The sequence below is a fragment of the bacterium genome (assembly GCA_021372615.1).
GTDB lineage: Bacteria > Armatimonadota > Zipacnadia > Zipacnadales > UBA11051 > JAJFUB01.
Genome location: JAJFUB010000113.1, coordinates 1 through 56,326 on the forward strand (window position 1 = coordinate 1; position 56,326 = coordinate 56,326).

The following is a 56,326-nucleotide window of genomic DNA, read 5'->3' on the forward strand; positions in this document are numbered from 1 at the left end:
CCCCCCCCGCGACCTGCCTCGCCCCACGGCGCGCGGGCGAGGCCGCCCGCGCTACTGGAGGCATGCGACACCGCCTCAGCGCCTGCCCTCCCCCGTCGTCAGCGCCATGAACACGTCCTCCAGCGAGGGCTCGACCTCCTCGACCTGCGTGCAATCCACGCCGGCCTCGCGCAACGCGTCTTGCACGTCATCCACGACGACGCCGCGCCGCAGCACCACGTGCAGCCGGTCGCCGAAGACCTCCACCGACTGCACCGGCGCCAGCCGTTGCAGCAGCAACCGCGCCTCACGCTGCGCGGGGCAGCGCACCGCCAACACGCGTCCGGGCATGGCCTGGCGCAGCCCGGCCGGCGTGTCGTGGGTCAGCAGGCGCCCCTCGAACATGAAGGCCAGTTGGTGGCACCGCACGGCCTCGTCCATGTACGGAGTGGAGATGACGATGGTCACGCCCTGGCGCGGCAGGTCGTAGAGGATCTTCCAGAAGTCCCGGCGCGACACGGGGTCCACGCCGGTAGTGGGCTCATCGAGGAACAGCACCTGGGGCCGGTGGATCAGCGCGCACACCAGCGCGAGCTTCTGCCGCATTCCGCCCGAGAGCCGCCCCGCGAGACGGCGGCGAAAGGGCGTCAGGTAGGTGATCTCCAGCAGCTCGTCGCGGCGCTCTTCCCACCGGCCGCGCGGGACCTGGTACAGGTCGGCAATGTAGCGGATGTTCTCGTCAATGGTGAGATCGCGATGGAGGCTGAACTGCTGGGGGAGGTAGCCGATGACCTGCTTGACGGCCTCGGGATCGCGCACGACATCATGGCCCGCGACACGCGCGGCGCCGGCCGTGGGCTGCAGGATGCCGCACAACATGCGGAAGGCCGTGGTCTTGCCCGCGCCGTCCGGACCAACCAGGCCGAGTATCTGTCCCGCCGGCGCCTGCAAGGTGAGGCCCTCGCAGGCGACGACCGCACCGAACTCCTTGCGCAGCCCTTGCACGTCGAGGGCTACGTCGGTCATGGCCGTCGGCCCGGCGGGGTTCCCGTCGGCGCGGCCGACACCCCGCCCTGGGTCTCGATGACCGCATCCGCCGGCATGCCCGGTTTGAGCAGGCCCTCGTCATTGGCGACGGCGATCTCGACCGCGAAGACCGTGCGCGTTCGCTCCTCCTGAGTTTGCACGAACTTCGGGGTGAACTCCGCTTGCTGGGAGATGCGGCGCACCCGACCGGTGAAGGTGCGGTCCGGCTGCCCATCCACGGTGACGCGAGCGCTCTGCCCCAGCACGATCTGCGACAGCCTCGGCTCGGGCACGTACACCGTGACCCATGTGTCGGAGAAGTCTACTTCCGTCGCGATGGCCGAGCCGGTCCGCACGACCTCACCCACGCGCAGGTGGGTGTCGTCTATCATGCCGGTGACCCGGGCCGTGATGCGGAACTTGTCCAGGCCGGCCTCGGCGGCGCGCACTGCGGCCTCGGCCTGCAGCACCTGCTCGCGCGCGGCCTGCGCTTCGGCCTGCCGTACGGCGACCTGCCGACGGTTCGCCTCGGCCAGCGAGAGCGCGGCCCGGGCCTCACGTACCTGCCGGCCGGCGATGGTCTTCTGGTGCGGACGCGCCCCCTCCTGGGCCAGACGGAGCTGCGCCTGGGCCGCGGCCCGCGCTGCCTGGGCCTGCGCCACGGCCTGCTCAGCGCGCTGGATCTCCTCGGTGCGCGGACCCTTGCGGGCCAGCGTCAGCGCCTTCTCGGCGCTCCGCTGCTGGGCGAGGGCCTGCTGCACCTGTGCCCTGGCGGCGGTGATCTGGTCGGTGCGCGAGCCGGCCTTCACGAGATCGAGGCGCTCGCGGGCGGCCTTCAGGTCGGCCTGGGCGGCCTCGGCTGCAGCCTGGGCGGCATCGAGCTGTTGCGGCGCGATGGCCCCCTGCACCACGAGGGTCTTGGCCCGTGCGTAGTCCTTCTGCGTCTTGTCGGCCGCCGTCTCGGCCTTGCGGACCGCGGCCTGGGCCTCCTGCACTTCCTGCGGCCGGGCCCCGGCTTCCAGGTCGGCCAGGCGAGCACGCGCGGCCGCCAGCGCCGCGTCGGCCGCCTCCGCCGCCGCCGCGGCCTGCTCGATTTCCTCCGGCCGCAACCCCGCACGCAACTGCCTGAGTTGCGTCTCGGCCTGCCCCTGCGCCGCGGTAGCCTGGGCGAGCGCCGCCTGGGCCGCCCTGATCTCCTGCGGCCGGCTGCCGGCCAGCACGTCGGCCTGGCGGGCCTGGGCGGTGGCCATGCCTGTGGCGGCACGCTGTACGTCCGCCTCGGCAGTGCCCTGCTGGAGCGTCACGGCCTCCTGGGCGCGTTCCCACTGGGCCGTGGCGGCGGCCAGCGCCGCGCGGGCCTGGTCGAGGTTGGCGGCGGTGACTTCGCTCGCGACAACCGCGATGAGTTGCCCGGCCTTGATGGGCATGCCCTTCTCGATCGGCCGCTCCACGATCACGCCCGCGACCTCAGAGGCGATCTCGATGGTGCGCGCCTCGACAATGCCGCTGGCGCGTACGAGGTTCGCCGGCTCCGCGTGGCGGCGGGACAGCACCAGGGCCGTCACACCCAGCGCGACGAGCAGCAGCACGATCGGGATGATCTTGCGGATCGGGGGGCGACGAGGCGTGGTCGGGGTCGTGTCCATGACTGTCTCGCCTGGGATGTTGGTGCCGTCAGATCACATCCATGTCGTCGTCGAGTTCAAGCAGATCGTCCGCGTAGTCCTCGTCCTCCGCGGGGGCCTCCTCGCCAACCGGCATGATGACCGGCAGCACGATCGGCCGGCGACCTGTCAGCTCAAACAGGAACTTGGCGACGGAGGCCTTGATGCGATCGTACAGCTCCTCCGGGTCGTCGCCGGCGTCCTCATGGAAGCTATCGAGTGTGCGAAGCATGACCTCACGCGTCGCCTCGATCAGGTCCTGGGCCTGGTCCATGTAGACGAACCCGCGCGAGTAGACCTCCGGTGGCGCCAGCAGTCGCATGGTGTCGCGCTCGACGACGAGGACCGGCAGGAAGATCCCCTCAGCCGAGAGGATCTGACGGTCGTTGAGCACGATGTCGCCCACATCGCCCACGCCCAGGCCATCCACATTCACAGGTTCGGCCGGGACGTTCGCGGCGCGATAGCCCTTGCCGTTGCGGAACTCCACCGAGGCCCCGGCGTAGAGCACGAAGATGCGCTCGCGCGGCAGGCCCATATCACGGGCGAGATCGACGTACAAAACGAGATGGCGTTGGTCCCCATGGACCGGAATGGCGAACCGGGGCCGCGTGAGGGACAGCATGAGCTTGATCTCCTCACGGTACCCGTGGCCGGATACGTGCACGCCCTGGTCGCTGCCGTACACGACGCGCGCGCCCTCGGCGAACAGGTCGTTGATGACGCGCCAGATCAGGGACTCATTGCCGGGGATGGCGCTGGCGCTCATCACGACGGTGTCGCCCGAGACAATGCGCACGTGGCGGTGCGAACCGCGCGCCATGCGCGCCAGGGCCGATAGCGGCTCGCCCTGGCTGCCGGTGGTGATGACGGTCACTTCGCGCGGGGGCAGTTCGTCAATGTCCCGCACATCCACCATGGCCTCGGGCGGCACGTGCAGGTAACCCAGTCGGGCCGCGACCCCGGTCAGGCGCTCCATGCTACGCCCGGTCACGGCGACCTTGCGGCCGCAGCCCATGGACTGGTCAATGACTTGCTGGATGCGCCCGAGGTTCGAGGCGAAGGTGGTGATGATGACACGGCCCTGCGCATCGCGCAGCAGGTTGTGCAAGGTCTCGCCGACAACGCGCTCAGACGGGGAGTAGCCGGGGCGCTCGACATTGGTGCAGTCCGAGAGCAGGCACAGCAGGCCGTCCTCACCCATCCGCGCCAGCCGCTGGAAGTCCGGCCCGGGGCTGCCGATGGGTGTCTGGTCGAACTTGAAGTCGCCGGTGTGGAAGAGATCGCCCGCAGGGGTCCGGACGAACAGCCCCATGCCGTCGGGGATGCTGTGGCTGACGCGCACCAGCTCGATGTCGAAGTCCCCCATGCGCTCCGGTATGCCCGGCTCCATCTCGATCAGTTCGCTGCCCTCGACCGGATGGAACTCCTGCAGCTTGGCCTCCAGCAGACCGAGCGTCAGGCGCGTGCCGTAGACGCGGATGGGGATCTTCTCCATCAGATACGGCACAGCGCCCAGATGGTCTTCGTGACCGTGGGTCAGCACGACGCCGGCGAACTGGTCGGCGTTCTGCAGCACGTAGGTCATGTCCGGGATGATGACGTCCACGCCGGGGTGCTGCTCGTCGGGGAACATCAGGCCGCAATCCACGGCAATCATGCAGCCCTGACGGGCCACGAGGGTCATGTTCTTGCCGATGTCGCCGGTGCCCCCCAGGGAGATGACCCGCACCGCATCCTCAAAGCCCGCCAAGACGTCCAACGTTGCTCACTCCGTCACTGACAGAAAGTTCTTCAGCCGCTGCATGTCCTGCACCAGCACCGCCTCGAGGCTCGGCTGGTGCAGCGCCGCGGCCGGATGGTAGAGCGGAACATAGGTGATTCCCTCGACTTCTTGCGGCACGCCGTGGACCTTGCCCATGGACGCGCCCGGCGACAGCAACGTGTGCGTGGCCGGCTTGCCCAGCAGGCAGATGACACGTGGCGTCAGGAGGGCGATCTGTGCGTCCAGGTAGGGTCGGCACGCGACGGCCTCCCCCGGCAGAGGGTCGCGGTTGCGCGGCGGACGACACTTCACGATGTTGGTGATGTAGATGTCCTCGCGGCGCAGTCCGGCCTGCGCCAGCAGCCGGTTGAGGAACTGCCCGGCGGCGCCCACGAAGGGTCGGCCACTGCGGTCCTCCTGCTCGCCGGGGCCCTCTCCGATGAACATGATGCGTGCGTTCACCGGCCCCTCACCCGGCACCGCCTGCGTGCGAGTGGACGCCAGAGCGCAGCGCCGGCACGTGGCGATCTCCTGACCGAGTTCGGCGAGCATGGCGGCTCTGTCAGCCATGGCGACTCCGGAGCGACGGTGTCTAGACCAGCCCGAGGCCCTCGCACGCCTGCCGTATGGTGGCGGTATCGCTGTCGGAGGCCGGCACCAGCGGCAGCCGGAGACCCCCGACCGGGAAGCCGATGATCTCCAGCCCGCGCTTCACGCAGGGGGGGTTGCCGGAGGCCAGGAAGCAGGCCTTGACGATGGGGATGAGCGACTGGTGCGTCCGCGCGGCCGCCGCCACGTCCCCGGCCTGGAACTGGCGGATCATCTCCGCGATCTGCTTGCCGGCCAGGTGAGAGGCAACGCTGATCACACCGACGCAGCCGACCGCGAGCATCGGCAGAGTCAGCATGTCCTCGCCCGAGTACACCGTGAAGCCCTCCGGGGCACCGGCGCAGATCACACTGATCTGCTCCAGGTCGCCACTGGCTTCCTTGATCGCTACGATGTTGCTGACCTCACTGGCCAGGCGCAGCACGGTGGCGGCCTCGATGTTCTTGCCGGTGCGAGCCGGGACGTTATAGAGGATGACCGGCAGGTCCGTCACCGCGGCGACGGCCTTGAAGTGCTCGTAGAAGCCGGCCTGCGAGGGCTTGTTGTAGTAGGGCCCGGTGAGCATGACGCCATCAAGGCCCAGGTCGGCCACGGCTTGCGTGAGCTCGATGCTGTCGGCGGTGTCGTTGTTGCCGGTGCCGGCGATGACAGTGGCGGTCTGGCCGACTGCCTCCTCCACGACGCGGAACAGATCGAGCTTCTCTTGCGTGGTTGTCGTTGGCGCCTCACCGGTGGTGCCGGCCACGACGATGCCGTCCGAGCCGTTCTCCACCAGCATGACAGCCAGTTGCGCAGCACGATCCAGATCAACGCGCAGCTCCGCGTCGAAGGGTGTCACCATTGCCGTCAGTACGTTGCCGAAGCCAGCCATCTCAGCTATGTTCCTCCTTGGGCAGGTGCGCCCGCTCAGCAGCGAGAGCATGAGCATACACGATTCTTCCTCACGGGGGAAGAACCCTTCTTCCCGGCGAGTGTCATCGGGAGGCGTGGGCCAAGGGGGGGACGAGAAGGCTGCCGGGGAAGACGACGCCGCCGAAGCCTTCTCGGCGGCGCATGGGAACGTCTACTGCTCTACGGAATGGCCCTCACGCATTGCCCGCTTCTACTCGGCGCCCCGGTCGGGGGTCGGCCTGCGCAGAGCCCAGGGCCCGGGCTCTGCGCAGGCCCGGCAGGACTACTTCCTCTTCGGTGCGGCCTTCTTCGGTGCGGCCTTCTTCGGTGCAGCCTTCTTCGGCGCGGCCTTCTTCGGTGCGGCCTTCTTCGGTGCGGCCTTCTTCGGTGCGGCCTTCTTCGGCGCGGCCTTCTTCGGTGCAGCCTTCTTCGGTGCCGCCTTCTTCGGCGCGGCCTTCTTCGGTGCAGCCTTCTTTGGCGCGGCCTTCTTAGCCGCCGCTGCGCAGCACTTGGCCATCGAAGTACGCTCCTTTATGAGAGGTAGGCCGATTGCGGCAAGCGTGTGTGACTGTATATAACCCTTGTACTGTCATCTTGTCAACAGGTTCTGTACCGGTTAGTCCACATTAGCGAGGAAAAGTTAGCCAATGCTATGCTGCGATTCACGCACCTCATCGCTGCACGAGATCGGCCAACGCAGTGAAGTCGCCGGCAAGATGCTCATAGAGACGACGGTACAACTGGTAGTATCCCTCGTATGTAGCCACTGCCTCCGCTCGTGGCGTCAGCGCGTGGACGACCCTGATGGTCTGCCGGCATGCGCTCACGACGTCTGCGTATACGCCCGCGCCGACGCCGGCCAACAACGCGGCGCCGAAGGCCGCACCCTCGTCCACATTGATGACGCTCATCTCGCGCTGCGACACATCGGCCTGTATCTGTCGCCACAGTTCGCTGCGAGCTCCTCCACCGGAGGCGCGCACTTGCGGCATGTCCACCCCCAGCGCCGCGATGAGGTCAAAGGAGTCGCGCAGGCCATAGGCCACGCCCTCGAGGACGGCACGCGCGAGGTGGCGCTTGGTGTGGCGCAGGCTCAGTCCGAAGAGCACTCCGCGCGCGTTCGGGTCGGGGTAGGGTGTGCGCTCGCCGGTGAGGTACGGCAGGAAGATGAGGCCCTCGCTGCCGACGGGAGCGGTGGCGGCCTCGGCGGTCATCAGCTCATACGGATCACGGTCGAGCTGCCCGGCCACGGCGCTCTCGGCGGCGAAGAGCGTATCCCGCAGCCAGCGCAGGGACCCGCCCGCCGCGAGCATCACGCCCATGACGTGCCACTTGCCGGGCACGGCGTGGCAGAAGGTGTGTGTCCGCAGCTTCGCATCCATCGCCGGCTCGTCCAAGTAGGCGAACACGACGCCGGAAGTGCCGGTCGTGCAAGAGACGGCGCCGGGCTCGACGATGCCGTTGCCGACGCCGCCCGCGGCCTGATCGCCCCCACCGCCGACGACCGGCGTCCCGGCCCGCAGGCCGGTCAGAGCCGCGACGTCAGCCGTAATGGCGCCCGTCACGTCGGGCGACTCGTACACGCGCGGGAACCACTCGCGGGGCAAGTTCAGCTTGCTCAGAATCGCCTCGGACCAGCGGCGCTGCGGCACGTTGAACAGCGCTGTGCCCGAGGCGTCCGAGACCTCAGTCGCGTACTCGCCGGTCAGGCGGTAGCGCACGTAGTCCTTGGGCAGCAGCACCTGCGCGATCCGCTCGTACTGGCGCGGCTCATGGTCGCGCAGCCAGATGATCTTGGGCGCCTGGAAGCCCGTCAGCACGGGGTTGCACGTCTCGGAGACGATGGTCCTGCGCCCGACCTTGTCCGTGATCCAGGCACACTGCTCCGCCGTCCGCTGGTCGTTCCACAGCAGGGCCCGGCGGATGACCTGTCCGCTCACATCCAGGAACACCGAGCCATGCATCTGGCCCGACAGTCCCACGCCGACGATGCGGTCCGCGCTGACACCGCTCTCGGTCAGCACGCGCCGGATCGACTCCGCAGTCGCCTGCCACCAGTCCTCGGGCTCCTGTTCGGACCAGCCGGGCTGTGGCGAGTACAGCGGGTACTCGACAGTCACCCGCGCCTTGAGCTTGCCCCGATGGTCCACCACGATGGTCTTGGCCCCGGTGGTGCCGACATCAATGCCCAGCAGGTATGGCATGGGTTCACCCCACCTAGAGATCCAGCTCAGCCATGAGCAGCTTCCGCCCCGCCTCATAGCCGGCATTGCCAGCCGTGCAGTTCGCGACGCCGCAGCCATCCCACCAGACGGACAGCTCGGGACTCTCGCGGCGGCATACGGCCATGGTACTCGGCACGCGCGAGAACAGCAGGCGCAGCATCTCCCGCGCCGGGAGGGCGTCCTCGTACTGGAGGTCGAGGAGCCGCAGCAGGTCGAGGTCGCGCTTCTCGTTCGACAGTCCGCCCGAGCCCGCGACATTGACGCAGGCGTTCATGCCGGGGACACGGTGCGGGCAGGGCGCGCATATCATCCAGTCGGCGCCGGGGGCCATGACCACCGCCACGTCATCTGGCTTGCGGCGGATGATCTCGATGAACTCGACGATATTGTCGGCAGCCAGGGGCTCGGCTCGCCCCTCGTTCTTGCCGTAGTTGCACACGGCGCACATCATGACGTGCGGGCGGATGCGCAGGGCCTCCCCGCCCTCCATGGCCGCAACCGACGCGGCCTTGTCGCGCGCCATCTCATCGGCCGTCCGCGCCGGCACGAGGCTCTCCAGTGGCAGCGCGACGCCACGCTCGTACTGCTCGCTCAACGCCAGCGGGCACCCCTGCCACGCCGCTGACGCCGCGCCCTCGCAACCACACAGGCCGGCCGTCGTGCTGATGGCCTTACGCACGCGATGCAGGAGCGTGCGGGCCGGGAGCGTGGCGCCGGGCGGGAGGTCGAGGCGGTACAGTATGTCCAGGTCTCGCTTGCGCTCAGACTCGACACTGGACCGCGGGCTTTCCAGCCCGCTACCCCCGTTCGCGGGCTGGGAAGCCCGCGCTCCGACGTCCACATCCTGGTATGCGTACACATCCCGCGCCAGGCAACGTAGGGTCACAGGCAAGTCAGGCCGCTGACGGATGGCGTCAGCGGCCTGAGCAACGGTGTCGCGCTGGGGAGGCGGAATGTCGCCGGCGCAACGGCAGAAGAGACAGAGCAGATGGAACGGCCTGAGCGTGAGGCCGCTGTCCATGTTAGGTCACCTGTTCAACCGTGATGGGCGCGCCGCTCTTGACTTGCTTGAAGACCGTGGGCTCGCCATCCACCTTCCCGAAGATGCTGACCGGGCTGGCGGGACGGATCTCGGTGCCGCTGCTCATCGGCGTGGGGCCGAAGAAGATGCAGAAGGCCGGCCCCGGCGGCCAGTAGGCCAGGTCGCCCATCCCCACCGTCGGCTGTAGGTCCTCGCCGGGGGTGTCCACAGGGATGTCGAAGTAGATCTCGTCACCCCAGGTGCGGGCCACGCTCTTGATGGGGCAGGCTTCCCAGATGGCGTCAGCCATCCCGGAGTCGTTCAGCGTAGCGGTAGCGGTCACGTTGCCAACCGCGATCTTGATCTGGCGTGCCATGGTTGGTCTCCTTCTGAGGGGGCGGATGAACGGCTCCTCACCCCTGCCCCTCTCCCTCGCGCGGTACGTCTGCGCGCCGGAGAGGGGAACGCCAACGTCAACCGCTATGACCCGTCGGCGAAGAGCCGCAGGTAGCCGAGGCCTAGCTCGAAGCCCTCTTCGCGGCCGAGGGCCCCGTCCTCGTGCTCGATAGACAGGACACCGTTGAAGCCGTTGCGGCGCAGGCGGGCGCAGTAGACGCCCCAGTCAATGTCGCCGAAGCCCGGAATGACGTACCGCCACCAGCCCATCTCCTGGTTGCCCAGCCACGCCAGCTTCGGCTGGTTGACTTCGACGTCCTTGGCGTGGGTGTGGAAGATGCGAGTGGCGAACTTCTCGACGGCGTACAGGTAGTCGATGCCCTGCCACGCCAGGTGGCTCGGGTCGAAGTTCAGCCCGAAGTTCTCAGCGGGGACTTCGTTGAAGATCTGCTCCCACTGGTTGAGGGCGCGGATGTTGGTGGCAAACCAGTTCTCCATGGCCAGCTTGACGCCCTTGTCGGCGGCCTTCTTGGCGAACTCGCGGTAGAAGGGCGCAGCGTCCTCGACGATGCACTGCTCGCGGGTCTTGCCCGCCGGCGGCAGCCCGGCCATACAGCACAGCACGTCGCAATCCAGCTTCTCCACGGCGTCCAGAGCTTTGCTCAGGATGGCGCGGTTGGCCTCGCGCACGGCCGCATCACCGTTGGTAATGTCCACGTAGGCGGCCAGGCTGGAGATCTCCAGACCCGCCTCGCTCACCGAGTCCTGCAGGGCGTTGTAGTCCAGGTTGTCCAGGTCGCAGTGCTTGCTGGGCACCCGGATCTCCAGGCAATCGAAGCCTGCCTCGGCGGCGAAGTCCAGCACGGTGCCCATGTCGTCATTGCCAAACGGTGCAGTCAGCATCCCGACTTTCATGTTGCTATCCTCCTCGAATGGCCGGGGGCTTCCCGGCCTCGAAACATCGCACGGCTTGCTGAGCGGCGAAGGCGAGCAGCGACCGCGCCGTCTGCGTCTCCATGGCCTGTTCCAGCGACATCGGCTCGTTGCACAGCGAGAACACGGCGGCGAACATCTCGTTCAGGGACGGCACCGGCGCCACCGACCCGGCCAGGGCCAGGCACGGCACGCCAAGCTCGGCAGCGACATCGGCCACGCCCTTCGGCGTCTTGCCGAAGGCCGTCTGTCCGTCGAGGCGGCCTTCGCCCGTGAAGCACAGGTCCGACCCGCGCATGCGGTCGCGCAGGCCCACCGTCTCGATCACGATGCGCACGCCCGGTTCCAGCGTGGCGCCGCAGAAGGCCACCAGCCCCGCGCCCAGCCCTCCGGCCGCGCCAGCGCCCGGCAGATCGGCCACGTCGGCGTGCAGAACGCGCCGCACGACGTCCGCGAAGCGTCGCAGGCCCTCATCGAGCTGCGCCACGATCTCGGGCGTCGCGCCCTTCTGCGGTCCGTACACATGCGCCGCCCCGGTCGGGCCGCACAGCGGGTTCTCCACATCGCACGCCACACGGAATCGTGCCTGGGCGATGCGGGCGTCGAAGGCGCTCATGTCCATGGCGGTCAGGTCGAGCAGGCCGGCGCCGGTCGGGCTGACCTCGCGGCCGTCGGCATCCAGCAGCTTGACGCCCAGCGCCGTCGCCATGCCCAGGCCGCCGTCATTGGTCGCGCTGCCGCCGATGCCGATGATGAACTGCCGCGCCCCCGCGTCGAGGGCCGCGCGGATCAGCTCCCCCGTGCCCACCGTGCTCGTGTGCAGCGGGTTGCGCTGCTGCAGCGGCACGAGCGGCAAGCCCGAGGCCGCCGCCATCTCGATGACCGCAGTCGCACCGTCGCCCAGCATGCCGTAGGCGGCCTGGACCGGTTCGCCCAGTGGCCCGGACACGGTCTCCGTGCGCAGCTCACCGCCGGTCGCGTCCACGAGCGACTGGACCGTGCCCTCCCCGCCATCGGCCATCGGCACCTTCACACACTCGATCTGCGGATCGCAGGCGGCGACGCCATCGGCGATGGCGTCGCACACCTGCAGTGCTGTCAAGGAGCCCTTGAACGAGTCGGGGGCGATGGTGATCTTCATGGTAGGGATTGGGGATTGGGCATTAGGGACGGCAACGGAGACGTCGCGCGCCCACCTGCCCTCTCCCCCACACTCCCGCTCGCTACAGCTCGGCCCACGCGCGTAGGAAGGTGCGCTTGGTGTGGGCCAGGATCAGTGCGGTGCTCTCGGACCCGACCGGCTTGACCTCGAAGGTGAACACCATCTTGTCCGTCGGCACTTCGTTCTCGAAGACGCCGGCGTAGATCAGGGTGTTCAGGTACTCCTTCAGTTCCTCGACGCCATTGGAGCCGCCGGGGAAGTCGAAGCGCGGGTGCATGTCCCCGTAGGCTTCCAGGCCCTCGGTGGCGACGGCGTTGCCGGCGTGCAGGTGGATGATATACGGCGCCAGGATGCTGACGAGGTCGTGCACGTCCTCATGGAGGATCGGCACATGGGACAGGTCTGCGGTGATACCGAAGTTGCTGACTTCGGCGCGCACGCGCTCGGCCAACTCGGCGGTGATGGCACTCGAGCCGATGAGGCATTTCTTGTCCACGCTGTGGTCGAACTGCTCGACGGACAGCCACACCGGCTCGCCGCCGTCGGCCTTCTCCTGGGCGTAGCGGCACAGCTCGACGCAGGAGGCGACCATGGCGTCCAGCATCCGCTTGTTGTCGTCTTCGTTGTCCGAGCCGGGCCCGGACAGACAGGCGCAGATACGGGCGCCCATCTCGTAGGAGGCGTCAATCGAGCGCTTGACCTCGTCCACGGCCGCCTGTCGGCCGGCGGAGTCGAGGTCGTTGAGGCTCAGCTTGCCCCCCAGTAGCAGTGGCTGGGCGCCGACGCCGATCTTCGTCCCCGACTGCTCGGCGATGGCACGGATCTGGGCGTGCGCGCCGGGGAAGTCGCTACGCCGCACCTCCATCACGTCAAAGAACTCATCACTCGCCAACTCGGTGACAGTGCTGATGAGCTGCTCCGCATCGCTATTGGCCGTGGGCCAGGCCATGAAATGCACCAGGCCCAGACTCATGGATTGCCGCCAGGTTTCCGTCATGTGAACTACACTCCTTATAAGAGGGTGGTATTGGGCTTTGGGAAGCAGCGCTGGGCGAACGCGCTGTCAGCCGTCCCTTCCCCGCCGGGCGGAGGATACCCTCCCTCAACGGCGAAACTAATCCCCGCTGTTCCAAATCACGAGTCTGCAGAGCCCCCACCCCCCATGCCTACACCAGACATCATCTCCATCGGCAGCGCCACCCAGGACGTGTTCGTGTCCAGCGACCAGACGCATCTCGTCCGCATCCAGCACTACGAGAACGAAGAGGCCTACCTGGCCTACGACTACGGCGCGAAGGTGGCCGTGGACCACTTGTTCATCTCCACCGGTGGCGGCGCCGTCAACACGGCCATCGCCTTCGCGAAGCTGGGCCTCAGCGCCGCCGCCGTGTCCGAGCTGGGCCAGGACGACGCCGGGAACATGATCGAGCGGACGCTCCGCGAGCACGGCGTGGACACCAGCATGCTGGTGCGCAACCCCGAGCGTGCCACGGGCTACTCCGTGATCCTCACCGGGCCGACCGGGGACCGCACGGTGCTCGTCCACCGGGGAGCCGGTTCGTGCCTGTCACATGACGACATCAACTGGGAACGTGTGCGCGAGGCCAGGTGGATCTACCTGAGTTCCCTCAGCGGCGACGCGGCCGCGCTGTGGCATGATGTGGCCCGTTGCGCGGTCGAGGCCGGCGCCAGGCTGGCCATCAACCCCGGCAGCCGCCAGATTGACGAGGGCCTCGACGGCCTCGGCGACGTACTCGCCGCCGCCGAGGTGGTCTTCGTCAACAAGGGTGAAGCCTACCGCTTCACGGGCACGGAAGAGCAGCGGGATGATGCTGACGAGCGGGCTGCCGCCGAGGCTCTCCACCGCGCCGGCTGCCGCACGGTGGTCATGACCATGGGCGGCGACGGCGCCCGGGGCTTCGACGGCGACGCCCACCACTTCGCGCCGGCGTCCAAGGTCAAGGTCGTCTCCAACCTCGGCGCCGGCGATGCCTTCGCTGCTGCCTGCCTGGCGGCCCTGGACCATGGCCTGTCGCTGGGCGAGGCCCTCAAGGCCGGGACGATCAACGCCGGCTCCGTCGTGACCTCCATGGGCGCGACGACCGCGCTGCTCGATTGGACCACGATCCAGAGCAACCTGGCCCAGTCAGGATAGCGAGGCGGCCATGCAGCCCGTAGACCTGCTCCTCACCGGGGGCCACGTCCTCAACGTCTTCAGCGGCGCCGTCGAGGCGCTCGATGTCGCGATCGCCGGCGGGCGCGTCGTCGGCTTCGGCGACTATGCCGCCCGCGAACGCCTGGATGTGTCCGGACGCACCCTCCTCCCTGGCTTCTGCGAGGGCCATATCCACCTGGAGAGCACGATGCTGGCCTCGGCCGCGTTCGCGCGCGCGGTGGCCGAGCGCGGCACGACCACGGTCGTCGCCGATCCCCACGAGATCGCCAACGTCGCCGGGCTGGACGGCGTGCGCTACCTCTCCCAGGCCGCCCCGGCCGACTGGCTCGACCTGCGCCTCATGGCCCCCAGTTGCGTTCCCGCGACCCCCTTCGAGACGGCCGGCGCGGAGATCGGCCCGGACGGGATCGCCGAGATGCTGACCTGGCCGCAGGTGCTGGGCCTCGGGGAGATGATGAACTTCCCGGGCGTCATCGGCGGCGACCCGCAGGTCATCGCGAAGCTACAGGCCGCCTGGGGCCGGCCCCTTGACGGCCACGCGCCGGGTGTGACCGGACAGGACCTGATGGCGTACCTGGCCGCCGGCCCGGAGTCGGACCACGAGGCCGTGACACTGGCCGAGGGCGAGGAGAAGCTGCGGCTGGGCATGTGGCTGATGATCCGCGAGGGCTCGGCTTCGCGCAACCTGGAGGCACTGGCGCCCCTGCTGCGCTCGGGGCTGCGCCATCGCTGCCTGCTGGTGAGTGACGACCTGGAGCCGGGCGACCTGCTGGAGCGCGGGCATCTGGACCACCTGCTCCGCCGGGCCGTGGCCCTCGGCACGGACCCCCTGGATGCCGTTCGGGCCGTCACCATCAATGTTGCACAACGCTTCGGCCTGGCTCGCGTCGGAGCCATCGCCCCTGGCTATGCCGCCGACATCGTCGCTGTGGACGGGCTGGAACGCTTCGAGGTCACCACCGTCCTGCGGCGCGGCACGGTGCTGAAGCATGGTGGGCGCTGGCTGGCGGGTGATGCCGCCCCCCTGTCGGCCAGTGCGGCGGTGCGCGACAGTGTGCGTCTCACCCTCCCCACCGCCGAGCAACTGGCGGTCCGTGCGCCCGGTGACGGAACGGCCTTGGTGCGGGTGATCGTGGCGCAGGAGGGTCTGATCGTGACGGAATCGGCGGAGGCGCAGTTGCCCGTGCGCGACGGCTGCGTACAGGCCGACCCCTCCCAGGATGTCCTGAAGCTCGCGGTCATCGAACGCCATGGTCGCAACGGCAACATCGGGCTGGGGTTCGTCCGGGGCTTCGGGCTGCACGAGGGGGCGCTGGCGACGACGGTGGCGCACGATTCGCACAATCTGCTCCTCGCCGGGGCGGACGATCAGTCCCTGGCGACGGCCGCCGCGGCGATCAAGCGCCTGGGAGGGGGGCAGGTCGTGGCCCGGGGGGAGCGCGTGCTGGCGGAGCTGCCCCTGCCGCTGGCCGGGCTGATGAGCGATCTTCCGGCAGCCGACGTGGTGCGGCGGTCGCAAGCGTTGCAGCAGGCGGCCGCGCAACTGGGCTGCCGACTGTCGCGTCCGTTCATGACGCTGTCGTTCCTGGCGCTGCCTGTCATCCCGCACCTCAAGCTGACCGACGGCGGGCTCTTCGACGTGGACCATTTCCGCTTCACGAGCCTCACACCGTAGGGCTGTCCCGGGCTTCTGCCGGCCGTGCAGCGGGCCCGCCACTGGCCCTGCAGCGGCATTGCGCCCCTACCCAGCGGTCGCGGCTTGTGCTATACTCTGGTGTTCGTCGCAACCCCATTGTTGCTTCGGAACCCCCGGCGCACCGATAACCGGACCCTTGCAGGAGGCATCTGCCCGCCGTGCGATCATCTAGTCTGGCTCCTCTCTGCTGTCTTGCCGCCATCTGCCTGACACCACTGCTCGCCCGGGCGGCCGATCCGTCGGCCCCCACCGGTCAGCAGACGATCACGCTCAAGATCGCGAACCTGCCGACTCGCGACCGGGCCGTGACCCCGGATGCCAAGGCCACGCTGGCCATCGCTGATGCCTTCCTGGCCAAGCACCCCAATGTCCGCCTCGTGCCCTTCGAGGGCCTTGTCATCGAGGGCATGTCCTCCATGGACTCCGGCCCGCTGATGGCCATGGCCGGCGGCATCGCCCCCGAAGTGCTGTATGTGAACTTCCGCCTGTCGGAGACCTACATCTCCCAGGGCTTCCTCTATCCGCTCGACAAGTATGTGGACCAGTGGCTCAAGGAGGAGCCGGAGGTTAAGGCCTCGGAGATGATCCCCCAGCAAGTCTGGGATGTCATGCAGCGCAAGGGCCCCAACACCAACCAGCCGGAGCTGGGGCGCGACGGCAAGGAGCACATCTGGGCCGCGCCCTATGGCGTGGTCGTCATGGCCCTGATGTACCGCAAGGACCTCTACAAGAAGGCCGGTCTGGACCCCAACCACGCCCCACAGGACTGGGATGAGCTGTACGACTTCGCCCTGCGCACCACCTGGCCCGAGCAGGGCATCTGGGGCCTGGGCATGTACACCAAGCAGGATGCGGCCTGGAACTTCATGAGCCTGCTGTGGTCTGCCGGGTCGGATGCGGTCGTGCAGGACCAGAATGGAGACTGGCGGGCCGCCTACGACGACGAGGGCGCCGTCAAGGCCACCAAGTTCTACTGGCAGATCCGGCGCGGGCTGTGGACGACCTGCGACCTGTGCGAGCGGCGGGGGAACCGCACGCCGGTGGTCTTCTGGGGCAAGGACAGCGCCAAGTGCCCGGTATGCGGCAAGACCATCACCACCGAGGAAGCCAAGGCCAACAAGAAGCTCTATGAGGGCGTCGTGGACGGCGACCCGGCCGCCAGCCGCGGCTGGGCACGCGGCAAGATCTCCATGATGTTCCAGTACCTGCGCGACTCCTTCATCTCCGACGTGAACCCCAACCAGGTCGGCATCTCCCCCGTTCCCAAGGGCCCCGACGGCCACCGCGGCAGCGAGATCAATGCCACGATGATGGGCATCAACGCTACCATCAAGGACCCGAAGATCCGCGACCTGGCCTGGGAGTATATCCGCTTCTTCGCCTCCATGGAGGCGCGCAAGATCCGCACCAGGACTTTCGTCGAGGCGGGCTTCGCCAAGTATATCCAGCCCAAGTGGCTGACCATGTTCGGCTACAGCGAGTACCTGCGCGATGTGCCCAAGGGCTGGGCCGAGACCCTCGATGTGGCCATCCATGACAGCCGCCCCGAGCCGTTCGGCAAGAACTGCCAGCTCATCTACCGCGAGATGCAGTACCCCCTCGATGAGGCCATCGCCGAGGACAACCCGGACATCCCGACGATCCTCAAGAAGAACGTCGAGGCCACGAACATCAAGCTGATGGGGCGCATCCCGCCGGCGATCAAGCACAAGCGGGACATCATCACGACCATCGCTGTCATCCTCATGGCGGCTGCCTTCATCCTGCTGATGCGGGCCAGCCTGGGGCACTACTCGCGGCAGATCTCCGAGACCAAGTCCGGCGCGCACACCCAGACCGTGGGCGGCCACAAGCGCAAGAAGTTCATCTACGCCTGGATCGTCATGGCCCCCGCCCTGGCCTCGATCGCGTTGTGGCAATACTACCCGCTGGTGGTCGGTTCGGCGATGGCCTTCCAGGACTACAAGATCCTGCTCGGGTCGCACCTGGTGGGGATCAGCAACTTCAGCCAGGCGTTCTTTGACGTGGACTTCTGGCTGACGATGCTGCGGACCGTGCAGTATGCAGGCCTGGCGCTCATCCTGGGCTTCGGCGCCCCGATTGTGCTGGCGCTGCTGCTGCACGAAGTGCCCAAGGGCAAGATGTTCTACCGCGTCATCTTCTACCTGCCGGCCGTCACCGTCGGCGTCGTCATCTACATGCTGTGGAAGCAGTTCTACGACCCGAGCCCGCAGGGGATGCTCAACCAGGTGCTGGGCTTCATGCACATCGCGCCGCAGAAGTTCCTGCAGGACGCCTCCCACCCGCTCAACTGGGTGGGGCTGCCCGCCATCGCCATGATCTCGGTCATCCTGCCGCAGATCTGGGCGGGCGTCGGTCCCGGCTGCATCATCTACCTGGCCGCCCTGCAGTCCATCCCCGAGGACATCTACGAGGCGGCGGACCTGGACGGCTGCGGCTTCTGGGGCAAGTTCTGGCGCATCACGATCCCCTATCTGAAGGCCCTCATCATCATCAACTTCGTGGGCGCCTTCATCGGGGCGTTCCGGGCCTTTGAGCCCATCTTCATCATGACCGCCGGCGGCCCGGCCAAGCAGACCACTGTGCTGGGCCTGGAAATCTGGTTCAACGCCTACGTGTACCTCAAGTACGGCTTCGCGGTCTCGATGGCGTGGGTGCTGGGGTCGCTCCTGATCGGCTTCACGGTCATGCAGTTGCGCATCCTGTCGCGGTTGCAGTTCCGCACCGCCCAGGCGAAGTAGTTGGGAGTTGGGAGCTCGCGGTCGGTGACCGCTCGTACAGTGTGCGTGGGTGCGGTTGTCGTCTCGTCCTGATGTGCGCCGTGTAGGAGCGGTCACCGACCGCGACCATGCCGTGCCGTTTCTCTGATCTCGACCAACACAGTCGGAGCCAGTTCATGCCACATATCGCTCGCGTGGGCCGCCGTGCCCTCCATACCCGTCTGCTGATCCTGTCCATCTACGTGGCCCTGTCGCTGGGTGGCGTCACTATGGTGGTGCCCTTCTGGCTGATGCTCAGCACCTCGGTGACGAGCAACGTCGACTCGCACGACTACACCCTGGTGCCCAAGTACCTCGTGGATGATGAGGCCCTCTACCAGAAGTACACTGAGAGCGCCTACAACGAGGACTCCAAGCTCTACAACTACGCCAATGCGGGCCAGGACATCGGTGACTTCCGCGATGTCAAGAAGCCGGCGCAGGTCAACGAGCAACTTGTGAAGGACTACGACGGGTGGAAGGCGAGCCTGCCCCAGGACTTCACCATCACCCTCCACGGCTACTCGGTCACCAAGCCCAAGATCAGCCTCATGGGCGCCCACCTGTACCAGAAGTTCCTGGCCGGGCGATACCATAACAGCATCCAGGAACTGAACCGGGCATACCGTGACGAGCGTGAGTATTTCGATCTGCAGGTCCCCAACGAGCAGTGGTACCTCCGCGTCTACCAGCCGATCCGCGACAACCGCTTCAGCGAGTTCATGGAGTTCAAGCGCGGCCTGCCCAGTTGGTACATCGCCCCGGCCCCGGTCGAGGGCACTTACGTCGAGTTCATCACCAACAAGTATGACGCCAAGGCCGAGACCTTCGCCAAGCGCTATGGCGACCCCACCATCAAGTCTCTGACGGACCTGACGCTCCCGGCCCGGATGCCCAAGAACGCCGCCTTTGCCGAAGACTGGGTGGACTACCTGCGCAAGGACGTGCCGTTCCACTTCGTCAAGATTGACCCGGCTGCCGCGGGGGCCTGGCACGCCTACCTGCGCAAGGCCTACTACAACAAACCGGACCTGTACAACAAGGTCCACAAGGATGACGAGGGCGTCAAGCCCATCGCCGACCTGGCCCAGGTGCCGCTGCCGGACAAGTGCCCCACCACTCTGGCCGGGGTTGCGGACTGGCGTGGCTTCATTGAGAAGGACACGGCCGAGGGCGGGGTAGACCCCAAGTATGTCTCCATGGACACGCCCCAGATCCGCTACCGTGAGTGGCTGCGCAGCAAGTTCGGTGACATCGCCAAGATGAACGCGGCCTACGGCACCAGCTACACCAGTTTCGACCGCGTCCAGATCCCCTCGCGCGAGGCGGACTGGAACTACATGATGGTCAACAAGAAGCTGGTGCGGCACGACTTCCTGGTGCGCAACTACCGCGACGTCGGGGCCTACATCGCCGTCCACGGCCGCGCCCTGTGGGTCACGCTGATCCTGGTGTGCTCCACCGTCGTGCTGACCCTCACGGTCAACCCGCTGGCCGCCTACGCCCTGTCGCGGTTCAACCTGCCCTCGACCTACAAGATCCTGCTCTTCTGCCTGGCGACGATGGCCTTCCCGGGTGAAGTGACGGCCATCCCCAACTTCCTGCTGATGAAGAAGCTCCACCTGCTCAACAGCCTCTGGGCGCTGATCCTCCCGGGCATGGCGGGTGGCTTTGCCATCTTCCTACTCAAGGGGTTCTTCGACAGCCTCCCGCAGGAGCTGTATGAGGCGGCGGAGATTGACGGGGCCAACGAGTTCCAGATGTTCACCAAGATCTGCCTGCCGATGTCCACGCCGGTGCTGGCGGTCATCGGTCTGGGCGCCTTCACAGGCGCCTATGGCTCGTTCATGTGGGCCTTCGTGGTCTGTCCGGACAAGAACTGGTGGACGCTGATGGTGTGGCTGCAACAGATGCAGTCGTGGGCGCCCCAGTCCATGATCTTTGCCGCACTGGTGCTGGCGGCCATCCCCACCTTGCTGGTGTTCATTCTTGCGCAAAACGTGATAATGAGAGGCGTGATCATCCCCACCGAGAAGTGATAAGAGCGCTCAATGTTGGCTTGGTGACAGCCGATAGGTTCTGCCGAGGGCAGAACTGCCACAACACCTGGTCAGGCCGTTGGCCGCGTACGCGGCCCGTGGTGCGACCGCTGGAGACCCTGCCCCTCCTCCCGAAAGGAGATGTGCTCCATGTTGAGGCGTTCAGGCTTCACGCTCATTGAGTTGCTGGTGGTGATCGCGATCATTGCGATCCTGGCGGCGATCCTCTTCCCGGTCTTCGCCAAAGCCCGGGAGAAGGCCCGCCAGGCGAGCTGCCTGTCCAATGTCAAGCAGTTCAACGTGGCGATTCTCAGCTACGCACAGGACTATGACGAGACGCTGCCGATGAGCACGACGCTCACCGGCAGTGGGGCCATGACGCTAGCGGACATGGTGCAGCCGTACTGCAAGAACCAGCAGATCATCTTCTGCCCCAGCGACAGGACCGGGGCCGTGGAGATTGCCAACGTCTTCGACTTCTTCGGCGTGCCGCAGATAGTGGGCGGGATCGCCCGCATGAGCTACACCTGCAACTACCTGTGTCTGGTGTCGCTCGTGGACAACCCGACGCTGACCGTGGTGTCGCTGGGCGAGGTGCAGTACCCGGCCGAGTGCCCGATGGTCTACGACGGCATCTGGAACACGAGCATGTTGCCCGGCCCGGCCTACCCGCAGAACCGCCACAATCAGGGCGTCAACCTCGGGTACGTGGACGGGCACGCCAAGTGGGTCGGCAACAAGCCCGACTACACGTTCTTCTTCCGCGACCCGAGGACCTGAGGGCTCGCGGGCAGGTGTGACAGAGTGAAGTAGAGGGGCGGACTGGCGCCCCACAGACTACGGGCTGCCCACACCGGGCAGCCCGTGAGGCATTGCTGCCTGGGACAGTGATCTTGGTGCGTCCGGCTCATCTACAGATTGACCTCTCCGCGATCCGACATAACCTGGGTGAGGTACGCCGGATCGTCGGCCCCGACGTCGCCATCATCGCCGTGGTGAAAGCCGATGCCTACGGCCATGGCGCCCTCCGGGTCAGCCGCGTGGCGCTGGAGAGCGGGGCGGCGATGCTTGCGGTGGCCCTCCTGGAGGAGGGCGTCCAGCTCCGCGCCGCCGGCCTCCTGGCGCCGATCCTCGTCATGGGCGCGATGCTCCCCGAGCAGGCGGAAGACCTCGTCGCGTGGAACCTGACTCCCAGTGTCATGGGCGTGGAACTGGCCACGGCGCTGTCGGAGGCGGCCGTGGCGGCCGGCGTGGAGCGTGCCTGCCATCTGAAGGTGGACACAGGCATGTGCCGGCTGGGCGTGCGGTGCGACACCCTGGCAGAGGTGCTGCCGCAGCTCGCAGCCCTGCCCGGCCTGCGCTGGGAAGGCATCTTCTCGCACCTGGCCGACCCGACCGACAATGCCGAGGCCACCGACAAGCAGATCGCCCGCTTCGCCGCGGCCGTGAGCCAGGCCCAAGGCGTCCTGGGGCCTCTGCCCTATCGCCACCTGTCCGGCAGCGGCGGCATCTGCCTGCATCCGGGCGGCATCTTCACAGCCGTCCGCCCCGGTGAGATGATGTACGGGCTCGTCGCCGGCGTGCCCGAGACGCTGCAGCGCGGCCTGCGCGAGGCCATGTCGCTCCACACGCGCGTGGCCTTCCTCAAGGCGGTGCGGGCAGGCGAGCGGGCCAGCTACGGCGGCACCTGGGAGGCGCCACGTGACACGACGCTGGCAGTGGTGCCCATCGGCTACGCCGATGGCTACCCGCGCTCGCTCAGCGGTGTTGCGGAGGTGCTGATCGGCGGGCGGCGTCGGCCTCTGGTCGGGCGGGTGTGCATGGACTGCGCCCTGGCCGACGTCGGGCCTGAACCCGACTGCGCGGTCGGCGACGAAGTCGTCGTGTTCGGGCGCCAGGGCGAGGCGGAGGTTCGCATCTCCGAGATCAGCGCCCTGGGTCGGACGATCAATCAGGAGATCGTGGCGCGCATGGGCGCGCGCCTTCCCCGCGTCTACCTGGATGCGTAGGGCGTGGGAGCGGTCACCGACCGCGACGGTCGCGGTCGGTGACCGCTCCCACACCCTACGTCGACCAACGAGGCTAACATGGATTCCGTCATCGTGAGGGCCCCGGCGACCACCGCCAACCTGGGCCCCGGCTTCGATAGCCTGGGCCTGGCGCTCGACCTGCATAACGAGATCGAGCTGGCGCTGGCCGACGAGACCACCGTGGAGATCGAGGGCGAGGGCGCTGACAGCCTGCCCCGCGATGCCTCGCACCTGGTCCTGCACAGCGCCGGGGTCCTGGCGCAGGAGACTGGCGTACCCGTCCCGGGCTGGCGACTGCGACAGCGCAATGCCATTCCCCTGGCCCGCGGGCTGGGCAGCAGTTCTGCGGCCATCGTGGCCGGCCTCGTGGCCGCCAACGGGCTCCTGGAGCTGGGGTTGTCGCGCGAGGACTTGCTGGAGACGGCGGCGAAGATCGAGGGGCACCCGGACAACGTCGCCCCGGCGCTGTATGGCGGGTTGACGGTCTGCTGCCTGAGCGAGCGCCTGTGCTGCCTGCCCCTGCCCCCTCCGGCGCTGAAGGTCGTCGTGGCCATCCCGGACTTCGAGGTCAGCACCGAGGCCGCGCGTAAGGTCATGCCCAAGCAGATCCCGCACGGCGATGCCGTGCACAATGTGGCGCACGTGGCGATGACGTTGGCCGCCTTCCTCGACGGCCGCTATGAGTTCCTGGCCTGCGGGATGCAGGACCGTCTGCACGAGCCGTACCGCGCGCACCTGGTGCCGGGCTTCGAGCGCGTGCGCGAGGCGGCGCTGTGCTCCGGTGCCTACGCGGTGTGCCTCAGCGGCTCCGGCCCGACCATGGCAGCCTTCGCCGATCACTATGAGAGCGACATTGCCGCCGTGATGTGCCAGACGTTCCTGGAAGCCGGCGTACAGGCGAAGGCACTGATCCTCAAGCCCACCGACGCCGGCGCGCACGTCGTCAGTGGTTAGGCACCACCACGCCAACATGAGGTCGGGTGTGGGAGCGGTCACCGACCGCGACCATGCCGGTAATGTGAGGCCGGTGGGAGCGGTCACCCACCGCGATCGGTCGCGGTCGGTGACCGCTCCTACACCCGCTGCCAGACTCTAGTACCTGGGATGTGATTCGATGTCCGAGATCAGTTGTCAGGCCATTGCCGAGAAGATCGAGAGCTACCGCGACGAGGCGCTGCGGTGGCTCATGGAGACGATCCCGTTCCGCAGCGTCCAGGGCTTCGAGCAGGAGCAGCAGGCCTACTGGAAGGACCTGTTGGGCAGCCTGGGGCTTCCGGCCGAGTACCGCGAAATCCCCGACAGCATCATGGACGACCCCGACTACTGCCACAATGAGGAAGAGCGCAGCTACGAGGGTCGGTACAACCTGCTAAGCGTGCAGAAGGGCAGCGGCAACGGGCGCAGCCTCATTATCCAGAGTCACTCCGATGTCGTCCCCGCCGATGACTGGGACGGCTTCACCCCCAAGTGGGATGGAGAGTACGTCTGGGGCCGTGGGGCCACGGACTGCAAGGGCTGCCAGATCTCCGGCCTCCTGGCCCTGCGCGCACTCAAGGAGCTGGGCTACCAGCCCGCCGGCGACATCGAGCTGCAGCTCGTCATCGAGGAGGAGCCCGGCGGCAACGGCGCGCTGGCGCTGATCCGCCAGGGCTGCAAGGCCGACGCCTGTGTCGTCATCGAGGCCTCCGACCTCAACGTCTTTCCGGCCAACCGGGGAGCGGTGTGGTTCACCGCCAAGACTACCGGCATCTCGACCCACATGGGCCGCCGCCACGAGGGCGTCAACGCCATCGAGAAGATGATGGAAGCCATCCGGTGGATGCTCGTGTACGAGAACGAGCTGATCGCCGAGAGCCGCGGCAACCCGCTGTTCGACCGCTATGAGAACCCGGTGCAGATCTGCATCGGCATGATCCACAGCGGCCAGTGGCCCTCCAAGGTGCCCGATGAGTGCGTCCTGGAAGGTGGCGTGGGCTTCCTGCCGAACAAGAGCATTGCCCAGGTGCGCGCCGAACTCCAAGCCGCGGTCATGCGCAGCGACGATGAGTGGCTCAAGACGCACTTCGAGCTGTCGTACCCGAAGCTGAAGAAGGACGCGTACGAGATTGACCCGAAGCACCCGTTCGTGACGACGCTGCACGGCGCCATCACCGAATGTGGCCGGTCGAGTGACGTCTACGGCTGGAACGTCTCGTGCGATGCCGCCCTGTACGCCAAGATGGCGGGCATTCCGACGGTCGTCTTCGGCCCCTCGGACATTCGCGAGGCCCACGGCCGCGACGAGAAGGTCAAGTTCCAGGACGTGCTGGACGCAGCCAAGGGCCTGGCCCTGGCCATCCCGAGGTGGTGCGGCTAGACCGAACACGCGTTGGCCGGAGGTGCGCGCATGAGGTGCCCCGTACTCGCAGTGTTGGGATGCGTACTGCTACTCCTGGTGCTCAGCGCCGGCGCTTGCCTGGCCCAGGAGCAAGGCGAGGAGGCTGAGGGGGGCGTCTCGCCCTGGCACGACGGCGTGCACTACCTCGGCCTCGTCGGGGGTGGCCTGGCCGTCCTGGCGTTCCTGGGCGGGCTGGTCGTCTTCCTGGGCTTCGAGGCGCGCGGCAAGCGCTGGAACGACCCGGTGCGGCACAAGCTGCGCGCGCTGCACATCGTCCTGGGCGCCTCGGGCGCGCTGCTGTCGCTGGCGCACCATGTCGGCCGGCTCGTGCAGAACCACGAGTTGGCCTTCGAGACGAGCCCGCCCTTCCTGTGCGGCTACGGCTTCGCCTTGCTGCTCCTCTCCGGCGCCCTGCGCATGTGGACGCCGAAGGCCTGGCGCAAGGCCTGGCGCGTGTTCCCGTGGCTGCACCGGATCGGCTTTGTGGTCGCGTTGATCTACCTGTTCCGCCACGCGCGTTACCAGTGGCTGCAGTTCGAGGGCCGCCCGCACTAGCGCGTCGGCTGCTCACCAACAACCGAGATACTCAGGACCTCAGGGAGGCTGTTTGGCATGGCAAAGTGTCGCATTGGCATCATTGGCATCGGAACGTTCGGCATCAACCACCTCCGCTGCTTCCGGCAGCTCGAGTACATCGGCGCGGCCGAGCTGGTCGCCGCCGCCGACCTCAACGAGCAACTGCTGGAGGAGCGCCGCCAAGAGTTCACCTTCAAGCCGTACAAAGACTACAAGGAGATGATCGAGAAGGAGAACCTGGACGGCGTCACCATCGTCACCCCGGACCCCTTCCATCATGACATCGTCATGCACTGCGCCGAGCAGGGCGTGCACATGCTGTGTGAGAAGCCGCTGGATGTGACGGTCGAGGGCTGCGTCAAGATGACCGAGGCCGCCGAGAAGGCCGGCGTGCTGCTGCAGGTGGACTTCCACAAGCGCTACGACGAGTACCACATCGCCATGAAGCAGAAGATTGACGCCGGCGATCTGGGCAAGATCCAGTACGGCTACAGCCACATGGAGGACCGCATCGAGGTCCCCAAGGACTGGTTCCCCGGCTGGGCGGGCAAGTCGTCACCGGGCTGGTTCCTGGGCATCCACTTCTTCGACCTGGCGCGCTTCCTGATGGGCGCCAACGGCGTCGCCGTCTGGGCCACGGGCTGCAAGGGCCGCCTGTCGGGCCTCGGCGTGGACACCTACGACTCGATCTCCTCCAAGGTCCTGTTCGACAATGGCGCCACAGTGGCGTTCGACAACTCGTGGATCCTGCCGTATGAGTTCGAGGCCGTCGTGAACCAGGGCATCCGCCTGGTCGGCGAGCTCGGGATGCTCGAATGCGACAGCCAGGACCGCGGCACGATCACCTGCTGCACCAATGACAAGCCGGGCATGCAGACCCACAACAAGAGCTTCCTGCGGCAGCGCTTCGACAAGCAGGGGCGGGAGATCTGGGACGGTTACGGCATGGAGTCCATCGCGGACTTCGCCTACAACCTCAACGTGCTGCTGGACGGCGGGAAGATCAGCGGCCTGGGCGCCTACCCGAGCGGCCAGGACGGCATCGAGGCCACGAAGATCGCCGCCGGCGTCCACAAGAGCCTGGAGACGGGCGGGATTGTGGAGCTGTAGGCGCTTCGCGCTTGCATCCGGTGGTCCTCGCGCGTACAATTGGCACGTGCAACCAACTGACGGGGGCGTGACATGAGCCTTGCAGTGGCGCTGGAAGGGGCTGACGGGATTGTCCTCGCGGCGGACAGCCGGGGAACCATCGGCGACCCCCGAGGCCTAACAGCTATCAATGACTTGCAGGTGAAGCTGTTCCGGCTGACGCGGTTCGCCGGAGTATGCACGTATGGCTCAGGCGAACTGGGCGCTGAAGTCTGCCACCAGTTACAGCGAGTGGTGAGTGCCGTTGACGAGGGGAACCAGTCCGTGGATGGCCTCGAAGCCGCTGTTAGGCAGACGGCTCGGAAGCTATACGACGACTGGTTCGAGAAGTACCCGCCCCCCAACCGCCCCACCCTTGGTTTGCTGCTGGGGGGGGTAACGAGTGCGGGCACGGCTAGGGCGGTGCTGTTCCCGAGCGAACTGGACTTCGCGCCGCATCCTGCAGTTACCGGGTTCATGGCAGGGGGGGTCCCCCAGTATGCGACTTATCTGGTGCATCGCTTCTACGACAAGAGCAAGCCTGTCACGGCACTGGCGAGTCTCGCCGAGTACATCATCAACGAGACGGCATCGCAGGATCCCAAGGTCGGCGGAGCTGTCAAGATTGCCCTGATCACTGCCGATAGGGGCTATGAGGAACTCTCCCCTCAGGCAGTAGAGAACATAAGGTGCCGTAACGAGTCCGCAAGTTCGGCATTGCGCGAGTCATTCTACAGGACGGGAGGTGACAACAGTGGCCTATAACGGACATAGCACCCCATCGCCCCGTGAGGGTATCGCTGCTACAATCAGCCAGCAGTTTACGCCTGACATCAGACGGGCCTTCGTGCCGTATATCCCACCGCCCGTGATCGCGCTCAGCCCGGGGCATTGCGCGCCGCCAAGCGCCAGCGAGGATGAACTCATCGACGGCATCATGGAGCGGCACATCGGTGCTTTCCGCCGCTTGGCCCGGCGGTGATCTCCCGCCATGGAGATCATGCCACCCGAGTTCGTCCACAAGATACACGATGCGGTGATTGAGCGGACCGGCGGAGCGCACGGGTGCATCAATCCTGTGTACGTTGAAACGGCAGTACAGCGCCCCCTGACGGCATTTGGGGGCGTTGAGCTTTTCCCTACTGTGTTCGCGAAGGCCGCAGCGATCGCTCACTCGATCGCTACAACCCATCCATTCGCAGACGGGAACAAGCGGACAGCGCTATTCTGTGCAGCAGCGGTGCTGGCGCAGGCGGGAATGGTACTGATAGCAGACGATGAAGTACTCGAGCAGACAATGGTGGGGTTGGCCACGAGCCAGATGAGTCTGGCGGAGTTCGCTGCCTTTCTTGAGCAGCATGCGGTGTAGCCCTCGCGCAGTCGAGGCACACGTCAGCGCCGCACCAGTACCCGACCGGCATACGCAGGTCTCTCCCCCACTCACGACGAACCAAGGGGCGCACCCATCCGGTGCGCCCCTGTTGCTTTCCCGGAGGCTGGCATGCCCTGCAGTGATGGCGTCTTCTCGGTTGACTGGTCGCGCTATCGCCTGGTGGACCTCTCGTACACGGTTGCGCCCCCCGGCACCGACGAGCGCCCCTTCATCACCGAGCGCGGCCTGCTGGCTGACGACAGCTTCATGCACCATGTGCGCACGCACACCCACGTGGGCACCCATGTGGAGGCCCCGGCGCACTTCTTCGAGGGCGGACGCACCGTCGTGGACTTCCCGCTCGAGAGCTTCCTGGGCCGCGCCGTGCTGCTGAGCGTGCCCGTGGCCGCCGACTGCGCCCCGCTGACCGCCGCCGACTGTGAGCGTCTTCTCGGCGGTCTCATGCAGCCGGGCGACATCGTCCTGTGCCGCAACGCGGACATGCCGAGCCGTACGGCGCCGCAGACTGCGTGGCCTTCGCTGGCAGCCGAGTCCGCGCAGTGGCTGGCGGACCGGCAGGCCAAACTGGTCGGCTTCGACAACTACTTCCGGTTAGGGCGGGACATCCCCGAGGTCCGGCAGGTCCACGACATCCTGCTCTCGCGCGACATCTGCCTCATCGAGTTCCTCGACAACCTCGACGCTCTGACGCAACCTGTCTTCACCTTCATGTGCCTGCCCTTCAGGGCCGCCACCGACAGCGCCTGGGGCCGGGCCGTAGCCATCGAGCGGCGCTGAACATGGCGGAGTCACGACCAGCGAACCACCGGCTTGGCGAGGTCGCCGATCTCTTCTCGCAGCCCGACATCCTCGAGGAGATGCAGGCGCGCATGGGTCTGGGCTTGCGCGCATGGGAAGAGGCGGTCATCGCCGCCCACTTCCCCCCCACCGGCCGCCTGCTGGACGTGGGCTGCGGACCCGGCCGCGAAGCCATTGCCCTGGCCCAGCGCGGCTATGAGGTCGTCGCGGTGGACGTGTCCGCGGCGGAGCTTGAGCGGGCGCGCAGCAATGCCGCAGCCGCAGGCGTAACGCTGGAACTGGTGTTGGTGGATGGCCTGAAGATGCCGGCCGGCCCTTACGACGTGGCTGTGCTCTGGGTGCAGGTGCTGGGCAACATGCACTCCTACGAGGACCAACTGGCTCTCCTGGAGAGCTGCTATGGCGTACTGAAGCCCGGAGGCATCATCTCCGCTTCGGGGCACAACCGCGAGTTCTGCCAGGCGGAGTGGCACAGCCAGATGGAGGGCGATTGGTTCTACCCGTGGGGACTGGGCGGGTTCAGATACGCCACCTTCACCCCTGAGACTCTAGAGCGCCCGGTGCGCGCGGCAGGCTTCGAGGTCATCCACACGGAGGTACCAGCAAGTCTCGCCGCAATCATGCACACCATCGGCAGGAGGTCTGACGAAGCTCACGCGTGACAACAAGACCATCGCCGCCCAGGTCGGCTACGGGATGCTCGGCACCGATGCCGTCGCCGGCACCATGTGGGACCCGCAACGCAACAGCTTGAGCGGCGGGGTCCGTCACGCACGACGCGACACCCGCTGCCGCGATGCGTCGCTACATATGCGGACTTCAGTAGACCCCCTGGCTCAGTCGTGCTCGATCCCGAGCGTATCGAGCGACTCGCGCATGAACCGCCGCTTGGCGGCGGTCGCCTCGGGGTCGCCCGGCGTATCCCAGATCTCATCCAGTCGGGCCATCGCCTCAGCCGCGAGCCGCCCTCGCTCACGGTACTCGAGCAGCGCCCAGCCCGCTGCCATGGTCGTGCGCGCCATGGCAGCGGGGTGAGCTTTCAGTGCGCCTGAGGGGCAGCATGCGTCTATGGTTTCATTGCCATAGGAGGCCAGGATGGCGTAGGCCTTCGCGGCCTGGGGCACGTTGTCCTCGATCAGCTCCCGCGTCCGCAGAAACAGCGGTACATTGGCGGTGTATGCCACGGGGGGCACGTCCGTTCGCACCCGGAAGAGCGTCGGGTGGTCCCGCATCTGCTGGGTGATGTTCATCTCGTTCATCTCGACGGTGATGAACCCGGGCGCGCCGTCGATGGGAGTGCCCGGCTGATGGAAGCCCCAGTGCGCGTCTTCTCCCTGGCCCTTGAGCATCAGGTCGGGGCCGTGGGCGAGCAGGAGCTCGGTGTATCGCTGGCAGGCTGCGCTGGCCTCCCCCAGGTCGGGCTGGAACAAGTGCACCCTGTCCGCGACATACCACTCAGCCAGGTGCGCGAAGAGGTGATGGGTGAGCAGGAACCGGAACGAGGCCTGATGGTGGGCCGGCAGGAGGTAGTCGTCGAACTGGAAGAAGTGGGTGCGACCGATCGCCTGCTGCAGTTCCCGGGACACCCGCGCCAGCCCGACATAGGCCTCGTAGAACGGGAAGGCCGACGGCGCCGCCATCAGTTGCAGGCTAGTCTCGCCGCGCTCAGCTACGAGGCGGCATTGTTCCGTCGCGATGGCCAAAGCCGAAGCCAGCCCCATCTCCTCGGCCGTCTCATAGATCGCGACCTGAAGTGTCCCGGCCGGAACGATGGCGGTCGGCTGTGGGGCGTGTACGGCGTATGCGGGATCAGTGGTAGGCATCCGGACCTCTCTCCTGGACCAGCCGCCAGCGACGGCGACAGCGTTAGGCCGGAGTTCGCCTGCCACCCGACCGGAACCTGCCTGACGGGCTGCGGCGGAATCGGCCCTGCAACCACTTCACAGTTCGGGGGCGAAGGGCTATAATGTGGCCCAAGCAGGCCAAGGAGGAGAAACGCACCATGCGGTTGTGCCTCTTGCTGAGCCCTATCGTCTTGACAATCGCGGCTGTCGCCTGCGCGGCGCCTGCGGGGCCACTTGTGGCCGGGACGGCTCCGGCCGGCGGGGGAGCGCTCTCGGCTGACGTCGTCGCCGGAGTGCACTGCCCGGATGACGTGTCGGTGTTGGCCACGATGCCGCCGGCCATTCCACCGACGATGCCGAACTACACGGCGCCGTATGACGAATGGCCGGACCCGGCGCTGGTGCCGGGCCGCCGCCCCGCCATGACGGCCGACATCTGCACCATCACATCACGTCGTCGCGGGACGCCCCACGCGACACCCATATGACCGACCACCGGTAGACCCATACTGTAGGTATGGGCTCGCGCCGCAAATGCCGCAGCCGCGGATTCGGGATCCGCGGGTTGTGTGTTACGTGGGCCTGCCTTGACCGGCGCGGCCCTCGTAATGTGAATCAGGAAGGGTCATGCTGCCCTTCTGCGAGATGGAAGTGAGCCAGATGCCCAAGATCGTTACCGAGTTGCCCGGCCCGAAGTCACAGGCCTACCTCGCCAAGTCGCGCCAGTACGAGCCCCAGTCCATGAGCGATCAGGTCCCCCTGGTGTGGGACCATGCCGAGGGCGTCCACATCTGGGACGTGGATGGCAATGAGTTCCTCGACTGGACCAGCGGCGTGCTGGTTACCAACGTCGGCCACTCGCACCCCAAGTACGTGGCCGAGGTGCAAGATCAGGCCGCCAAGCTCATCAACTGCTATGACTTCCTGTCCCAGCCGCGCGCGGACCTGGCTGAGAAGCTCGTCGCGATCACCCCGCCCCACCTGGATCGCTGCTTCCTCGTCACGACCGGGACTGACGCCACCGAGGCGGCCATGCGCATGGCCCGCCGCGCCTCCGACGGCTGGGAGATCATCGCCTTCCACAACGCCTTCCACGGCCGCACCTATGGCGCCGCCTCCGCCGGCGGTTCTGCGGGAGTGAAGAACGGCTTCGGGCCCATGCTGCCCGGCTTCATCCACGCCCCGTTCCCCTACTGCTACCGCTGCCAGTTCGGCCGCTGCCTGGAAGAGTGCGACACCTTCTGCCTCAAGTACCTGGACTACCTCATCAGCAAGGAGTCCTGCGGCGAGTTGTGCGCGGTCATTACCGAGCCCTATCAGGGCGGCGGCGGCTCGATCATCCCGCCCAAGGGCTACTTCGAGGGCCTCGACAAGTGGGCCAAGGACCGCGGTCTCATCTTCATCTTCGATGAGGTGCAGTCGTCCTTCGGGCGCACCGGCAAGATGTTCGCCTTCGAGCACTACGACATCAAGCCCGACCTCGTGACGCTCGGCAAGGGCCTCGGCAGTGGCGTGCCGTGCTCGGCGGTCATGGGCACCAGCGCCATCATGGACATCCTGCCCCCCGGCAGCATGGGCAGCACCAATGGCGGCAACCCGCTCTCCTCGCGCGCGGCGCTCACCGCCATCGGCATCATCGAGGAGGAGAAGCTGGTGGCCAACGCCGCGAGGATGGGCGAACTGTTTGGCGCCCGCTTCCAAGCCATCCAGAAGAAGCACGAGCAACTGGGCGACATCCGCGGCATGGGCCTCGTCTGGGGTCTGGAGCTGGTGACGGACGCGAAGTCCAGGACCCCGGATGCCGAGTTAACCCGCCGCGTCATTGACAACGCCTTCCAGCGCGGCCTGTGTGTGATCGCGCCCATCGGCGTCCACAAGAACGTCGTCCGCGTGGCCCCGCCGCTGGTCATCTCCGAGGCCGACGCGAATGAGTCACTGGACCTCTTCGAGGCGGCCTTCGAGGCGGCGCTGCAGTAGCCCTGCTCGGCAGCACGGTTGCGAACGCGGGGCGCGGCACTCAGCCGTGCCCCGCTTGACTCCCGAGCCGGCACGGAATACGATTTGCATGGAGGGAAGGAGCGGATGGTGTCTCCCATGGCGACCGCAACAACAATGAGTGCACGGGTGGAGGGCGGGCGACTGGTACTGCCGCCGGAGGCCCTGGACGAACTCGGCGTACACGACGGCGAGATGGTGCAGGTTGTCATCAGCGCCGAGGGTCTCACGATCCGCAGACCCCGGCGCCGCGACCTGAGCAAGTTCGTGGGTATTGCGCGGACGGAGGGTCTTCCCCGCACGACCGACGAGTACATGCGCGAGATCAGGCCCCGATGACCTACGCCCTCGACACTTCGGTGCTCCTGGACGTGTTCATGAACGATCCGACCTGGGTGGGGCCGTCGCAGCGCCTGCTAGAGAGCTTTGGGCCCGACGATGTGGCTATCGTCTGCCCTGAGGTCTACGCCGAGTTGGTGCCGTATTTCCCTCTGCCGGGCTCCCTGGACGTCCACCTGCGGCAACTATCCATAAACGTCATCCCTACCGATGAGCAGGTCGCCCGTGTGGCCGGTCCCCTGTGGGCCCGCTATCGTCGCGCCGGAGGCCCTCGCACCCGCATCGTCACCGACTTCATCGTGGCGGCCCATGCCCTCGTCCACGCGGACGCGCTCGTGACCCGTGACGACGGCTTCTCTCGCCAGCACTTCGCGGAGCTGCAGGTCATCGCCCCTGCGCCGCCGGACGACGCTCCGGCACACTGATCACCCCTCAGGTGCATTCCCATGGCTGCCTCACCCGCTGCCCTTGCCGACTTGCTCAACGCCGCCTATGCCGAATCCCGCGCGCTGCCACGCCTGGTGGCCTGGCCGGTGGAACGGCCGCTCCTGACCACCGATGACGTCCTGAAGGCGCGCGAGCACACGCCCGACGAGTTCGTCGTCGAGCGCGATGGTCGCGTTGTCAGTGGTGTGGCCGCCAGAGCCGGCCAGGACGGCACCGGCTACGTGGCCTGGTTCGTCACCCACCCTGACCACCGCCGCCAGGGCCTCGCCAGCGACTGCCTGCAGCGCGCCCTTGGCTTCCTCCGGGCGCAGGGCTGCAGCAAGGTCCAGACCGCCGCCTTCGTGGACTCCCGCGTCACCTCCGCCTGCGCCTTCCTGGAGCACCACGGCTTCACCGTCCGCGACCCTGAGCACCAGAACATCGTCATGCAGATTGACATGACGCAGTACGAGCCGGCGCCCATCGCGATGCCCGAGGGCTACCACATCGAGCCACTCCAGCCCGAGTGGGTGCCACAGTGGCTGCAGGTCAAGGACCGCGTCTTCGGCGGGACGAGCGCGCCCGACTGGTTCGAGAAGACGTTCAGCCACCGCTGGGACTTCGAGTGGGAGGGTTGGATGACGCTATGGCGCGGCGACGAGATGATCGGCATCTCGGGTGCGGACCTGTTCCGCGACCCCGCCCACCGTGAACACTACAGCGGGGCGCAGATCGAGTACGTGGGGATGGTGGAGGGCCACCGGGGCCTGCGTCTGGGCGAGATCATCGTGCGCGCCTGCCTGGACTACATCAAGGCGCGCGACCTCCCCTGCCAGCTCATCACCCAGCGGTTCCGTGTCCCGGCGGTTACGCTGTACGAGAAGCTCGGCTTCCGTTTCCAGCGCGAGAACCGCACGTACGAGAAGACGCTGTAGGCCATGAAGCCCCGCGAACTTGGCGTCCAGAGGCTCTTCGCCCGCATCGCGCCCCACTACGATCTGCTGAATACCATCATCAGCTTCGGGCTGCACAGCGGCTGGCGGCGGCACACGCTGCGCCTCCTGGCGCCGCGGCCGGGGGACCTGTGCCTCGATGTCGCGTCCGGCACGGGCGACTTCGCGGTGCGACTGGCGCGGCTGGGCGCGCGACCGGTGGCTCTGGACATGACGCTGGAGATGCTCGCCGTCGCACGGCAACGGGCGCCCGGGCTATGGATCGTCGCCGGCGATGCCTTCGCGCTGCCCTTCCCCGACGCCACCTTCGACTGCCTCACTGCCGGCTTCGGCTTCCGCCACGCGCGCGAGGACCTGCCGCTGATCCTGGCCGAGCTGCGGCGGGCGCTCAAGCCCGGCGGCCGTTGCGCCTGTCTCGAGCTGTCCCATCCCCCGCAGCGCCTGTGGCGCTGGCTGACCGGCCTGTACATCCGGATGCTCCTGCCGATCATCGGCAGCTGCGTGGACCGCGACGCCTACCAGTACCTCAGCGCCTCGCTGCAGGGTTACCCCAATGCCGAGCAGTTGGCCGATCTCTTCGCCCAGGCCGGCTTCGACCATTGCACCTACGAGCTGCTGGCCGGCGGCGTGGCGGCCATTCACGTGGCCTCGGTCGCCGACCTGCCGGGAACGTGAGCCGCCCCCGCGGCGTTCTTGTCAGTATCCACAGCGCTACTCATGTGGTACTGATCTCTGCATGGATACAGCCCTTCGAACCGCATACCCCGGTGATACGCCGGGCATGGCGCACGTCTACCTGGCTGCCTTCCCCGACAGCATACGCCACTTCTTTGCGGATCGTCCGCCGCAGCCGCAGGCGGTCGCCGACCTGCTGCTCGTCCCCCTGCTGGCCGAGCCCGGGTGCGGCTGGGTGGCCGAGGCGCATGGCTCGGTCGTGGGCTACTGCCTGGCGCCCGCCCATGTCAGCAGGCTGCCGGGCGTCCTGTGGCGCGGCCACCTGTCGCGCATGTTGGGCCGTTGGCTGGCGGGGGCGTACGGGGTCGGCCTGCCGGCGGCCGCTCGGCTCGCGCGCAACTCGCTGACCCTCTCGCGCCGCGACCCCCACCATGTCGAGGCTCACATTCTGTCTCTGGCCGTCCACCCGGACTGGCAGGGACGCGGCCTGGGACGGGAGCTGCTGCAGCGCAGCCTCGAGAGCCTGGAGCGACGGGGCGCGCGGCGGGTGCGCCTGGAAGTCCGGCCGGACAATGCCGCGGCCATCCGCCTGTACGAGAAGCTCGGCTTCGTCGCGGTGGGCCACACCCACGACTCGCAGGGCGAGTGGTCCATCATGATCCGCGAGGGGGAGACATGACCGGGCGCTGGCGGTCCGTGTCGGGCGTTCCGCTCCGGCGGCTGCTGCTGCTGGCGGCAGGCGTGTGCCTGATCGTCTACCTGGCGCTCGTGGTGAAGGCCGTTCTCTGGCCGGTGCGCGGCGAGCTGCGCGACTTCCCCCTCCCCCGGCAGGGCGAGCCGCTGCTGGTCATTGCGCCCCACGAGGACGACGAGACCCTTGGGTGCGGAATCACGATACGCGATGCGGTCGCCCGCGGCGTGCCGGTATGGGTCTGTCTCCTGACCTGCGGCGAAGGCGAGGAGTTGGGCACCGCGTGGGTCGCCAAGCGCCCCCGGCCCTCGGCGGCCCAGTTCGTGCGCCTGGGGCAGATCCGCCAGCGGGAGAGCCTGCGCGCCCTGGCCAGCGTCGGCGTGCCCCAGGACCATGTCATCTTCCTGGGCTACCCCAACATGGGCCTGCGCTGGATGTGGTCGGCGCGCTACTGGAGTCCGCACAGCCTGTGGACAAGCCCGTTCACGAAGACCGACCATTCCCCCTTCGACAACAGCCTAACCCCGCAGGCCCCCTTCTGCGGGGCGTCGGCGCTGCGCGACGTCGAGGCGGTGATCGCCCGCGTTCGGCCGCGCTACCTCCTGGCAACCCACCCCGCGGACACGCACCCCGACCACTGGGCGACGTACTGCTTCACGCGGCTGGCGCTCGAGGAGCTGCGGGCACGCAGCGTCGAGACGTGGCCGCGTGAGTGCCGTCTGTTCACCTACCTCGTGCACCGGCGGGGCTGGCCGGCGCCCTGGGGCTACTATCCGGAGCTGCGCCTGGCGCCTCCGCGGGCGCTGGCGGACCTGCCGATCAACGAGTGGCACAGTCGAGACCTGACACGCGACGAGACGCGCGCCAAGAACCGCATGATCCTGACCTACCGCAGTCAGGCGGCGGCCTATGACCTGCTGCTGCGCGCCTTCGCCCGCCGCAATGAGCTGTTCGCAACCATCAACGACGACCCGCAGGGATTCCTGCCGACCTGGCTGCAAGCTGATACGAGCCTGGAGCCGAGCGGAGAGACGGAGTACCTGCGCCGGCATCACGATGCCGACCTCGTCGGCGTCGAGGTGTCGCCCGCAGGGACGGCGCCCTCTGTAGCAGTGCACACGGCGGCCCCGCTGGCTCACGCACAACTGGAGGTGTCCCTCACCAGGGCGACGCCCGGACAGGTGCGGTGCGCCATGGTGCAGTTCTCGCCCGGGTCCGCCCCGCGCGCCTGGACCGCCACCGATGGCGACGGGCCGCGTGTCGCCGACACTGAGGTCCACATCGAGACCTCCGGCACGACCACCACCGTGTTTGTCCCCGCGGCCTGGGTCGGCCCCGGCCGCCTCATGGTTGACGTGATGACCGTGTCCCGTAACCGCCCCCTGGACCGCGCCATCACGCGGACCGCCGGCGAGACCTCCTCCGCGGCGGAGCAGCCGCCCGCGCGGGTTCCCGGACGAAACAGTAGAGAGTGACGCCATGCCTGATCCCGATCCCGCCGTAGCCGCTGCCGCCGGCGCGCCCCCCGCGACCGCGACGGACGCGCCGCCCCAGCGGCCTCCGCGCATGATGGCTCTGGATGTCTTCCGCGGCCTGACCATCCTGGGCATGCTGCTGGTCAACAACATCGCCCTGGACACCGCCACACCGGCCCAGTTGGTCCACGCCGGGTGGAACGCCGGCCTGACGTTCGCCGACCTGGTGTTCCCCTGGTTCCTGCTGGCGGTGGGGGTGGCCATCCCGTACTCGGCGGCCTCGGCCCGCCGCCGCCACATGCCTATCTGGCAGTACGACCTGAAGGTGCTCAGCCGCGCCGCCACGCTGGTGCTGCTGGGCTGCCTGATCGACTCGAGCATCGTCCGCGCCCCGTACTTCGACCTGGGTGTGCTGCAACTGATCGGGCTGGCCTACCTCGTGGCGGCGCTGCTGTATGAGCTGCCGGCCCTCCGTCGCGGCCTGCTGGCGGCGATGCTGCTGTCGGCGTACTGGGCGATCATCCGCTTCCTGCCGATCCCCGGCGCGGGCACCGGCCTCCTGACGCCCCAGACCAACATCATCAACCACCTCAACCAGACGTACCTGGCGCCCTTCCATCTCAACGGCTTGCTGTCGGTCATCCCCACGGGCGCCCTGGTGCTCATCGGCACGGCCCTCGGTGACGTCTTGCGCGGCGACCGCCTGCCCTCCCGCAAGGTCGCCCTCGTGCTCGGGGCCGGGGCGGTACTGGCGCTGGTGGGGATCATCTGGAGCCACGACCTGCCCTTCAACAAGCCGTTGTGGACGACGTCATATGTCCTGTACAGCTCGGGGCTGGGCGCTCTCCTGCTCGGGTTCCTGTACCTGATCCTGGACGTCAATGGCTGGCGCGCGTGGGCCTTGCCCCTGGTCGTCCTGGGCATGAACGCGATCTTCGTCTACGTCGTGCCGATCCTGGTGAAGGTCTACATCCTGCAGGTATGGACCTGGAAGCTGGCCGATGGCAGCCACCTGCCGCTCGGGGTCGCGTTCATGCACTACTGGTTCGAGGCGGCAGGTCGCATTGGCGGCGGCTGGGGGTATACTCTCTCATACATCGCCTTCTGGTGGCTGGTAGCGGCGTGGCTATACCGCAAGAAGATATTCCTGCGCGTGTGAGGTGCCATGATGCGAACGAGCGTGATGTGGGCTGTGTGTGTCGTGGTGGCATGTGTGTGGGGCGGGTGCAAGGAACCGGCTGTGTCAGCGCCGACGGAAGGCGCGCCCGCCGCCGGAGGCGCGGCCACCGCCGACGAGTACTGGGTCAACGCCCTGCACGAGGTGTATGTCAGCCCGGCGGAGCTGCAGGCTCAACATGAGACAGAGCGACGCCGCAACGTCCATCTGAACAAGATCATGCACGGCGACCGCGCCAGGCCGCAGATCGCCCTGACCTTCGACGACGGGCCACATCCTGACTGCACGCCGGGGATCCTCAAGGCGCTGGCCGACGCCCGCGCCCATGCCACCTTCTTCGTGGTCGGCGAGAAGGCAGAGCAGAACCCGGGCCTGGTCAAGGCCGAGGTGGACGCCGGTCATAGCGTGGGCAACCACACCTACCACCACGTCAATCTGACCAAGATCCCCCAGCGCCTGGTGGCAGTCGAAGTCCAGGCCTGTGGCGATGTGCTACAGCGCGCCACGGGCGTGAAGCCCCACCTGTTCCGCCCACCTGGTGGTGACTACGATCTGGAGGTGGCGACGACCGCCAACGCGCTGGGCTACACGCTGGTGTTGTGGACCGACGATCCGGCGGACTACGCCAATCCGCCGGCGCCGGTACTCATGGCGCGCACCCTCGACTGGGCTCACAACGGTGGGATCATCCTGATACACGACGGGGTCGCTGAGACGGTGAAGATGCTGCCGCAGTTGCTCAGCGACCTGCGTGCCCGGGGGTTCGAGTTCGTCACCATTGACCAGATGCTGCAGGAGCCCGGGCACGAGTGACGCCGAGCGGCGTTGCCTACTCCCGGGTCACCGTGATCGTGCAGTTGCCGTAGGTGTCCGACAGGTCAAGCTGCCCCCGCGTGTCGGCGGTCAGGACCGCTCGCGTCTGCCTGCCGCCCCCCCTCACCATGACCACATGCCGCGAGTTCGCCGGCACGGAGTAGGCCCCACTGGCCAGTATCATGCGTACGGACACGGCCTCGCCCCCCTGCAGCTCCAGTCCCCGGCGCATGGGCCGGACGATGCAGCCTGTGCCGGCGATCTCGAAGCTCACCTGCTGGGGGCCATACCCGCTCACGTCCACCGTCGCCTCACCGGTGTAGGGCTGGACGGTCAGCCCGGTGCGGTCCATCTGCCGCGTCTGCCCCGCCGGCACATCCGTCACCAGTGTGGCCGCTCCCGGCGCCAGGCCCTCTGCTCCGGGAGTGGCTGAGAAGTGTGACACACACCCGGCGTAGGCGTGGCTTCGTGCCGCCAGCGCTCGCAGCTCCGCCAGCACCGTCTGCCGCCCGGGGTTGAACACCGCCACTGCCTCCTCGCCGCCCCCGAAGTACGGCCCCGACTGCAGCAGCCCCGACTGCAGCAGCTCATAGGCGGCGCGCCGCCCCATCAGTTGCCCGTGCAGCACCTGGCTCAGCCCATCGGTGAGCGGCCAGTATTGCCACAGCGGGTGCGTAGCGAACAGGGCCAGGCCGCTCCCATACTGCTGGCCGACCAGGCCGGCGAACAGCGCTCGCTTCTCCGTGTCGAAGCGCACCGAGACCGTGGCCAACGGCACGGCGCCATCGGTCAGCAGCGCCTCGGTCGTCCATCCGCTGACGGGGTACTTGCGGGCCTCGGTAGCGGACGCCGTGGCCCCATGGCGCGGACTGAAGAGCCCCTGCGCCTTCAGCCCCCGCGGCCAGGGCGACAGCACCCGTGTCGCGTCCGCGGCCGTCAGGTCGCCGAGCCGCTCCCTCGGCTCCACTAACGCCAGGATGCCAAAGGCCCGGTGCAGCACCTCAGGAAGCAGCGTCCAGGCGCCGGTCTGGTACGCCCCCAGCCCCAGGTCCGCGACCAGTACCCCGCCCCGTCGCACGTAGTCCTCAAGCTGCCCGGCCTGCGGCGCAGGCAGATTCAGGCATGCCGGCGCCAGCAGGCAGCCATAGTTGTCCAGCTCGCGCTCCCTCAGGTCGCCGACCGACAGGTAGTCCACCACCCCGTACCGCGTGCCCAGGCGCAGGTCATACGCCAGGTTGCTCGGCTCGCCCACCAGGTAGTCCACCAGGTAGCCATAGACGGGCTGGCGGGTGACATCGAAGCCGGAGGCGTACGGGGAGTAGATGACGGCGGAGGTAGCCCGGGGGACCAGGTTGCACGGCACCCCCGCGGCGTCGTGGATCGCGTTCGTCAGACGCCGCCCGCGTTCGACGGAGCGCCGCTCCAGGTCGTACAGCGGCGCCAGCATCTCCCAGTCCTCGACCCCAAAGCCCACCGCCCCGTGCAAGGCGGCCACGTGCACCCAGTCGCGGAAACTGCCTGCCGTGTACGCCGTGCTGGTGTTCATCGGCACGCGGAAGGCCGGCAGGACGCTGAACTTGCCCCCGCGCCGGGCGATGTCCAGAGCCTGAGGGTTGTGGGCCTCCTGGTCATTCTCCAGCACGTCCGGCGGCATGGACACGCAGACGACATCATAGCCATTGGGGATCGAGAGCAGGCTGCGGTAGAGCGTCACGCGCCCGGTGAGGACCGGCCGGGTGGAGTCCTCCTGGCGGATGGCCTCCAACCACAGTTCCATCACACGCCGGTACGCGTCCGCCTCGTAGTCGGCCAGGTCAATCTTCGCCGGCCCCAGCGCATACGGCGCCCGGCTCTCCAGCTTCCGGGCGTCATCCATCGCCACGCTGGGCCACGTGGGGATGCGGGAGCCCCAGTGCGCGTTGAGCACATCCAGGTTTGGGCTGAGGTCCTGCAGATAGGCGCGGAAGTCGGCATCGCTGAAGTCCAGCCGCCGCTCGAGCATGGAGCCCGTGGCCCAGGCGGTCAGGCCCGGCTCGTCCCGGAGGCCGCGCACTACCGCCTGGATCAGCTCGCGGACCGTGCCGACGTACTTCTCGTCGTAGGGGCTGACGCGGTAGGAGGGGGTGAGGCAGGTCGGCAGCTCGACGATGACCTTCAGGCCTTGCTGCTGCGCCTGCTGGATGCGACTGCGTACGGGCTTGAGGTCGAGGCTTTCGGCGACGTCGAGTTGGAGGTAGAGGGTGTCGAGGCCGAGGTTCTTGATGACGGGTAGGTCGCCGGGGTTGTCCAGGCCGTAGCAGAAGCGGAAAGGGCCGGGGCGGCCGGCACACCACCCGGCGGTGCCACAGAGCAGAGAGACGCAGAGGAACAGCGCAGTGGGGCGCATCCGGTTACAGAGACACTTCAGCGCGCAGGAGGTTCCGGCCCGTTGTCGCGGCCTTGCCTGGGCATCTGCGGCAGCCATTGTTCCCTGCGCTCCAGGGCCTGCCTCGCGGCTTCCTGCTCGGCCTTGCGCTTGCTGGGGCCCTCGCCGGCGCCGATCTTCTGCCCGTTGAAGCTGACCTCGACCACGAACTTCAGGTCGTGCGCAGGGCCTTCGCTGGCAACCGTCTTGTAGACTGGAAGCTGGCGTGCATAGCTCTGCACCAGCTCCTGCAGTGCCGTCTTGTGGTCGAAGCGATGCTCGCCCGGGCCGGCCATCGCCCCATCAATCTGGAGCCACCGCAGCACGAACTCGCGGGCGGCTTCCAGCCCCACTCCCAGGTAGATCGCCCCCACCAGGGCCTCGAAGACGTCGGCCAGCAGCGAGCTCTTGTGCCGCCCGCCGGAGTCCTCCTCGCCCCTACCTAAGAGCAGATACCGGCCCAGTCCGGCCGCCTCGGCTGCGCGCGCCAGTGACCCCGCTCGGACCAGCGTCGCCTTGCTCTTGGTCAGCGCGCCCTCGTGCACCCGAGGGTGTTCGCGATACAGCGCGTCGGCGATGATGACGTCGAGTACGGCGTCCCCGAGGAACTCCAGCCGCTGGTTGGACAGCACGGGATCCAGGCCTTGCTCCCTGACGTAAGACCCGTGCTGGAACGCTTGCTGCAGTAGATCGTCGGCGATGTCCGGCAACGCCAGGGCGTCCCGCAACTCCTGCCAGCGGGATGGCGACATCTTCACACCTGCGCTCTCAATCCTCGAACTTCTTGACGATGAGCACGGCATTGTGCCCGCCGAAGCCGAACGAGTTGCTCATGCCATAGCTGCCGCTGAACTCCCGCGGCTGCTCGATGACGACGTCATTCACGACCGCCTCGTCCGGCTCGTGGCAGTTGAGCGTCGGCGCCACCACACCGGCCTGCAACATGCGCAGAGTCAGTGCGAGTTCGGTGGCTCCTGTGGCTCCGAGCTGGTGGCCGTGGATGGACTTGGTGGAGCTGACCAGCGGACCCTCCGCGCCATGTCGGAAGACCTGGCCCAGCCCGCGCGCCTCCATGTCGTCCCCGCCCGGCGTGCCCGGCGCATGGGCGTTGACGTAGGCGATGTCCTCGGGATTGAGCTGGGCGCGCTTGAGGGCCGCGCGCATGGCGCGCGCCGCGCCGCCACCGTCCGGCGACGGAGCGGTGATGTGGTAGGCGTCGCCACTCATGCCGTAGCCCACGATCTCGCCGAGGATGCTGGCCCCGCGCTGCTTGGCGAATTCCATCTCCTCGAGGACCATGATGGTCGCACCCTCACCCATGACGAAGCCGTCACGGGTGCGGTCGAAGGGCCGGCAGGCGGTGGCCGGCTCGTCATTGCGCTCCGACAGTGCGCCGGCGGCGCAGAAGCCGCTGAGGGCCGTCGGGCAGATCACTGCCTCGGCGCCGCCCGCGATCATCGCCCGGGCTGCGCCCCGGCAGATGATCTCGCTCGCTTCCCCGAGCGCATGAGTGCTGGTCGCGCACGCCGTGACCACTGACAGGTTGGGCCCGCGCGCCCCGAACTCCATCGAGACCAGGCCCGAGGCCATGTCAATGATCATCATCGGCACCAGGAACGGGCTGACCCGGTCCGGACCGCGGTTGAGCAGGATCTGGAACTGCTTCTCCCAGGTCTGCATGCCACCGATGCCCGAGCCGATGAGCACCCCGGTCTCGTCCCCCACCTCGCCGTCGAGCACCAGGCCCGATTGATCCAACGCGATCTTCGCCGCATACAGCGCGAAGTTGGCGAAGGGGTCGGTGCGCTTGAGGAGCTTGCCGTCGAAATGCTGGTCCAGCCCCTCCAGTGGCGGCGCCTGAGCCGCGATGCGCGTCTTGTAGGCGGCCACATCGAAAGCCGTGATCGGCCCGATGCCGCTGCGACCCTCCAGGCAGTCGCGCCAGAGGGCCTCCAGCCCCACGCCACTGGAGGAGATAGTACCTATGCCTGTGATCGCCACACGAGCGTTCATGTCATCACCGTCCCTCACGGAAGGTCTGAGGGGTCCCCCGCGCCACCGCTAGCCCTGAACGTTCTTGCTCTCGAGGAAACGCACGGCATCCCCGACGGTGCGGATGGTCTCGGCCTCTTCGTCAGTGATCGTGATCTCGAACTCGTCCTCCAGGGCCATCACGAGTTCCACGATGTCGAGGGAGTCAGCCTTCAGATCGCCGTCGAAACTGGCGTTCTCGGTGACTTCGCTTTCTTTCACATTGAGTTCCCGAACGATCAACTGCTGCACGCGCTCGAACAACGCCATGCACCTTCACCTCCGATTGACTTCCTGCGCTTCATGCACAAGACGGCACTCACATAATGAGCCCGCCGTCAATGTTCACACACTGGCCCGTCACATAGCCCGCCTCGGGTGAGGCGAGGAAAGCCACGACATTCGCGACATCCTCTGGCGTCCCCGCCCGTCGCAGGGGGATGCGGGTCAGCCAGGCCTCCCGGGCCTCGTCGGACAGCACGTGCGTCATGGCCGTCTGGATGTACCCGGGAGCCACGGAGTTGGCCGTGATGCCCCGGCTACCGAACTCCTGCGCAACGCTCTTGGTGAAGGCGATCATGCCGCCCTTCGAGGCCGCATAGTTCGCCTGCCCGGCATTCCCGCCGACCCCCACGACCGACGCGATGTTGACGATCCGCCCGTACTCCGCCTTCATCATCACGCGCGCCACGGCCTTGGTGCACAGGAACGCACCCTTGAGGTTGATGTCCAGCACCAGGTCCCACTGGTCCTCGCTCATGCGCAGCAGCAGGCCGTCCTTCGTGATCCCGGCGTTGTTGACCAGGATGTCCACCTTGCCGAACTCGGCGACCGTGGCTTCGACCATCTTCTGGCAGTCGTCGGCACTGGTGACGCTGCCAACGGTGGCGATGGCGCGGACGCCCATCTCGCCAATCTCGGTCGCCACGCGAGTGGCGCCCTCGGCGTTGATGTCATTGATGACGATGTTGCAGCCCAGCGAAGCCAGCTTCTTGGCGATGACTTCGCCGATGCCGCCGCCCGAGCCCGTCACGATCGCGACCTGTTCCTGCAGACACATCATCTGGGTAGATTCCTCCGTCGGCGCCATCCATGGCGCCCTGGGCGCGATCAGCCGCGCCGCTACTGCGTCAAGGCCTCGATGGCCGCCTGGACGCTCGCCATGTCTCCCGCCGTGTGGCAGGTCACGTCCGGATACCCGCGCCGCACCATGTTGGTCAGGACCTTGCCGGGCCCGACCTCCACGAACGTTGTCACACCCGCCGCCACCATCGCCCGCAGGCAGTCATCCCACCGCACTGCTGACGTGAGCTGGGCGACCAGCGCCTGGCGCAACTCGTCCGGCTGCGTCCGTGACGCGGCATCTACGTTGCTGACCACCGGCACGCGCGCCGGCCGCACATCCGCCTGCGCCAGCGCCGCCTCCAACTGCTCCGCGGCAGGCTGCATCAGCGGCGAATGGAACGCCCCGCTGACACTGAGCGGGATGACCCGCTTGGCGCCGGCCTCCTGGGCCAGCTCCCCGGCCCGCTGCACCGCCGCCTCCTCGCCGGAGATCACAATCTGGTCAGAGGCGTTCAAGTTCGCCAGCACGACGGTCCCGACCTGCCCGGCCTCGCGGACGGCCTCCGCCAGGCTCTCGCCATCCAGGCCGATGACCGCTGCCATCGTCCCGCCGACGCGAGCGCCGATCTCCGCCATCAGCCCCCCGCGCACGCGGACCAGCCGCGCGCCCTCGACCGGCGACAGGCTCCCGGCCGCCACCAGCGCCGAGTACTCGCCCAGGCTGTGCCCGGCCACGAGTTCCGGCTGCACGCCGGCTTCGGCCAACATGGCCGCCACCGCCGCCGAATGCGCCAGCAGCGCCGGCTGCGCATGTTGGGTCTGCGTCAGCTCCTCCGCCGGCCCCTCGAACATGAGCTGCAGCAGCGGGAAGTCCAGCGCGGCGGCGATGCCATCCAGCACGGCCTTCGCCGTCGCCGAACCCTCGTACAGGTCCCGCGCCATGCCGACCGATTGTGACCCCTGTCCGGGGCAGATGAAAGCGATCATAGGTGTCACCGGGGGACTGTCCCCGCAGGCCGACGCAGTCGGCCGCAGGGGGCTGTCCCCATGCGGGAACGTCGGGGACAGACCCCTACGGGGTCAGCCCCCTGGCCCCTACTCCTGCCCCAGTTCCTTCTTCAGAGCCTTCGTGAGCGCCGGCACGACCTCGAACAGGTCGCCGACGATCCCGTAGTGCGCCACGCCGAAGATGGGGGCGCTCGGGTCGTTGTTGATCGCCACGATGCAGTCTGCGCTACCCATGCCCGCCAGGTGCTGCACCGCCCCGGAGATCCCGCAGGCGATGTAGAGCTTGGGCTGGACGGTCTTGCCCGTCTGCCCGACCTGGTGGTAAGCAGGGATCCAGCCCGCGTCCACGGTCGCACGTGAGGCGCCAACGGCCGCGCCCAGGACCTCCGCCAGCTCGCGGATCAGGGCGAAGTTCTCGGCCTTGCGCAGGCCCCGGCCGCCCGAGACGATGATCTCGGCTTCCTGAACGTCCAGCTCGTTGCTGCCCTCTTCGCGGATGATCTCAAGGATCTTCGTGGCGATGGCGCGCTCGTTGAGGTCCACGCTCTGGCGGATGATCTCGGCCTGCCGGGACGTGTCTGGCTCGGCCTTCTTCATCACGCGCGGGCGCACGGTGGACATCTGCGGGCGGGCGTTCCGGCACACGATCGTGGCCATGACGTTGCCGCCGAAGGCCGGGCGCGTCTGCATGAGCAGCCGCGTCTCGGGGTCAATGGTCAGCCCGGTGCAGTCGGCGGTCAGCCCGGCCCCGATGCGGGCGGCGATGCGTGACGCCAAGTCGCGCCCCATGGTTGTCGCGCCAATCAGCACGATCTCGGGCTTGTGCCTGTTAATGAGGCCGCAGATGACGCTGGTGAAGGGATCGGTGCGGTACTGCGCCAGCACCTCGTGCTCGACCAGGTACACCTTGTCCGCGCCGTAGGCTGCGGCGGTGGGGACGAGCTTCTCGACGTCTTGCCCGCACAGCACCAGGCTGACATCCTCGCCCAACTGGTCGGCCAGCTTGCGGCCCTCGCTCAGCAACTCCAGGGTCACGTCAGCGAGCTTGCCGTCATGGGTCTCGGCGAGCACCCACAGCCCGGAGTACTGCGTGGTGTCCACCTGCTCCTTGCGGACGACTTCCATGATGATGGCGCCGAACTTGCAGCTACTGACACAGGCGCCGCAGCCGGTGCAGTCGTCCGTGAAACGGGCCTTGCCGTCCACGATCTCGATGGCCCCATACGGGCAGGCCGCCAGGCACAGCTTGCAGCCGGTGCACTTCTCGGTATCTATGTAGATGCCCATTCGGCTAGATCACCATCTTCTCGCGTAGCTTGCCCACGAGGGCGCTGACCTGATCGGCCACTTCGCCCTCGAGCTTCTCGCCCTGCTGGTGTCGCTGGGGGGCGAACACCCGCACGACGTTGGTGGGCGAGCCGTTCAGCCCGCACCGCTCGATGTCCGCCTCGATGTCGGCGGCCGACCAGGAGGGGATCTCCTTCTTGCGCGCCTTCATCACATTCTTGAGGCTCGCGTGACGCGGCTCGTTCATCTGCTTCACGACCGTGATGAGGCACGGCAGCCGCGTCTCGACGATCTCGAAGCGGTCCGACAGCAGCCGCTTGACCTTCGCCTTCTTGCCCTCGACCTCCAGGTCAATGGCGTAGGTCACCTGCGGGATGCCCAGATGCTCGGCCAGGCCCGGCCCCACCTGCGCGGTGTCGCCGTCGAAGGCCTGCTTGCCGCAGATGATCAGGTCATACTCCCCGATCTTCTTGACAGCTTGCGACAGCGTGTACGAGGTGGCCAGCGTGTCGCTGCCGGCGACGGCGCGGTCGCAGATCAGCACCGCCTCGTCAGCGCCCATGGCCAGGGCGTCCTTGAGCGCCTGGGAGGCCTGCGGGGGGCCCATCGTGATGATGGTGCACTTCCCGCCGTGCTTCTCGACGAGCTGCAGGGCGCACTCGATGGCGTTCTCATCGAACGGGTTGATGATGCTGGGCACGCCTTCGCGCACCAGCGTATTGGTCACGGGGTCAATCCTGACTTCCGTGGTGTCCGGCACTTGTTTGATGCAGACGATAATGTTCATGGTGATGGGGTTGGCAGCTCCCGATTGCGCGTCAGCTAGCTGATCGCTTCCTTGAGGCACTCAATGGCGATGACGTTGCGCTGGATCTCCGAGGTGCCCTCGACCAGCTCGAACAGCTTGCTCTCGCGCCAGTACCGCTGCACCGCGTGGTCGGTGATGTACCCGTGGCCACCGTGCATGTTGACCGCCCGGTTGGTCACCCGCGCGCAGACCTCGGAGCCGTAGCACTTGGCCATGGCGGCGATCTTGCTCAGCTCCGGCCGGCCGTTGTCCTTGCACCACGCGGCCTTGCGCGCCAGCAGGCGCGCCGCCTCGATCTCCATCGCCATGTCGGCGATCTGGTGCTGGATGGCCTGGAACTGGCTGATCTTCTGGCCGAACTGCTCGCGGACCAGCGAGTACTTCACGCCGTCGTCGTAGGCCTTCTGCGACAGGCCGACGGCGCCGATGGCCATGCCGATGCGGCCCACGTCCAGCAGGTCCATGGCGACGCGGAAGCCGCGGCCCTCGCGCCCCAGGACGTTCTCGACCGGCACTTCGGCGTCCTGGAAGACCAACTCGGTGTTGGTGACGGACGGGAAACCCGCCTTCTTCTCGTTCTTGCCGATCTCAAAGCCCGGGAAGCCCTTCTCGACGATGAAGGCCGTCAGCCCGCGCATCCCCTTCTCGGGGTTGGCGTTGGCGATGACCACGTACGTCTCGGCGGCCCCGCCGTTGGTGATGAAGATCTTGGTGCCGTTGAGCAGGTACTTGTCGCCCACCAGCTTGGCCCGCGTCTTGACCGAGCCGGCGTCCGAGCCCACATCAGGCTCGGTCAGGCCCATGGCGCCGATCTTCTTGCCGCTGGCCAGGTCGGTGAGGTACTGCTCCTTCTGCGCGTCGGTGCCGAAGGCCATGATCGGGTACATGCACAGCATGTGGGCGGCGAACACCGCCCCGGTGGTGGTGCAGGCATGGGCCAGCAACTCACCCGCGACCGCCCAGTCCAGCCACTGCATCCCCATGCCGCCGTACTCCTCGGGTACCGGGATGCCGAACAGGTCCATGTCGGCCGTGGCCTTGACCTTGGCCCACGGGAACTCGCCCGCTTCGTTGGTCTTGTCCGCGTCAGGAGCCAGTACGTCATCGCAGAACTCCTGGATCGCGTCGTAGAGCTCCTGTTGTTCTTCCGGGAAGCCAAAGTCCATGGTAGAGACTCCTCCTGGTATGATGCCCGGGTCGCTCAGCGGGCGCCCTGGCCCGCTACGCGACGTGCTCCACAGGCTACTTGGTCCACTGCAACAGCCCCGCTGCCAGTGAGAAGCCGGCCCCAAAGCCGGCCAGCAGAATCATCTGTCCCGTCTTGAGCTTGCCTTCCTTGTACAGCTCGTCCAAGGCCAGGGGAATGGTCGCCGCCGAGGTGTTCGCGTACTTCTCGACATCGCAGACGACGCGCTCGTCTGGGATGTCCAGGCGCTTGGCGGCCGCCTCGATGATGCGGCGGTTGGCCTGGTGGAAGATGGCCCAGTCGATGTCGTCATGCGTGACGCCGACCTTGCGCATGACAGCCTCGGCCACATCGGGGCAACCGCGCACCGCCAGCTTGAAGACCTCATGGCCGTCCATGTACAGCAGATGCGCGCGCTCCTTGATGGCCGCCTCGTCCACCGGACGCCGACTGCCGCCGGCCGGGACCTTGAGGTACTGTGCGTTGGTGCCATCTGACCACAGCTCGAAGCCCTGGACACCCTCCCCGGCCTGCGCGGGCCCTACCACCACTGCGCCGGCCCCGTCGCCGAAGAGCACGCAGGTGGACCGATCCTCCCAGTTCACGATGCGCGAGAGGGTCTCGGCGGCGATGACCAGCACATGGTCGGCTGTGCCCGCCTGCACGAACGCAGAGGCGGTAGACAGAGCGTACACGAAGCCGGTGCAACCGATGAGGATGTCGAACGCGCCCGCGTTGGTGGCCCCCAGCGCGCCCTGCACCAGCGAGGAGACGGAGGGGAAAAGCATGTCCGGCGTCACGGTGGAGACGATGACCAGGTCGAGGGCTTCCGGGGCCAGCCCCGCATCGGCGAGCGCCGCCTTGCCCGCCTCGATGGCCAGGTCTGACGTCGCTTGCTCGGGGGCCGCGATGTGGCGCTCGCGCATCCCGGTGTGGCTGAAGATCCATTCGTCCGTCGTGTCCACCATCTTCTCCAGATCGAAGTTGGTCAGAACACGCTCGGGCACGTACGAACCCAGCCCTATGATCTTGGCGCCTCGCACGTCCATACCGGTAACACCTGAGGAATCGGCCGCAAAGCCCCGCGCAGGGGAGCCGGAGGCGGTAGCGGACGGGAGGGCGGCCACAGCCGCGCCTCCCATCACCACCGGCGGCGCCTGCCCAGCGGCGGGCGGCCCCCTTCGTCCCGCTATGACTGCGCGCCCGCCGGCGTTGTCTGCCGGCGGCGGAAAGTCTCCGTCATGCGGTCCTGTACGCCTGTCTCGACACTCCGGGCGCCCACGGTGATGGCCTGGGCGATGGCGCGGCGGTCAGACCGCCCGTGCGCCACAATGCATACGCCATTGGTCCCCAGGAGCAGCGCTCCGCCGTACTCGGCGTAGTCGTACTTCGCGGCCACCCGACGGAACGCGGGGCGCATCAGCAACCCCGCCAGGCGGCTGCCCCACCCCTTCATCACCGCAGCCTTGATGTCCGCCGTTAGCTCCTGGGCGGTACCTTCCACGACCTTCAGCACGACATTCCCGGCAAAGCCGTCGCAGACCGTCACGTCCACTTCGCCCGCCAGGATCTGGTTGCCTTCGACGTTGCCGATGAAGTTCACGGGCAACTGCTCCAGCAGACCGTAGGCAGCCAGGCTCAGCTCATTGCCCTTGCACGACTCGGTGCCGATGCTCAGCAACCCCACGCGCGGTTGGCTGATGCCCAGCGCATGTTCGGCGTACTCGCTGCCCATGAGCGCGAAGTCGGACAGATGCTCGGGCTTGCAGTCCACGTTCGCGCCCGCATCGAGCACGATGCGCTTGCCCAGCGGCGTCGGCAGGAACACGGCGATGGCGGGCCGCTGCACTCCCGGGAGCGTTCCCAGGCGCATGGTCGCGGCGGCCATCAGGGCCCCGCTGTTGCCGGCGCTGATCGCGGCGTCGGCAGCCCCGTCGCGCACGAGATCCACGCAGACGGTGACGGAGGAGCCCGCCTTCTGGCGCAGGGCCAGGCGCGGGCTCTCATTCATCTCGACGACTTGCTCGGCGTGGTGGATGCTCAGGTTCGACGGCGCCGCTGTCTGTCGGGCTAGTTCAGCCTGGACCTCGGGCTCGCGGCCGACGAGGATGATCTCGCCCGCCACCCGCTCGGCGGCCAGAACCGCACCTGCCACAACTTCGGCCGGAGCGTAGTCCCCGCCCATCGCATCCACGGCTAGCTTCATGGTCTCACCACAACGGCCTTCGAAGACAACGGCATGGCAACCGCGCTGCAGCACCGACGCTAGAACGCACAGCCGGCGACCCAGCGCCGGTCTGCATCCTGGGTTGACCTGATGCTACTTCTCTGTCTTCTCTGGCTTGACCGTGTGGTCCACCTGCCGGCCCTTGTAGAACCCGCACTTGGGGCACGCGTTGTGCGGCAGGGCGGGCGCGTGGCAGTTCGGACACTCGCGGGTGGCCGGCGCGGACAACGCGTCATGCGTCCGGCGCTTGGCCTGGCGCGTGGAGGAATGTCGTCTCTTGGGTAGTGGCATCGAGCTTCTCCTTCGGCTGCGTCAGCCGGGGACGGACCCTTCGGGGCCGGTCGCCTCTATTCTTCCAGCTTCAGTCCCCGCAACGCCGACCAGCGCGGGTTCGGCTCGGGCTCCTGACAGCCACACGGCCCGGCCTTCAGGTCCTGGCCGCAACGCGGACACAGGCCCGGGCAGGTCTCACTGCACAGGGGCCGGATCGGCAGATGCATGGCGATGAGTTGCCGGACCAACTCGGTCAGGTCGATCTCATCGTCGTTCAGAATGGGGATCTGGTACGGCTCGCCCGCGGCCTCGACGTAGGACTCCGGCGCGTCTACCTGACGTAGCGCACAGTCCTCGTTGACGTCCATCTCCAGGGTCTCCTGGAAGACGCCCAGACAGCGCGAGCACTCCAACTCCAGAGGTACCCTCAGATGTCCTCTGACGCTGATACCACTGTCCACATTCGCCAGTTCCAGCCGGCCCTCGACGGGCGCGACGGCTGTGGCCCCGGTCCCCGGAGGGGCCTCCGCGTCCAGTTCGACGACTATCCTGCCCGCGGGCTGTCGCAGCGGGCCAAGCTCATAGCGCATAATGCGAAACGCGGCCTCGTCAGCCGCGATGTCTACTCACCCTTACCGAGACTGAGTATAGGCAAATCCGATTCCTCTGTCAAGATTGGCCGGGCTCCGCCGCCGCCACCAGCTCCCGTGCGAGGGCGTGGTTCAGCCGGTGCCCCGACCGCCGCGCCGTGATCCGCCCCTGGACAATCCGTCCGCACAGGAACAGGTCGCCGAGCAGATCCACGAGCTTGTGGCGCGCGAACGGCTGCGGCACGGCAGGCTCCTCGGACAGCCGCTGCGGGTACACTACCAGACACATCCGCTCCATCTCCGGCGTCGGGTCGGTGCCGTACAGCGCCCGAATCTCCTCGTCGGTGGCGAAAGTCCGCGCCGGGGCCAGCGCGCTCCCGAAGTCATCGCCCTCCGTGAGCTCTGCCCGCTGCCGCCCGATCAGCGGGTGCGGATGCTCCAACTCGTACGACAGCAGCGTCCGGTCTGCCGGCGCCGCCTCCAGGCTGGCCTGGTCGGAGGAGACACACAGTGGCTTCCGCACCGTCAGCGCCGGCCAGGCCACGTCGCTCTCGGCCCGTCCGGCCTCCTGCAACGCCCGCCAGGGCACCCGAGCGCTCCCCTCGTACAGCGGAATCTCCGGCCCGTCGGTCACGACCAGCACGTCGCTCAGCCGCGCGGCCGACAGGCAGGCCATGAGGTGCTCGATGAAGGCCACGCTCGCGTCGCCCTCCCCCACCGCCGTGCAGTTGCGCGCCGGGGCCAGGTGGTCCGTGTCGGCCGGAATATCCACCCCGAGGTCCGAGCGGCGGAAGCGGATGCCCCGCCCGACCTCGGCCGGGTGCAGGGACACCGCGACGAGCCGCCGCGAGGCCACGCCGGGCGCGGGCGGCAGCTCGACCGGGCGGGCCAGGGTCGCGCGACAGAGGGCAGGTATGCTCATCAGTACGCGGCTTCCAGCAAAGCGGTGACGGCTGCGCAGTCCGGCACGCCAGGGGTGCCCCGCACCGCGCCAGCCATGTAGCGGCAGGCGTCAGCCGCCATCTGTGGCAGCTTCGCCCGGTCCACGCCCAGGTCGTGCAGGCGCACGTCCAGCCCCACAGCCTGCAGTAGCCGCGCGAGGGCCGGCTCGACCTGCTGTGCGGCCTGTTCCACCGACATCCCACTGACATCCTGCCCCAGCAACTCCGCCACGCGCGCGAAGCGCTCCGGCATGTGGTGCCAGAACGTCCGTCCCCAGGCCCGCGTCACTGCGGCCAGGCCCGCGCCATGGGCGACCTGCAAGTAGTAGGCGCTGACCGGATGCTCCACGGCGTGCAGGATGTTCGCCCCGCAGCATGCCAGGCCATACCCGGCGAAGGTGTTCGCCAGCATCATCTGCCGTCGTCCCTCGACGCTCTGGCCGTCGCGGACGACGCCGGGCAGGCACGCTCCGACCAGCCTGATGGCTTCCTGCGACATCAGGTCCGTGATGGGAGTCGCGTTGTTGGAGATGTACGACTCCATGGCGTGGCAGAGCACGTCAATGCCCGTCGCCGCCGTGACCTCGGCCGGAGCGGAGTACGTCATCTCCGGGTCCTCGATGGCGACCCGCGGCAGGATGTACGGGCTGCGGATGGCGCTTTTCTGGTGCAGGTCTGGGATAGTCAGCACCGAGAAGGGCGTCAGTTCAGAAGACGTTCCGGCGGTGGAAGTGGCACAGATGACCGGCCAGGTAAGGCTCGTGGGCGCCAGTGGCTTCTCGCCCTCGGCCGCTACCATGAAGCCCCGCACCGGCCGCTCGTGCGGCCCGCCGATGGCGATGGCCTTGGCGGCGTCCATGGAGCTACCGCCGCCGAGGCCGAGCACAACATCGCAGCCCTCGCGCCGGGCGACCTCCGCGCCGCGGTCCGCGATCTCGGTGGTGGGGTTGGGCGGGATCTCATCGAAGACCGCACTCTCGACCCCGGCTTCCTGCAGGAGCGCCCGGACCTGATCCAGCCGCCCGGTCGCCTGCATGGCGCGCCGGCCGGTCACGATCAGGACTTTGCTGCCGAAGTCGGCCACAGCCGTGCCGACATTGCCGATGGCGCCCTCGCCGAACAGCAGGCGCTCAGGTGGACGGAACTCGAAAAGCATCAGAAGCCTCCACTGCTAGCATTGTGGGCCGGCAGTGTGCCGACCCACGGGATTGCCGGGCCGCTCGCCGTCGGCCCTACTCCTCGGCGACATGCTCCAGCGGGATCAGGCACCGGATCGTCGTGCCCTTCCCCTCCTCGCTGTCCACCTGGATCTTGGCGTTGTGCACGTCCATGACATTCTTGACGATCTTCGTCCCCAGCCCCGTGCCCATCGGCTTAGTGCTCACCGCGTTGTCCGTGAAGGCCTTGGCCTTCACCTCTGGCGGCATGCCCTGCCCCGTGTCCACGACTTCCAGCACCACCACCTGCGCCTCGGGGAAGGGCTCGAACTCGCCGACCTCGCTCAGGCGGGTCTTGGCCGTGACGCTGCCCCCCGAGGGCGTCGCCTGGATAGCATTATTCACCAGGTTATACGTTGCGTTGTACATCTGCTTGTCATCCATGTCAATGTCAGGCAACTCGCCCTGCGGCTGGTAGCTGACCGTCACGCCGGCCTTCTCGCCGACCAGCTCCAGCGGCTTGATGACGCGCTCGATGACCGCCCCCAGTTGCTGTTTCTCAAAGTGCGGCTCGGACACGATCCCCTTGACGGCTGCGGACACCTCCACCATGCGCTGCTGCACGGCGTCGCAGCCGTCCAAGATCATGGACAGCATCTCGGGGTACATCACCCGCAGGTCGTCCAGGGCCACCCAGATATCATCCAGCGGCGCCCCGGGGCACTGGTCGGCGGTCAGCAGCTCATCCAGGCGCGCGTAGGTGTCGTCGGCGATCATGTGCAGCGTCTCGGCGCCGGTCTGCGACGGAGTGATCATGTTCTTGACGTCGTGGCTCAGATTCCCAATGAAGCGCACGACCTCCGCCAGCCGGGCCTCTTCATACAGCCGCGCCGACTCCAGGGCGATGGCGATCTGGCCGCCCAGGATCTCCAGCACCTCCACATCGCCCTCGTCGAAGCGTCCGGTGTCCTTGTTGAGCACCTGCATGACGCCGAGGGTCTGGCCCTGCGGGCTCTTGAGCGGCACCGTGACCATGTTGCGGGTCACGTAGTTCGTGTGCTCCTCGACCTTCTTGTCGTGGTCGGCCTCTTTGCTCACGTCGTCGCTGACGCGCAGGCTGCCCGACTGGAAGACCGCGCCGGCGATGCCGCGGCCGGGGTCCAGCTCCAGGCCGATCAGGTCGTCGGCCTTGGCCCCGATCACATACGCGAACACCAGCTTCTCTTTGGCGGCATCGTACAAGATGACGGACCCGTCGTTGGCGCCCACGCACTCGAGGGACACGTGCAGCGCCTGCTTGACCACATCCGCCAGCTTCGTGATCGTGCTGAGCGCCGCCGTGATCCTGTGGATCGAGGCGAGTTGCCGGTCACGCTGCGCCAGCCGGACCTCCAACACCTCGATAGCCTCCGGTTCCGGAGCCATGGTCGTAGCCTCTCGCTAGGGGATGCACGGGTATTGCCGGGGCGACTCTTCGCCGGACCCACGTGCCAGTCCTTCCCCTCTTCGCACTGCTCCGGGGCCAAGATGGCACGAGACGGTGTGCGACAACGCAATACTCGCTTGACGAGAAGCAGAGATTCGTGGTACTGTGCGCGGCGAGGGGCCGATTGGCGTTGGACAGGATCAACCCTGTTCGAGCTTGTCGCCGTTTTGCCCGCACCAGTTTAGGAGGTCTCCGTACATGCCGAAAGGCACAGTCAAGTGGTTCAACGACACAAAGGGCTATGGGTTCATCGCGCAGGATGGTGGGGAGGATGTCTTCGTACATTACTCCGCCATCTCGGGTGAGGGGTATCGCTCTCTGGCTGAAGGCTCCCGCGTAGAGTTCGAAGTCGAGAGCAGTGGCAAGGGCCCACGGGCTACCAATGTGGTAGTCATCGAAGCTGCGCCGGAAGCCGATTCTTGGTAGACCTCCCCGTCTTCCCGGTATCGTAGTTTCCGCAACAGGACCCCGCACGCCCTGGGCAACGCGGGACTGACACTCTGGCTCGGTTCTTCCGACCTGATCCGCAGGCCGCGCCTCCTCTAGGCGCGGCCTGCCGTCGTTCTGCCCGGCGGCCCACTCCCCCACCGCCCCATTGCGCTCTCAGGCCGCGTGAGCGGGCCGGGAAGCCCTATTCGCCCATCACCTTGATGACCACCCGCTTGCGCCGCTGCCCGTCGAACTCCGCGTAGTACACCTGCTGCCACGGCCCCAGGTCCAGCTTGCCCTCCGTCACCGGCACTATCACCTGATGGTGCACCAGCAGGCTCTTGAGGTGCGCATCGCCGTTGTCCTCACCGGTGCGGTGGTG

55 protein-coding genes and 1 pseudogene (1 of these 56 cut by a window edge) are annotated in these 56,326 nt (G+C 67.5%); 25 read left to right on the forward strand and 31 right to left on the reverse strand.

Features of this window, described 5'->3' with window-relative positions; all coding sequences use genetic code 11:
- Positions 1-75: 75 nt before the first annotated feature.
- The 13 genes and pseudogenes from LLH23_16750 to LLH23_16810 form a co-directional block, all read right to left on the reverse strand.
- A complete protein-coding gene (locus LLH23_16750) occupies positions 76-1,005 on the reverse strand; it encodes an ABC transporter ATP-binding protein (protein MCE5240113.1) in 930 nt (309 codons plus the stop codon).
- Positions 1,002-2,000, reverse strand: coding sequence for an efflux RND transporter periplasmic adaptor subunit (locus tag LLH23_16755; GenBank protein ID MCE5240114.1), 999 nt, complete (start codon positions 1,998-2,000; stop codon positions 1,002-1,004). Before LLH23_16755 ends, LLH23_16750 begins: the two co-directional genes overlap by 4 nt.
- 345 nt (positions 2,001-2,345) lie before the next feature.
- Positions 2,346-2,651, reverse strand: a pseudogene (locus tag LLH23_16760) (biotin/lipoyl-binding protein).
- Between the two features lie 28 nt (positions 2,652-2,679).
- Positions 2,680-4,431 carry a ribonuclease J gene (locus LLH23_16765; GenBank protein MCE5240115.1) on the reverse strand — a complete coding sequence of 584 codons (1,752 nt, stop codon included), beginning with the start codon at positions 4,429-4,431 and terminating at the stop codon, positions 2,680-2,682.
- Between the two features lie 6 nt (positions 4,432-4,437).
- Complete coding sequence (locus LLH23_16770) at positions 4,438-5,004, reverse strand: uracil-DNA glycosylase (GenBank protein MCE5240116.1); 567 nt, start codon at positions 5,002-5,004, stop codon at positions 4,438-4,440.
- A gap of 22 nt (positions 5,005-5,026) precedes the next feature.
- Complete coding sequence (gene dapA / locus LLH23_16775) at positions 5,027-5,914, reverse strand: 4-hydroxy-tetrahydrodipicolinate synthase (protein MCE5240117.1); 888 nt, start codon at positions 5,912-5,914, stop codon at positions 5,027-5,029.
- 303 nt (positions 5,915-6,217) lie between these two features.
- Positions 6,218-6,451 (reverse strand): hypothetical protein, encoded by a 234-nt coding sequence (locus LLH23_16780; GenBank protein ID MCE5240118.1) that lies wholly within the window; start codon positions 6,449-6,451, stop codon positions 6,218-6,220.
- Between the two features lie 154 nt (positions 6,452-6,605).
- Complete coding sequence (xylB, locus tag LLH23_16785; protein ID MCE5240119.1) at positions 6,606-8,138, reverse strand: xylulokinase; 1,533 nt, start codon at positions 8,136-8,138, stop codon at positions 6,606-6,608.
- Between the two features lie 13 nt (positions 8,139-8,151).
- Entirely contained in the window at positions 8,152-9,180 is a 1,029-nt protein-coding gene (locus LLH23_16790; GenBank protein ID MCE5240120.1) for a hypothetical protein, read from the reverse strand.
- Position 9,181: 1 nt separating this feature from the next.
- Positions 9,182-9,556, reverse strand: coding sequence for a hypothetical protein (locus tag LLH23_16795; protein MCE5240121.1), 375 nt, complete (start codon positions 9,554-9,556; stop codon positions 9,182-9,184).
- A 104-nt stretch (positions 9,557-9,660) separates the two neighbouring features.
- On the reverse strand, positions 9,661-10,491 hold the full coding sequence (locus LLH23_16800; protein MCE5240122.1) for a sugar phosphate isomerase/epimerase: 831 nt from the start codon (positions 10,489-10,491) through the stop codon (positions 9,661-9,663).
- 4 nt (positions 10,492-10,495) lie between these two features.
- Complete coding sequence (locus LLH23_16805; protein MCE5240123.1) at positions 10,496-11,650, reverse strand: glycerate kinase; 1,155 nt, start codon at positions 11,648-11,650, stop codon at positions 10,496-10,498.
- An 82-nt stretch (positions 11,651-11,732) separates the two neighbouring features.
- On the reverse strand, positions 11,733-12,668 hold the full coding sequence (locus LLH23_16810) for a sugar phosphate isomerase/epimerase (GenBank protein MCE5240124.1): 936 nt from the start codon (positions 12,666-12,668) through the stop codon (positions 11,733-11,735).
- A 165-nt stretch (positions 12,669-12,833) separates the two neighbouring features.
- Between LLH23_16810 and LLH23_16815 the strand changes: the two genes are divergently transcribed.
- The 14 genes from LLH23_16815 to LLH23_16880 all read left to right on the forward strand — a co-directional run bounded on the left by LLH23_16815 (position 12,834) and on the right by LLH23_16880 (position 29,326).
- Positions 12,834-13,826, forward strand: a complete 993-nt coding sequence (locus LLH23_16815) for a carbohydrate kinase family protein (GenBank protein ID MCE5240125.1) — start codon at positions 12,834-12,836, stop codon at positions 13,824-13,826.
- A 10-nt stretch (positions 13,827-13,836) separates the two neighbouring features.
- A complete protein-coding gene (gene ade / locus LLH23_16820) occupies positions 13,837-15,522 on the forward strand; it encodes an adenine deaminase (protein MCE5240126.1) in 1,686 nt (561 codons plus the stop codon).
- A gap of 179 nt (positions 15,523-15,701) precedes the next feature.
- Positions 15,702-18,305, forward strand: a complete 2,604-nt coding sequence (locus LLH23_16825) for an extracellular solute-binding protein (protein MCE5240127.1) — start codon at positions 15,702-15,704, stop codon at positions 18,303-18,305.
- A 155-nt stretch (positions 18,306-18,460) separates the two neighbouring features.
- Positions 18,461-20,362, forward strand: coding sequence for an ABC transporter permease subunit (locus LLH23_16830; GenBank protein ID MCE5240128.1), 1,902 nt, complete (start codon positions 18,461-18,463; stop codon positions 20,360-20,362).
- Positions 20,363-20,512: 150 nt separating this feature from the next.
- Entirely contained in the window at positions 20,513-21,142 is a 630-nt protein-coding gene (locus tag LLH23_16835; protein MCE5240129.1) for a DUF1559 domain-containing protein, read from the forward strand.
- Positions 21,143-21,258: 116 nt separating this feature from the next.
- Positions 21,259-22,371: an alanine racemase gene (gene alr / locus LLH23_16840; GenBank protein MCE5240130.1), complete on the forward strand. Its 1,113-nt coding sequence runs from the start codon at positions 21,259-21,261 to the stop codon at positions 22,369-22,371.
- A gap of 78 nt (positions 22,372-22,449) precedes the next feature.
- On the forward strand, positions 22,450-23,346 hold the full coding sequence (thrB, locus tag LLH23_16845; protein MCE5240131.1) for a homoserine kinase: 897 nt from the start codon (positions 22,450-22,452) through the stop codon (positions 23,344-23,346).
- Between the two features lie 160 nt (positions 23,347-23,506).
- Complete coding sequence (locus LLH23_16850) at positions 23,507-24,748, forward strand: M20/M25/M40 family metallo-hydrolase (protein ID MCE5240132.1); 1,242 nt, start codon at positions 23,507-23,509, stop codon at positions 24,746-24,748.
- 30 nt (positions 24,749-24,778) lie between these two features.
- Positions 24,779-25,324 carry a hypothetical protein gene (locus tag LLH23_16855; protein ID MCE5240133.1) on the forward strand — a complete coding sequence of 182 codons (546 nt, stop codon included), beginning with the start codon at positions 24,779-24,781 and terminating at the stop codon, positions 25,322-25,324.
- 57 nt (positions 25,325-25,381) lie between these two features.
- On the forward strand, positions 25,382-26,455 hold the full coding sequence (locus LLH23_16860) for a Gfo/Idh/MocA family oxidoreductase (GenBank protein MCE5240134.1): 1,074 nt from the start codon (positions 25,382-25,384) through the stop codon (positions 26,453-26,455).
- A gap of 72 nt (positions 26,456-26,527) precedes the next feature.
- Positions 26,528-27,238, forward strand: a complete 711-nt coding sequence (locus tag LLH23_16865; protein ID MCE5240135.1) for a hypothetical protein — start codon at positions 26,528-26,530, stop codon at positions 27,236-27,238.
- Between the two features lie 226 nt (positions 27,239-27,464).
- Entirely contained in the window at positions 27,465-27,842 is a 378-nt protein-coding gene (locus LLH23_16870) for a type II toxin-antitoxin system death-on-curing family toxin (GenBank protein ID MCE5240136.1), read from the forward strand.
- 132 nt (positions 27,843-27,974) lie between these two features.
- Complete coding sequence (locus LLH23_16875) at positions 27,975-28,643, forward strand: cyclase family protein (protein MCE5240137.1); 669 nt, start codon at positions 27,975-27,977, stop codon at positions 28,641-28,643.
- A gap of 2 nt (positions 28,644-28,645) precedes the next feature.
- Positions 28,646-29,326 (forward strand): class I SAM-dependent methyltransferase, encoded by a 681-nt coding sequence (locus LLH23_16880; GenBank protein ID MCE5240138.1) that lies wholly within the window; start codon positions 28,646-28,648, stop codon positions 29,324-29,326.
- 174 nt (positions 29,327-29,500) lie between these two features.
- On the opposite strand, the gene LLH23_16885 is transcribed toward LLH23_16880, so the two are convergent.
- Positions 29,501-30,487 (reverse strand): 6-phosphogluconolactonase, encoded by a 987-nt coding sequence (locus LLH23_16885; GenBank protein ID MCE5240139.1) that lies wholly within the window; start codon positions 30,485-30,487, stop codon positions 29,501-29,503.
- A gap of 179 nt (positions 30,488-30,666) precedes the next feature.
- Here LLH23_16885 and LLH23_16890 point away from each other — a divergent pair, with 179 nt between their 5' ends.
- From LLH23_16890 to LLH23_16935, 10 genes are all read left to right on the forward strand, one after another.
- The gene (locus LLH23_16890) at positions 30,667-30,996 is read left to right on the forward strand and encodes a hypothetical protein (protein ID MCE5240140.1); all 330 of its coding nucleotides are present in this window, start codon (positions 30,667-30,669) and stop codon (positions 30,994-30,996) included.
- Between the two features lie 139 nt (positions 30,997-31,135).
- Positions 31,136-32,485 (forward strand): aspartate aminotransferase family protein, encoded by a 1,350-nt coding sequence (locus LLH23_16895; protein MCE5240141.1) that lies wholly within the window; start codon positions 31,136-31,138, stop codon positions 32,483-32,485.
- Between the two features lie 117 nt (positions 32,486-32,602).
- Positions 32,603-32,842, forward strand: a complete 240-nt coding sequence (locus LLH23_16900; GenBank protein MCE5240142.1) for a hypothetical protein — start codon at positions 32,603-32,605, stop codon at positions 32,840-32,842.
- Positions 32,839-33,267, forward strand: coding sequence for a type II toxin-antitoxin system VapC family toxin (locus LLH23_16905; protein ID MCE5240143.1), 429 nt, complete (start codon positions 32,839-32,841; stop codon positions 33,265-33,267). The genes LLH23_16900 and LLH23_16905 overlap by 4 nt, the downstream gene beginning before the upstream one ends.
- A 21-nt stretch (positions 33,268-33,288) precedes the next feature.
- Positions 33,289-34,203, forward strand: coding sequence for a GNAT family N-acetyltransferase (locus LLH23_16910; GenBank protein MCE5240144.1), 915 nt, complete (start codon positions 33,289-33,291; stop codon positions 34,201-34,203).
- 3 nt (positions 34,204-34,206) lie between these two features.
- Positions 34,207-34,896, forward strand: a complete 690-nt coding sequence (locus tag LLH23_16915) for a ubiquinone/menaquinone biosynthesis methyltransferase (protein MCE5240145.1) — start codon at positions 34,207-34,209, stop codon at positions 34,894-34,896.
- A gap of 106 nt (positions 34,897-35,002) precedes the next feature.
- Complete coding sequence (locus LLH23_16920) at positions 35,003-35,575, forward strand: GNAT family N-acetyltransferase (protein ID MCE5240146.1); 573 nt, start codon at positions 35,003-35,005, stop codon at positions 35,573-35,575.
- Positions 35,572-37,062 (forward strand): PIG-L family deacetylase, encoded by a 1,491-nt coding sequence (locus tag LLH23_16925; protein MCE5240147.1) that lies wholly within the window; start codon positions 35,572-35,574, stop codon positions 37,060-37,062. Before LLH23_16920 ends, LLH23_16925 begins: the two co-directional genes overlap by 4 nt.
- 4 nt (positions 37,063-37,066) lie before the next feature.
- Entirely contained in the window at positions 37,067-38,221 is a 1,155-nt protein-coding gene (locus LLH23_16930; GenBank protein MCE5240148.1) for a heparan-alpha-glucosaminide N-acetyltransferase domain-containing protein, read from the forward strand.
- Between the two features lie 6 nt (positions 38,222-38,227).
- Positions 38,228-39,052, forward strand: a complete 825-nt coding sequence (locus LLH23_16935; GenBank protein ID MCE5240149.1) for a polysaccharide deacetylase family protein — start codon at positions 38,228-38,230, stop codon at positions 39,050-39,052.
- A 16-nt stretch (positions 39,053-39,068) separates the two neighbouring features.
- Here the strand turns inward: LLH23_16935 and LLH23_16940 are convergent, their stop codons facing one another.
- The 16 genes from LLH23_16940 to LLH23_17015 all read right to left on the reverse strand — a co-directional run bounded on the left by LLH23_16940 (position 39,069) and on the right by LLH23_17015 (position 55,454).
- Entirely contained in the window at positions 39,069-41,438 is a 2,370-nt protein-coding gene (locus LLH23_16940; GenBank protein MCE5240150.1) for a hypothetical protein, read from the reverse strand.
- Positions 41,439-41,455: 17 nt separating this feature from the next.
- Positions 41,456-42,208: a ribonuclease III gene (gene rnc / locus LLH23_16945; protein MCE5240151.1), complete on the reverse strand. Its 753-nt coding sequence runs from the start codon at positions 42,206-42,208 to the stop codon at positions 41,456-41,458.
- Positions 42,209-42,224: 16 nt separating this feature from the next.
- A complete protein-coding gene (gene fabF, locus LLH23_16950) occupies positions 42,225-43,469 on the reverse strand; it encodes a beta-ketoacyl-ACP synthase II (GenBank protein MCE5240152.1) in 1,245 nt (414 codons plus the stop codon).
- A gap of 48 nt (positions 43,470-43,517) precedes the next feature.
- The gene (gene acpP, locus LLH23_16955; protein MCE5240153.1) at positions 43,518-43,757 is read right to left on the reverse strand and encodes an acyl carrier protein; all 240 of its coding nucleotides are present in this window, start codon (positions 43,755-43,757) and stop codon (positions 43,518-43,520) included.
- A gap of 49 nt (positions 43,758-43,806) precedes the next feature.
- A complete protein-coding gene (gene fabG, locus LLH23_16960) occupies positions 43,807-44,547 on the reverse strand; it encodes a 3-oxoacyl-[acyl-carrier-protein] reductase (GenBank protein ID MCE5240154.1) in 741 nt (246 codons plus the stop codon).
- A 62-nt stretch (positions 44,548-44,609) separates the two neighbouring features.
- Positions 44,610-45,539: an ACP S-malonyltransferase gene (fabD, locus tag LLH23_16965; GenBank protein MCE5240155.1), complete on the reverse strand. Its 930-nt coding sequence runs from the start codon at positions 45,537-45,539 to the stop codon at positions 44,610-44,612.
- Positions 45,540-45,647: 108 nt separating this feature from the next.
- Positions 45,648-46,847, reverse strand: a complete 1,200-nt coding sequence (locus LLH23_16970; protein MCE5240156.1) for an electron transfer flavoprotein subunit alpha — start codon at positions 46,845-46,847, stop codon at positions 45,648-45,650.
- A 4-nt stretch (positions 46,848-46,851) separates the two neighbouring features.
- A complete protein-coding gene (locus LLH23_16975; protein ID MCE5240157.1) occupies positions 46,852-47,634 on the reverse strand; it encodes an electron transfer flavoprotein subunit beta/FixA family protein in 783 nt (260 codons plus the stop codon).
- A 35-nt stretch (positions 47,635-47,669) separates the two neighbouring features.
- Positions 47,670-48,821, reverse strand: coding sequence for an acyl-CoA dehydrogenase family protein (locus LLH23_16980; protein ID MCE5240158.1), 1,152 nt, complete (start codon positions 48,819-48,821; stop codon positions 47,670-47,672).
- A 76-nt stretch (positions 48,822-48,897) separates the two neighbouring features.
- Positions 48,898-49,890 (reverse strand): ketoacyl-ACP synthase III, encoded by a 993-nt coding sequence (locus LLH23_16985; protein ID MCE5240159.1) that lies wholly within the window; start codon positions 49,888-49,890, stop codon positions 48,898-48,900.
- 140 nt (positions 49,891-50,030) lie between these two features.
- Positions 50,031-51,047 (reverse strand): phosphate acyltransferase PlsX, encoded by a 1,017-nt coding sequence (gene plsX / locus LLH23_16990; GenBank protein MCE5240160.1) that lies wholly within the window; start codon positions 51,045-51,047, stop codon positions 50,031-50,033.
- Between the two features lie 114 nt (positions 51,048-51,161).
- Positions 51,162-51,359, reverse strand: a complete 198-nt coding sequence (rpmF, locus tag LLH23_16995; protein ID MCE5240161.1) for a 50S ribosomal protein L32 — start codon at positions 51,357-51,359, stop codon at positions 51,162-51,164.
- 56 nt (positions 51,360-51,415) lie between these two features.
- The gene (locus tag LLH23_17000; GenBank protein MCE5240162.1) at positions 51,416-51,931 is read right to left on the reverse strand and encodes a DUF177 domain-containing protein; all 516 of its coding nucleotides are present in this window, start codon (positions 51,929-51,931) and stop codon (positions 51,416-51,418) included.
- A 79-nt stretch (positions 51,932-52,010) separates the two neighbouring features.
- Positions 52,011-52,853 (reverse strand): UDP-3-O-acyl-N-acetylglucosamine deacetylase, encoded by an 843-nt coding sequence (locus tag LLH23_17005; protein ID MCE5240163.1) that lies wholly within the window; start codon positions 52,851-52,853, stop codon positions 52,011-52,013.
- On the reverse strand, positions 52,853-54,028 hold the full coding sequence (locus LLH23_17010; protein MCE5240164.1) for an iron-containing alcohol dehydrogenase: 1,176 nt from the start codon (positions 54,026-54,028) through the stop codon (positions 52,853-52,855). Before LLH23_17010 ends, LLH23_17005 begins: the two co-directional genes overlap by 1 nt.
- Positions 54,029-54,104: 76 nt before the next feature.
- Positions 54,105-55,454, reverse strand: a complete 1,350-nt coding sequence (locus tag LLH23_17015) for a GAF domain-containing sensor histidine kinase (GenBank protein ID MCE5240165.1) — start codon at positions 55,452-55,454, stop codon at positions 54,105-54,107.
- A gap of 259 nt (positions 55,455-55,713) precedes the next feature.
- On the opposite strand from LLH23_17015, the gene LLH23_17020 reads away from it, so the two are divergent.
- Positions 55,714-55,941: a cold shock domain-containing protein gene (locus LLH23_17020; protein MCE5240166.1), complete on the forward strand. Its 228-nt coding sequence runs from the start codon at positions 55,714-55,716 to the stop codon at positions 55,939-55,941.
- 205 nt (positions 55,942-56,146) lie between these two features.
- Here LLH23_17020 and LLH23_17025 read toward each other — a convergent pair whose 3' ends face one another.
- Positions 56,147-56,326, reverse strand: partial view of a secondary thiamine-phosphate synthase enzyme YjbQ gene (locus tag LLH23_17025; GenBank protein ID MCE5240167.1) — the final stretch only. Its footprint extends 234 nt past the window's final position; 180 of the gene's 414 nt are visible here — the last part of the coding sequence; its start codon lies off the right edge, out of view; its stop codon occupies positions 56,147-56,149.

What these genes read in the sequence shown, in the direction of transcription:
- LLH23_16750 (MCE5240113.1), bottom strand. Translation starts at nt 1,005, where the DNA reads ATGACCGACGTAGCCCTCGACGTGCAAGGGCTGCGCAAGGAGTTCGGT.
- LLH23_16770 (MCE5240116.1), bottom strand. Translation starts at nt 5,004, where the DNA reads ATGGCTGACAGAGCCGCCATGCTCGCCGAACTCGGTCAGGAGATCGCC.
- dapA (MCE5240117.1), bottom strand. Translation starts at nt 5,914, where the DNA reads ATGGCTGGCTTCGGCAACGTACTGACGGCAATGGTGACACCCTTCGAC.
- LLH23_16780 (MCE5240118.1), bottom strand. Translation starts at nt 6,451, where the DNA reads ATGGCCAAGTGCTGCGCAGCGGCGGCTAAGAAGGCCGCGCCAAAGAAG.
- xylB (MCE5240119.1), bottom strand. Translation starts at nt 8,138, where the DNA reads ATGCCATACCTGCTGGGCATTGATGTCGGCACCACCGGGGCCAAGACC.
- LLH23_16790 (MCE5240120.1), bottom strand. Translation starts at nt 9,180, where the DNA reads ATGGACAGCGGCCTCACGCTCAGGCCGTTCCATCTGCTCTGTCTCTTC.
- LLH23_16795 (MCE5240121.1), bottom strand. Translation starts at nt 9,556, where the DNA reads ATGGCACGCCAGATCAAGATCGCGGTTGGCAACGTGACCGCTACCGCT.
- LLH23_16800 (MCE5240122.1), bottom strand. Translation starts at nt 10,491, where the DNA reads ATGAAAGTCGGGATGCTGACTGCACCGTTTGGCAATGACGACATGGGC.
- LLH23_16805 (MCE5240123.1), bottom strand. Translation starts at nt 11,650, where the DNA reads ATGAAGATCACCATCGCCCCCGACTCGTTCAAGGGCTCCTTGACAGCA.
- LLH23_16810 (MCE5240124.1), bottom strand. Translation starts at nt 12,668, where the DNA reads ATGACGGAAACCTGGCGGCAATCCATGAGTCTGGGCCTGGTGCATTTC.
- LLH23_16815 (MCE5240125.1), top strand. Translation starts at nt 12,834, where the DNA reads ATGCCTACACCAGACATCATCTCCATCGGCAGCGCCACCCAGGACGTG.
- ade (MCE5240126.1), top strand. Translation starts at nt 13,837, where the DNA reads ATGCAGCCCGTAGACCTGCTCCTCACCGGGGGCCACGTCCTCAACGTC.
- LLH23_16830 (MCE5240128.1), top strand. Translation starts at nt 18,461, where the DNA reads ATGCCACATATCGCTCGCGTGGGCCGCCGTGCCCTCCATACCCGTCTG.
- LLH23_16835 (MCE5240129.1), top strand. Translation starts at nt 20,513, where the DNA reads ATGTTGAGGCGTTCAGGCTTCACGCTCATTGAGTTGCTGGTGGTGATC.
- thrB (MCE5240131.1), top strand. Translation starts at nt 22,450, where the DNA reads ATGGATTCCGTCATCGTGAGGGCCCCGGCGACCACCGCCAACCTGGGC.
- LLH23_16850 (MCE5240132.1), top strand. Translation starts at nt 23,507, where the DNA reads ATGTCCGAGATCAGTTGTCAGGCCATTGCCGAGAAGATCGAGAGCTAC.
- LLH23_16855 (MCE5240133.1), top strand. Translation starts at nt 24,779, where the DNA reads ATGAGGTGCCCCGTACTCGCAGTGTTGGGATGCGTACTGCTACTCCTG.
- LLH23_16860 (MCE5240134.1), top strand. Translation starts at nt 25,382, where the DNA reads ATGGCAAAGTGTCGCATTGGCATCATTGGCATCGGAACGTTCGGCATC.
- LLH23_16865 (MCE5240135.1), top strand. Translation starts at nt 26,528, where the DNA reads ATGAGCCTTGCAGTGGCGCTGGAAGGGGCTGACGGGATTGTCCTCGCG.
- LLH23_16870 (MCE5240136.1), top strand. Translation starts at nt 27,465, where the DNA reads ATGGAGATCATGCCACCCGAGTTCGTCCACAAGATACACGATGCGGTG.
- LLH23_16875 (MCE5240137.1), top strand. Translation starts at nt 27,975, where the DNA reads ATGCCCTGCAGTGATGGCGTCTTCTCGGTTGACTGGTCGCGCTATCGC.
- LLH23_16880 (MCE5240138.1), top strand. Translation starts at nt 28,646, where the DNA reads ATGGCGGAGTCACGACCAGCGAACCACCGGCTTGGCGAGGTCGCCGAT.
- LLH23_16885 (MCE5240139.1), bottom strand. Translation starts at nt 30,487, where the DNA reads ATGCCTACCACTGATCCCGCATACGCCGTACACGCCCCACAGCCGACC.
- LLH23_16890 (MCE5240140.1), top strand. Translation starts at nt 30,667, where the DNA reads ATGCGGTTGTGCCTCTTGCTGAGCCCTATCGTCTTGACAATCGCGGCT.
- LLH23_16895 (MCE5240141.1), top strand. Translation starts at nt 31,136, where the DNA reads ATGCTGCCCTTCTGCGAGATGGAAGTGAGCCAGATGCCCAAGATCGTT.
- LLH23_16900 (MCE5240142.1), top strand. Translation starts at nt 32,603, where the DNA reads ATGGCGACCGCAACAACAATGAGTGCACGGGTGGAGGGCGGGCGACTG.
- LLH23_16905 (MCE5240143.1), top strand. Translation starts at nt 32,839, where the DNA reads ATGACCTACGCCCTCGACACTTCGGTGCTCCTGGACGTGTTCATGAAC.
- LLH23_16910 (MCE5240144.1), top strand. Translation starts at nt 33,289, where the DNA reads ATGGCTGCCTCACCCGCTGCCCTTGCCGACTTGCTCAACGCCGCCTAT.
- LLH23_16915 (MCE5240145.1), top strand. Translation starts at nt 34,207, where the DNA reads ATGAAGCCCCGCGAACTTGGCGTCCAGAGGCTCTTCGCCCGCATCGCG.
- LLH23_16920 (MCE5240146.1), top strand. Translation starts at nt 35,003, where the DNA reads ATGGCGCACGTCTACCTGGCTGCCTTCCCCGACAGCATACGCCACTTC.
- LLH23_16925 (MCE5240147.1), top strand. Translation starts at nt 35,572, where the DNA reads ATGACCGGGCGCTGGCGGTCCGTGTCGGGCGTTCCGCTCCGGCGGCTG.
- LLH23_16930 (MCE5240148.1), top strand. Translation starts at nt 37,067, where the DNA reads ATGCCTGATCCCGATCCCGCCGTAGCCGCTGCCGCCGGCGCGCCCCCC.
- LLH23_16935 (MCE5240149.1), top strand. Translation starts at nt 38,228, where the DNA reads ATGATGCGAACGAGCGTGATGTGGGCTGTGTGTGTCGTGGTGGCATGT.
- LLH23_16940 (MCE5240150.1), bottom strand. Translation starts at nt 41,438, where the DNA reads ATGCGCCCCACTGCGCTGTTCCTCTGCGTCTCTCTGCTCTGTGGCACC.
- rnc (MCE5240151.1), bottom strand. Translation starts at nt 42,208, where the DNA reads ATGTCGCCATCCCGCTGGCAGGAGTTGCGGGACGCCCTGGCGTTGCCG.
- fabF (MCE5240152.1), bottom strand. Translation starts at nt 43,469, where the DNA reads ATGAACGCTCGTGTGGCGATCACAGGCATAGGTACTATCTCCTCCAGT.
- acpP (MCE5240153.1), bottom strand. Translation starts at nt 43,757, where the DNA reads ATGGCGTTGTTCGAGCGCGTGCAGCAGTTGATCGTTCGGGAACTCAAT.
- fabG (MCE5240154.1), bottom strand. Translation starts at nt 44,547, where the DNA reads ATGTGTCTGCAGGAACAGGTCGCGATCGTGACGGGCTCGGGCGGCGGC.
- fabD (MCE5240155.1), bottom strand. Translation starts at nt 45,539, where the DNA reads ATGATCGCTTTCATCTGCCCCGGACAGGGGTCACAATCGGTCGGCATG.
- LLH23_16970 (MCE5240156.1), bottom strand. Translation starts at nt 46,847, where the DNA reads ATGGGCATCTACATAGATACCGAGAAGTGCACCGGCTGCAAGCTGTGC.
- LLH23_16975 (MCE5240157.1), bottom strand. Translation starts at nt 47,634, where the DNA reads ATGAACATTATCGTCTGCATCAAACAAGTGCCGGACACCACGGAAGTC.
- LLH23_16980 (MCE5240158.1), bottom strand. Translation starts at nt 48,821, where the DNA reads ATGGACTTTGGCTTCCCGGAAGAACAACAGGAGCTCTACGACGCGATC.
- LLH23_16985 (MCE5240159.1), bottom strand. Translation starts at nt 49,890, where the DNA reads ATGGACGTGCGAGGCGCCAAGATCATAGGGCTGGGTTCGTACGTGCCC.
- plsX (MCE5240160.1), bottom strand. Translation starts at nt 51,047, where the DNA reads ATGAAGCTAGCCGTGGATGCGATGGGCGGGGACTACGCTCCGGCCGAA.
- rpmF (MCE5240161.1), bottom strand. Translation starts at nt 51,359, where the DNA reads ATGCCACTACCCAAGAGACGACATTCCTCCACGCGCCAGGCCAAGCGC.
- LLH23_17000 (MCE5240162.1), bottom strand. Translation starts at nt 51,931, where the DNA reads ATGCGCTATGAGCTTGGCCCGCTGCGACAGCCCGCGGGCAGGATAGTC.
- LLH23_17005 (MCE5240163.1), bottom strand. Translation starts at nt 52,853, where the DNA reads ATGAGCATACCTGCCCTCTGTCGCGCGACCCTGGCCCGCCCGGTCGAG.
- LLH23_17010 (MCE5240164.1), bottom strand. Translation starts at nt 54,028, where the DNA reads ATGCTTTTCGAGTTCCGTCCACCTGAGCGCCTGCTGTTCGGCGAGGGC.
- LLH23_17015 (MCE5240165.1), bottom strand. Translation starts at nt 55,454, where the DNA reads ATGGCTCCGGAACCGGAGGCTATCGAGGTGTTGGAGGTCCGGCTGGCG.
- LLH23_17020 (MCE5240166.1), top strand. Translation starts at nt 55,714, where the DNA reads ATGCCGAAAGGCACAGTCAAGTGGTTCAACGACACAAAGGGCTATGGG.